Source organism: Parapedobacter lycopersici (assembly GCF_040395035.1).
Taxonomy (GTDB): Bacteria; Bacteroidota; Bacteroidia; order Sphingobacteriales; family Sphingobacteriaceae; genus Parapedobacter; species Parapedobacter lycopersici_A.
In genome coordinates, this window is sequence record NZ_JBEBRB010000018.1 from 1 (window position 1) to 44,052 (window position 44,052).

Annotated in this window: 51 protein-coding genes and 1 tRNA gene; 45 read left to right on the forward strand and 7 right to left on the reverse strand. The window is 47.4% G+C overall.

From position 1 onward, the window contains the following. Nucleotides 1–121: 121 nt before the first annotated feature. The 3 genes from ABWO75_RS05885 to ABWO75_RS05895 all read right to left on the reverse strand — a co-directional run bounded on the left by ABWO75_RS05885 (nt 122) and on the right by ABWO75_RS05895 (nt 2,567). Nucleotides 122–298, reverse strand: coding sequence for a hypothetical protein (locus ABWO75_RS05885; RefSeq protein WP_353183530.1), 177 nt, complete (start codon nt 296–298; stop codon nt 122–124). A 288-nt stretch (nt 299–586) separates the two neighbouring features. Further along, nucleotides 587–1,678 carry a DUF8426 domain-containing protein gene (locus ABWO75_RS05890; protein WP_353183532.1) on the reverse strand — a complete coding sequence of 364 codons (1,092 nt, stop codon included), beginning with the start codon at nt 1,676–1,678 and terminating at the stop codon, nt 587–589. Between the two features lie 496 nt (nt 1,679–2,174). Next, nucleotides 2,175–2,567, reverse strand: coding sequence for a helix-turn-helix transcriptional regulator (locus ABWO75_RS05895; protein WP_353183534.1), 393 nt, complete (start codon nt 2,565–2,567; stop codon nt 2,175–2,177). Between the two features lie 174 nt (nt 2,568–2,741). On the opposite strand from ABWO75_RS05895, the gene ABWO75_RS05900 reads away from it, so the two are divergent. The 8 genes from ABWO75_RS05900 to ABWO75_RS05935 all read left to right on the forward strand — a co-directional run bounded on the left by ABWO75_RS05900 (nt 2,742) and on the right by ABWO75_RS05935 (nt 8,662). Continuing rightward, nucleotides 2,742–2,951: a hypothetical protein gene (locus ABWO75_RS05900; RefSeq protein ID WP_353183536.1), complete on the forward strand. Its 210-nt coding sequence runs from the start codon at nt 2,742–2,744 to the stop codon at nt 2,949–2,951. After that, nucleotides 2,948–3,520 (forward strand): response regulator transcription factor, encoded by a 573-nt coding sequence (locus tag ABWO75_RS05905; RefSeq protein WP_353183538.1) that lies wholly within the window; start codon nt 2,948–2,950, stop codon nt 3,518–3,520. Before ABWO75_RS05900 ends, ABWO75_RS05905 begins: the two co-directional genes overlap by 4 nt. 268 nt (nt 3,521–3,788) lie before the next feature. Continuing rightward, entirely contained in the window at nt 3,789–4,232 is a 444-nt protein-coding gene (locus ABWO75_RS05910; RefSeq protein WP_353183540.1) for a hypothetical protein, read from the forward strand. 102 nt (nt 4,233–4,334) lie between these two features. After that, nucleotides 4,335–4,706: a hypothetical protein gene (locus tag ABWO75_RS05915; protein ID WP_353183542.1), complete on the forward strand. Its 372-nt coding sequence runs from the start codon at nt 4,335–4,337 to the stop codon at nt 4,704–4,706. Nucleotides 4,707–4,815: 109 nt separating this feature from the next. Further along, complete coding sequence (locus tag ABWO75_RS05920) at nt 4,816–5,313, forward strand: YfbR-like 5'-deoxynucleotidase (protein WP_353183544.1); 498 nt, start codon at nt 4,816–4,818, stop codon at nt 5,311–5,313. Between the two features lie 12 nt (nt 5,314–5,325). Next, complete coding sequence (locus tag ABWO75_RS05925; protein ID WP_353183546.1) at nt 5,326–8,187, forward strand: BT4734/BF3469 family protein; 2,862 nt, start codon at nt 5,326–5,328, stop codon at nt 8,185–8,187. A gap of 98 nt (nt 8,188–8,285) precedes the next feature. Continuing rightward, a complete protein-coding gene (locus ABWO75_RS05930) occupies nt 8,286–8,417 on the forward strand; it encodes a DNA methyltransferase (RefSeq protein WP_353183548.1) in 132 nt (43 codons plus the stop codon). Nucleotides 8,418–8,419: 2 nt separating this feature from the next. Beyond that, nucleotides 8,420–8,662, forward strand: coding sequence for a hypothetical protein (locus ABWO75_RS05935; protein WP_353183550.1), 243 nt, complete (start codon nt 8,420–8,422; stop codon nt 8,660–8,662). A gap of 103 nt (nt 8,663–8,765) precedes the next feature. Here ABWO75_RS05935 and ABWO75_RS05940 read toward each other — a convergent pair whose 3' ends face one another. Further along, nucleotides 8,766–9,029, reverse strand: coding sequence for a hypothetical protein (locus ABWO75_RS05940; protein WP_353183552.1), 264 nt, complete (start codon nt 9,027–9,029; stop codon nt 8,766–8,768). Between the two features lie 60 nt (nt 9,030–9,089). Between ABWO75_RS05940 and ABWO75_RS05945 the strand changes: the two genes are divergently transcribed. The 28 genes from ABWO75_RS05945 (at nt 9,090) to ABWO75_RS06080 (ending at nt 35,291) form a co-directional block, all read left to right on the forward strand. Beyond that, nucleotides 9,090–9,440 carry a hypothetical protein gene (locus tag ABWO75_RS05945; protein WP_353183554.1) on the forward strand — a complete coding sequence of 117 codons (351 nt, stop codon included), beginning with the start codon at nt 9,090–9,092 and terminating at the stop codon, nt 9,438–9,440. 340 nt (nt 9,441–9,780) lie between these two features. Next, complete coding sequence (locus ABWO75_RS05950; protein WP_353183556.1) at nt 9,781–10,239, forward strand: hypothetical protein; 459 nt, start codon at nt 9,781–9,783, stop codon at nt 10,237–10,239. Nucleotides 10,240–10,530: 291 nt separating this feature from the next. Next, nucleotides 10,531–10,971, forward strand: a complete 441-nt coding sequence (locus tag ABWO75_RS05955; protein ID WP_353183558.1) for a hypothetical protein — start codon at nt 10,531–10,533, stop codon at nt 10,969–10,971. Between the two features lie 99 nt (nt 10,972–11,070). Then, complete coding sequence (locus ABWO75_RS05960; protein ID WP_353183560.1) at nt 11,071–12,168, forward strand: head maturation protease, ClpP-related; 1,098 nt, start codon at nt 11,071–11,073, stop codon at nt 12,166–12,168. Between the two features lie 38 nt (nt 12,169–12,206). After that, entirely contained in the window at nt 12,207–13,319 is a 1,113-nt protein-coding gene (locus tag ABWO75_RS05965; RefSeq protein WP_353183562.1) for a hypothetical protein, read from the forward strand. A gap of 56 nt (nt 13,320–13,375) precedes the next feature. After that, a complete protein-coding gene (locus ABWO75_RS05970) occupies nt 13,376–13,780 on the forward strand; it encodes a hypothetical protein (protein WP_353183564.1) in 405 nt (134 codons plus the stop codon). A 31-nt stretch (nt 13,781–13,811) separates the two neighbouring features. Continuing rightward, nucleotides 13,812–14,372: a hypothetical protein gene (locus ABWO75_RS05975; protein ID WP_353183566.1), complete on the forward strand. Its 561-nt coding sequence runs from the start codon at nt 13,812–13,814 to the stop codon at nt 14,370–14,372. An 11-nt stretch (nt 14,373–14,383) separates the two neighbouring features. Further along, entirely contained in the window at nt 14,384–14,587 is a 204-nt protein-coding gene (locus tag ABWO75_RS05980) for a hypothetical protein (RefSeq protein ID WP_353183568.1), read from the forward strand. An 81-nt stretch (nt 14,588–14,668) separates the two neighbouring features. After that, a complete protein-coding gene (locus ABWO75_RS05985; RefSeq protein ID WP_353183570.1) occupies nt 14,669–15,154 on the forward strand; it encodes a hypothetical protein in 486 nt (161 codons plus the stop codon). Between the two features lie 40 nt (nt 15,155–15,194). Continuing rightward, complete coding sequence (locus tag ABWO75_RS05990; protein ID WP_353183572.1) at nt 15,195–15,791, forward strand: hypothetical protein; 597 nt, start codon at nt 15,195–15,197, stop codon at nt 15,789–15,791. After that, nucleotides 15,788–16,465: a hypothetical protein gene (locus tag ABWO75_RS05995; RefSeq protein WP_353183574.1), complete on the forward strand. Its 678-nt coding sequence runs from the start codon at nt 15,788–15,790 to the stop codon at nt 16,463–16,465. The genes ABWO75_RS05990 and ABWO75_RS05995 overlap by 4 nt, the downstream gene beginning before the upstream one ends. After that, a complete protein-coding gene (locus ABWO75_RS06000; protein WP_353183576.1) occupies nt 16,465–18,096 on the forward strand; it encodes a hypothetical protein in 1,632 nt (543 codons plus the stop codon). The genes ABWO75_RS05995 and ABWO75_RS06000 overlap by 1 nt, the downstream gene beginning before the upstream one ends. 261 nt (nt 18,097–18,357) lie before the next feature. Continuing rightward, on the forward strand, nt 18,358–18,657 hold the full coding sequence (locus tag ABWO75_RS06005) for a hypothetical protein (protein ID WP_353183578.1): 300 nt from the start codon (nt 18,358–18,360) through the stop codon (nt 18,655–18,657). Next, entirely contained in the window at nt 18,657–20,006 is a 1,350-nt protein-coding gene (locus ABWO75_RS06010) for a hypothetical protein (RefSeq protein ID WP_353183580.1), read from the forward strand. Before ABWO75_RS06005 ends, ABWO75_RS06010 begins: the two co-directional genes overlap by 1 nt. After that, nucleotides 20,006–20,968: a DUF6712 family protein gene (locus ABWO75_RS06015; protein WP_353183582.1), complete on the forward strand. Its 963-nt coding sequence runs from the start codon at nt 20,006–20,008 to the stop codon at nt 20,966–20,968. Before ABWO75_RS06010 ends, ABWO75_RS06015 begins: the two co-directional genes overlap by 1 nt. Further along, nucleotides 20,965–21,573, forward strand: a complete 609-nt coding sequence (locus tag ABWO75_RS06020; protein ID WP_353183584.1) for a glycoside hydrolase family 19 protein — start codon at nt 20,965–20,967, stop codon at nt 21,571–21,573. Before ABWO75_RS06015 ends, ABWO75_RS06020 begins: the two co-directional genes overlap by 4 nt. Beyond that, a complete protein-coding gene (locus tag ABWO75_RS06025; protein WP_353183586.1) occupies nt 21,563–21,919 on the forward strand; it encodes a hypothetical protein in 357 nt (118 codons plus the stop codon). The genes ABWO75_RS06020 and ABWO75_RS06025 overlap by 11 nt, the downstream gene beginning before the upstream one ends. A gap of 1 nt (nt 21,920) precedes the next feature. Next, a complete protein-coding gene (locus ABWO75_RS06030; RefSeq protein WP_353183588.1) occupies nt 21,921–22,100 on the forward strand; it encodes a hypothetical protein in 180 nt (59 codons plus the stop codon). After that, nucleotides 22,097–22,600: a hypothetical protein gene (locus ABWO75_RS06035; protein WP_353183590.1), complete on the forward strand. Its 504-nt coding sequence runs from the start codon at nt 22,097–22,099 to the stop codon at nt 22,598–22,600. The genes ABWO75_RS06030 and ABWO75_RS06035 overlap by 4 nt, the downstream gene beginning before the upstream one ends. Then, on the forward strand, nt 22,597–23,385 hold the full coding sequence (locus ABWO75_RS06040; RefSeq protein ID WP_353183592.1) for a hypothetical protein: 789 nt from the start codon (nt 22,597–22,599) through the stop codon (nt 23,383–23,385). Before ABWO75_RS06035 ends, ABWO75_RS06040 begins: the two co-directional genes overlap by 4 nt. After that, complete coding sequence (locus ABWO75_RS06045) at nt 23,382–23,864, forward strand: hypothetical protein (protein WP_353183594.1); 483 nt, start codon at nt 23,382–23,384, stop codon at nt 23,862–23,864. Before ABWO75_RS06040 ends, ABWO75_RS06045 begins: the two co-directional genes overlap by 4 nt. 21 nt (nt 23,865–23,885) lie before the next feature. Continuing rightward, nucleotides 23,886–26,048, forward strand: coding sequence for a hypothetical protein (locus ABWO75_RS06050; protein ID WP_353183596.1), 2,163 nt, complete (start codon nt 23,886–23,888; stop codon nt 26,046–26,048). Continuing rightward, nucleotides 26,045–28,576, forward strand: coding sequence for a hypothetical protein (locus tag ABWO75_RS06055; protein WP_353183598.1), 2,532 nt, complete (start codon nt 26,045–26,047; stop codon nt 28,574–28,576). Before ABWO75_RS06050 ends, ABWO75_RS06055 begins: the two co-directional genes overlap by 4 nt. Nucleotides 28,577–28,578: 2 nt before the next feature. Next, a complete protein-coding gene (locus tag ABWO75_RS06060) occupies nt 28,579–28,809 on the forward strand; it encodes a hypothetical protein (protein ID WP_353183600.1) in 231 nt (76 codons plus the stop codon). A gap of 79 nt (nt 28,810–28,888) precedes the next feature. Next, nucleotides 28,889–30,967, forward strand: a complete 2,079-nt coding sequence (locus tag ABWO75_RS06065) for a hypothetical protein (protein WP_353183602.1) — start codon at nt 28,889–28,891, stop codon at nt 30,965–30,967. Next, nucleotides 30,967–31,437 carry a hypothetical protein gene (locus tag ABWO75_RS06070; protein WP_353183604.1) on the forward strand — a complete coding sequence of 157 codons (471 nt, stop codon included), beginning with the start codon at nt 30,967–30,969 and terminating at the stop codon, nt 31,435–31,437. The genes ABWO75_RS06065 and ABWO75_RS06070 overlap by 1 nt, the downstream gene beginning before the upstream one ends. Before the next feature lie 47 nt (nt 31,438–31,484). Beyond that, on the forward strand, nt 31,485–34,922 hold the full coding sequence (locus tag ABWO75_RS06075) for a phage tail tape measure protein (protein ID WP_353183606.1): 3,438 nt from the start codon (nt 31,485–31,487) through the stop codon (nt 34,920–34,922). A 51-nt stretch (nt 34,923–34,973) separates the two neighbouring features. Continuing rightward, the gene (locus ABWO75_RS06080; RefSeq protein WP_353183608.1) at nt 34,974–35,291 is read left to right on the forward strand and encodes a hypothetical protein; all 318 of its coding nucleotides are present in this window, start codon (nt 34,974–34,976) and stop codon (nt 35,289–35,291) included. Between the two features lie 83 nt (nt 35,292–35,374). On the opposite strand, the gene ABWO75_RS06085 is transcribed toward ABWO75_RS06080, so the two are convergent. Continuing rightward, nucleotides 35,375–36,553, reverse strand: a complete 1,179-nt coding sequence (locus ABWO75_RS06085; protein ID WP_353183610.1) for a tyrosine-type recombinase/integrase — start codon at nt 36,551–36,553, stop codon at nt 35,375–35,377. A gap of 138 nt (nt 36,554–36,691) precedes the next feature. Then, nucleotides 36,692–36,765 (reverse strand) — tRNA-Ile (locus ABWO75_RS06090). 73 nt (nt 36,766–36,838) lie between these two features. Between ABWO75_RS06090 and ABWO75_RS06095 the strand changes: the two genes are divergently transcribed. The 8 genes from ABWO75_RS06095 to ABWO75_RS06130 all read left to right on the forward strand — a co-directional run bounded on the left by ABWO75_RS06095 (nt 36,839) and on the right by ABWO75_RS06130 (nt 42,644). Then, nucleotides 36,839–37,477 (forward strand): HAD family hydrolase, encoded by a 639-nt coding sequence (locus ABWO75_RS06095; RefSeq protein WP_353183612.1) that lies wholly within the window; start codon nt 36,839–36,841, stop codon nt 37,475–37,477. Nucleotides 37,478–37,549: 72 nt separating this feature from the next. Continuing rightward, nucleotides 37,550–37,741 carry a 30S ribosomal protein S21 gene (gene rpsU, locus ABWO75_RS06100; protein ID WP_257656814.1) on the forward strand — a complete coding sequence of 64 codons (192 nt, stop codon included), beginning with the start codon at nt 37,550–37,552 and terminating at the stop codon, nt 37,739–37,741. Between the two features lie 88 nt (nt 37,742–37,829). After that, nucleotides 37,830–38,711, forward strand: coding sequence for a tyrosine-type recombinase/integrase (locus ABWO75_RS06105; protein ID WP_353183628.1), 882 nt, complete (start codon nt 37,830–37,832; stop codon nt 38,709–38,711). Between the two features lie 15 nt (nt 38,712–38,726). Then, complete coding sequence (gene hpf, locus ABWO75_RS06110) at nt 38,727–39,071, forward strand: ribosome hibernation-promoting factor, HPF/YfiA family (RefSeq protein WP_353183614.1); 345 nt, start codon at nt 38,727–38,729, stop codon at nt 39,069–39,071. Nucleotides 39,072–39,106: 35 nt separating this feature from the next. After that, entirely contained in the window at nt 39,107–40,024 is a 918-nt protein-coding gene (locus ABWO75_RS06115) for a ComEA family DNA-binding protein (RefSeq protein WP_353183616.1), read from the forward strand. After that, entirely contained in the window at nt 40,017–40,544 is a 528-nt protein-coding gene (locus tag ABWO75_RS06120) for an adenine phosphoribosyltransferase (protein WP_353183618.1), read from the forward strand. The genes ABWO75_RS06115 and ABWO75_RS06120 overlap by 8 nt, the downstream gene beginning before the upstream one ends. 110 nt (nt 40,545–40,654) lie before the next feature. Further along, the gene (locus tag ABWO75_RS06125; RefSeq protein ID WP_353183620.1) at nt 40,655–41,806 is read left to right on the forward strand and encodes an acyl-CoA dehydrogenase family protein; all 1,152 of its coding nucleotides are present in this window, start codon (nt 40,655–40,657) and stop codon (nt 41,804–41,806) included. 52 nt (nt 41,807–41,858) lie between these two features. Beyond that, complete coding sequence (locus tag ABWO75_RS06130) at nt 41,859–42,644, forward strand: TerC family protein (RefSeq protein WP_353183622.1); 786 nt, start codon at nt 41,859–41,861, stop codon at nt 42,642–42,644. On the opposite strand, the gene ABWO75_RS06135 is transcribed toward ABWO75_RS06130, so the two are convergent. Beyond that, nucleotides 42,636–42,779, reverse strand: a complete 144-nt coding sequence (locus ABWO75_RS06135) for a hypothetical protein (protein WP_353183624.1) — start codon at nt 42,777–42,779, stop codon at nt 42,636–42,638. The genes ABWO75_RS06130 and ABWO75_RS06135 overlap by 9 nt on opposite strands. Nucleotides 42,780–42,905: 126 nt before the next feature. On the opposite strand from ABWO75_RS06135, the gene ABWO75_RS06140 reads away from it, so the two are divergent. Next, nucleotides 42,906–44,024: a M42 family metallopeptidase gene (locus ABWO75_RS06140; protein ID WP_353183626.1), complete on the forward strand. Its 1,119-nt coding sequence runs from the start codon at nt 42,906–42,908 to the stop codon at nt 44,022–44,024. Nucleotides 44,025–44,052: the final 28 nt, after the last annotated feature.

Below are 44,052 nucleotides of genomic sequence, written 5' to 3' on the forward strand. Positions count from 1 at the left end.
TGTCCACGTATATAAAAACACAGTTTTCGCGTGTATTGTGTGCGCCCACCTGGGCGTTTAAGCCTTTATATCTTGCTGTAAATCAGTGCCGTTTTTTGGGTGTGGCCAATGAGCTGGGATTTTAGCCCTTAATTAGCTCGTTTAATATTCGATTTTGTTCGGCAATTTTATTCTTTAATATCTCTTCCGCGTAGGATTCAGCCGGTCGTGTGGGATCCAGCTGGTGACGGATAAAAGCAAGTTGCATGATGATGACATGCTGGGCTGCTTTGATGTCGGCAAGGGTTTCTAAAGTCATCGTATTAAACCTTTTGTGAAAAATATTGTTTTAGAGGTATTGGAAGTTCAGTTTGTATAATTACATTTGTATTGAAATGGCAACCTATCTAATCCTGTACCTTGTGTGCGTGTTTGTAATTGAGATGGTTATATTCTATAGCCCTCTATATTACTTGTCGTATACAGTACTGAAAATTGATCGAAAGATAGGGGATGGCATAACTGCATTTTTCTTAATCGCTATCTCCGTCATATTATCTTTAATATTTCTTTCAAAAGCTTCATCCATTATATACTCGGCTTTTTTCTAATCCGCGTTTTCATTGTTTTCAAGAGCGGGACGTACCTCGTTTAAAACGTCCAACCGGGTGGTATCATCAGCAATTATATCTGTGTTTTCAATTTCTTCAGGTACTTCCTCATCAACAGTAGATGCTTCTAAGGCCTCATTTGACTCACTTAATTGTTTTAGTTTTAATTGTCGTTCGACACTTCTGTCTAAAAAGTCTGAAAGTGCAGGTAGGAAACCTTCCGATTCCCCTTCAAACTTGATATAATTCCCAATTTGTATTGAGACATTTGGTCTTTTGCTCATCGCAAAGATCCCAGCAATTGCCAAAAGTCCTCCTATTGCTATTCCCTTGAATGCAATACCACCCTTAGATTGAACTTTTATTTTTATGGTTAGGTCTTCGTTATTCTCTATTTCCAGTTCATTACACACTTCTTTATAGAAAAAAGTAATGCTGGATAATAACCTATTTAATTCAAAAGCATTGATCTCTTCGTCTTGATTAATTCTTATGTTGAAAAAGCTGTAATCGTCCCGAATAAAAACGGAAGAAATGTTACCTTCAATTATATCGCCATATTGGGAAATATTAGAAATTGCCTGGTGAGATGAAAAAATGTTACTAATATCTCCCAAAAAATCTTTTCGCCTAAGAACCTTCAACCATTTGATTTTTTTTCGTTTTTGAGGATACGATTCATACCCATCTTCAAAACGAAACGTTCCTTTATCATCAACCAAATAGGTATCACCGACTACTTCACCAATCGCAAGTTCCCAAGAGCCTTCCCGCGGAATGATTACAATATCATCAATATTAACCTTATGCTCAAAGTTAACCAGTTGATTAGCCCATTTTGTAGCCTCCGATAGAATCAGTTTCTCCGTGTTTAGAAGAAAACTATGGAGTTCCTTGTACATGGCACTTTTTCGCGTTTTGGCTCCTTTGATATAGTTATAAGGCACTTGATTATATCCGATACCGATATACTTTCTCTCTAAAAAATCATCAAATAATCGTCCACTGTAGGTCCTTACAAACCAGTATTTTCTGCTCGGTGATATAATTCGTACACTCTGCTCTAATTTTTCTAATACTTCTTTCATTTAATTTAGGTTATGAAGTTAATTGGCTTATTGTAATAGTAGGAGTTTTCGGCATTAGCCAAATATCTTACTTATTTTACGGTTAATGTCGTAAATACGTAGTCTTCATTTTTATCTTCCGGATTTCTTCCTATACTAAGCGGCATGTTTTCATTCCGTAAACTCAAAGTAGGTCTTAATGTAAATCCGTCCTTTCGATAGACAGATATAACAACAATATCCCCCACATTTGTAGTGAATGATCCGTTTGTCAGGTACTTTCTGTCAGAATAATTATCCATTTGGAAATCGGGATTGTCTACCGATTTTATAAGTCCCTTATCAAAACCTTTATCGAATAGATTGATTTCATATTTATACACAGGTTCCGCTGACTTTATTGTAAATTCAACGGTCCTGGGTTGATAGTTTTCTTTTTTGCACGATGCAATTGACAAAAGAAGTAGGCAAACAAAAGATTGCAGTTTCCACATAGGTAAAGGCTTTCATTAATTAGTTATCCGAGTTGAAGTCCCCTCGCTTCAGTTTCATTTTTTATAACTTCTAATAACTCCGGAATTTCTTTTTTTAAGGTGTCGAACCCGCCCAGAATGTTCAACGTAAACGACATCTTTGGCTCATTCGTAGGGACGTATTCATTTTTATCTTCCGCGACCGCTGATGGTAGTTTAATCCCGGTTTCTTGCTGGTGTTTTGATTTGTATAAATCAAAATAGTCTTTGTTCAAAATCTCGGATAGGCTTGCCAATTGCGACAACGACATATCGTCCCGCTTCAGGATGTCGCTTAACCCCTTTCTACTCATTCCCATTTGTTGAGCCACATATGTAACCGATAAGCCGCTCCTTTTAATATCTGCGGCTACGATTTCGCCTATTGATAAGTTCATGTTACAAATTTGATAATTTTATTTGCCTATCTATCAGTTTGTTGCGGCTAATAATGTTACATAATGGTCACTAATTGTTGCTATTGTAAATTATAATTCTCATAATTGTAACCATATTGTAACGCAAAGGTAACCGTTAGGTGCCGTGCATTAAATCCCTAATAAGTACCATATATGGAGCTCAAAGAAATTAGAGAAGCGTTGCCCCCAAAAGGGGTGAAAAAAATCGCAACAAAAACCGGATTAAGTCACAGCATGGTAAGTCAGGTTTTAAATGGACACCGAAAAAACGACACGGTGTTAGATGCTGCTTTAGAGGTAATTGAAGAGTACCTGACAGCAAAGAAATCACGGGAAGAACGGTTTAAAAATCTCTTGGCATGAACGGCATCCCTATAAACCAAAAATTGCCTGCTGGCCTAATGGACAAAGGCGTGGAGTTCTATTATTGGGAGCGCGAAATATGGTGCCTATACAGCGGCCGAACTATTCCTTTTGATGAAATTCCGGAGCACATACTTGATATGGTGGAATCGGATATGATCCGCCATCCCGAAGCGATAAAAGCATTGTCCGCGTGGGATATCATAGACCGAATGGAAATGTTACGGCAGTACATCCTTTGCCGGTTCGGCGGGTTCGATAATGAACCGGATATCGATGCTAACGGCAACATTGAGTATACCGAGTATTTTGACTGTGGTAAGCGGGGAAAGTGTAACATGGAAGGAAAGCTATGTCCCCAAATTGCAGTGGCCACCGGCTACCTGACCAAACAGGAAGTAAAAGTAGTAAGGCTTACCGGCCTCGGTAAATCCAATTCGGAAATAGCAGGTGACCTTGACATCAGTGAGGAAACCGTAAAAACCCATATGCAGAACATCCAGCAGAAATGCGGCTTTGCCAGTAAGCTGGAGATATCAGCCTTTGCGGTGAGGAAAAACCTTGTATAAACCCTAAAAATCAACATAACATGAAAAATTTTAGAAAGGGACAAATTGTGCGAAGTCACTCCATAGCGGTTTTAGTGACCGGTCGAGGCGATAAAGGGGCAGGTTATCCGTGCTTCGCCGGTGTGGTTGTCAAAGGTAGTTCCGAGGCATCCTATACGAAAACTGGAACCTATTCTGACACATGGACTACCGATGCTTTTGAAAAAACAGACATCCGGATTAATGAAGTGATGACCTCACTTCTAAACCTAATAGAGGAGGGTACGTCATGCTAATCGGATCATTGGACACCCAAAAACGGCTGCTCATTCTGGAGTACCCGAAACGGGCACGGCTACCAAAGCAGAAGTTGCCCATAACAAGCCAGCAGCATGCAATTTCACTGTGGAAGAGCAAGGCCCGGCAGTACATTTACGACACCCTTCACAAATACACCTTACAGCGGCAGCACGCCTGCCAGTACAACCTGGGAACCGACTATGCCAAAAAGATGAATGCGGTGGACAAACTGCTGTTTATGCTGGTGCATAATTACCAGGGGTCGCTATTGGGCCTTTGTGCGAAAGTGGTGGCCGACAGGGGTCACATTGAGCAGCTTGCACCCCGTCCCCGTTCACGGTACTGGCAGCATTACCAGGAAGTAATATTACCCATTGTGGAGTGGTGCACGAAGCACGTACGCGAAATGTCGGGTACACAGCAGCATAATTGAAGCTGATATGCCGTATCAGTGGATTGGGGGGCGTGGCAGATGGCCCGCCCCATTTTAACCTGTAATTAATCAATTCAATTTATACTTCAAATTCAAATTATCATGGCAAAAATTATCTTAAAAGGAATCGTAAAACGGGTGTTGCCCGTGGAATTTTATGGCAACGACAGATCAGGCCGCCGCCAGTCGGTAATCCTTTTCGTACCCGGTTATGTAGATCAGTTCGGTGAAAAGAAGGGTCAGGACGAAGAGTGGCAGCTTGACCTATACAACGATAAGATTGAAAAAATGAGCCTGAACACCAACCTGCACGAAAAGAAGGTTGAAGCTACCGTTTACCTGAACAGCAAGAAATTTCAGCGGAAGGATGACGGCAGCGATATGTGGGCGATCAGTGCAAACCTGCACGAACTGAAATTGCACGAATCAAACAACCAATCGGCACCCACCAACCAGCCGGCCAATGCTTCGTAAGCTAATAACAGGGGCATTCAGGGGCGGCAGTTTTCCGCCCCGCCCTTCAGCCAGCGAATCTAAAACAATCAGAAGAAAACGTGCTTTACAGCAAAACCTAAAACGTAAAATGGAAACATTGGAAACCAACCGGGCCATAAGAACCTTTAGCGGGGAATACATTGACGTATTTGATCCCAGCCCGGCCCACCTGCATATTGAGGACATCGCCCACGGCCTGGCCTACCGGTGCCGCTTCGGCGGTCACACAAAAACCTTTCACTCCGTTGCTGAACACTGCATACATATTTCGGATATGTGCCCGCCCCATTTGCGGCTCCAGGCGCTGTTACATGATGCCAGCGAAGCGTACATAGGGGATATGCCCACACCCATTAAACAGTTTCTGCCGGACTTCCAGGCGCTTGAAAACCGGCTGATGGAAGCCATCGGGCTGAAGTTTGGTTTTTCTCCCAGGATTGACTCCTTCGTGAAAGCATTGGATAAATCTTCGCTGGAATGGGAATGGGAAAACAAGGTGCTGAACGACAACGTGAAGAGCATGGAACCTGAACGCGTTAAGGCGCTTTTTTTAATGCGCTTTCAACAGATAACCAAACACTTTTAAACCTAATTGCTGATGCTTGAATTTTCATTTTTTAAAGGCCCGATCAAAAACACCAAGCCGTTTATCCCCGTATCCCTGTCGGTCGCTATCGATAAGATAAAGGGAGATAGCTATCGGGAAACAATCGAACGCCTACGGCGGGCCGATGATCCCAATACCGCCGGAGTGCTTAAAAATTCCCTGGACTATTTCACCTTCAGTGGTACATTCCGGAAACGCGCAAATGATGCGCTGATGAAACACAGCGGGCTTATCTGCATCGACTTTGACGGGATGTCCGTGGAAGAAATCGACAGGGTGCGCCCGATGCTGAAGGAGATTGATTTTGTGTCGGCATTTTTTATCAGTCCCAGTGGTGCCGGATTAAAAGTGGTGTGCCGTATATCGCCGAAAAATCATGAAGTAAGTTTTGAAGGGCTAAAAGCATTCTTTTCGGATAACCTGGAGATTGAACCCGATAAGGGGGTGAAGGATGTGGCCCGAGCCTGTTTCGTCAGCTGGGATCCGGATGCCTATTATAACCCGAAGGCAAAAGTTTATTATCCGCCCGCGAAGATGGATCCGGAACCGGTGCCTGAAAGAAAAGAAGATGCAGCTACCGAAACCCGGCGGCAAACTGCTTCGCAGCGACTGGATGCGCTAAGTCAGCTGGAGCGGGTGCGGTATTGCGTGGAACAGATTGAACGGGATAGGATTGATATCACGGATAACGATTACGATGACAGGTTGATGGTCGGTTTTTCGTTAAGCACGCTGGGCGAAGATGCGCGCGAACTTTATCACCGCGCCGTGCAGTTCAACGATGCATACGAAAGGAAGGATGCAGATTATAAATTTGATGATGCGCTGAAAAATGCCAGGTTTAAAACGCCCGCCAAGTTTTTCAAGTTATGCAGCCTGCACGACATATTGACCAAAAAACCACGGACCATCGAACAGGCGAAAGTACATGCCGAAGTAAAGGAGATCATCGGGAACGAAGAGGATGCCAATGCCTACGAAGCATACGGCATTTGGCTCAATAAGCAGTCGGGCACCTATTATTCGCTTGACCTGAAAAACGTCCGCAGGGAGATCACCAATTTCAAAATGAAGATCATCTACCACGTGGCCACCAGTGATGATGAAGCCTACCGGATTATACAGATCAAAAATGTTTTTGGCCTGGACAAAGTGATCCGCGTGAATACGGATGATTTTGTAAGCTCCGGAACCTTCAAAAAGATCATTGCCCGGCACGGAAATTTCATTTTCAAGGGTGCTGATTTTGACCTGGTACGATTGCAGGATATGCTGCAACGCGATGAGAAACCGACCAAGCTCGTTAATACCCTGGGCTGGAATAAGCGCGGCGGCTTTTATGCTTTTGCCAACGGCATCTACGATACCAAACTTAAAACGTTCCTGCCTATTGATGAATTTGGTATTGTGGAGCACGAATACGATGGCCGGCCGCAAAACTACTTCATCCCGGCAATGAGCCGGATGTTTGCCGAAAAAGAGGATTTATATACCAATGATAAGAAATTTAAACTGGTGCAGGGTAAGGTGTCATTTCCGGAGTGGGCATCGCTCTTTGAAAAAGTGTTTGGGAATAATGGCCGGATAGGGATGATGTTTTATGTGGCCGCACTGTTTTCGGACATCATTTTCAAAGCGAATGGCCAGCGGTTTCCGCTGTGTTTTGCCTACGGAAAGCGGGGGAGCGGTAAGGGTACGATGATCCAAAGCATTATGAGGCTTTTTGGCGAAGGCCAGGACCCGATCATGCTGGGCGGTGCCAGTACCGTGGTCGGCTTCATGCGGAAACTGGCCCAATACTCCAACGCCCTGGTGTGGATGGATGAGTACAAAAACAACCTTCACCCCAAAATCATCGAATCGCAAAAGAACATCTTCGACCGTATTGGATACGAGCGCGGCAAAAAAGATAACACTTTCCAAACGGAAAGCACACCCATACTATCGGCGGTTTTCCTGTCAGGTCAGGAAATGCCGACAGTTGAACCGGCGCTATTCACCCGGACTATCCTTATGACTTTTTCGGAAACCAAGCGGACGGAGGCCGCCCGTAAACTGATCCGCAATTTGGTCGAAATGGAAAACAAGGGGATCAGTCACCTGACACTGCATTTAATGCAGTACCGCGAACTTTTTGCTGACAGGTATAAGAACACCTACGAACGCGTACTGCACGAATTGAGCGTGGAGATTAACAGCAATGACGTGGATGAACGGATGCTGGGTAATTATTCCGTGCTTATCGCTACCTGTGAACTTGTACTGGAAAATGAGCAGCTGCCTTTCTCCCTGGATAGCTTCCGGTCCCAATGCAAACAGATGGTAATGGAACAGTGGCATGTGCTGCGGGGCTCGGACGATACCAGCAAGTTTTGGCAGATCGTGGAGCAGCTGGCCGGGGCTGGCCTTATTTCCGAAGATCGCCATTACCAGCTCAAAAACGGAAATGTGGATATCCGGGTGCAGGATGTATACCAGCTGTATGCCGAAGCCATGCAGAAGCGGAAAGACCCCAATATCCTGGATAAATCCACCCTCGACAGCTACCTAATGAGCGATGCGAAAACGTTCGTTAAAAGGCATCGCACATTTTTCGGCGGAGCTTACAGATGGGCGCTCCAATTTAAATACATGGAACTGGGAATTGACCTGATTAAATCCGACACGGTGGAAGGCTTGAAAGCCAAATACCGGGAAATGGGATTGCCGGATGATGAAGTCAATGCGGATGTTTCAGCAAATGGAGTTGATCCGGTATTCGCAATGGCCACGGCCAGTGATGGGCCCTCACTATTTGATAACGGGCGGGTAGCGATGTCGGAAGAGCAGGTAAAAAAGGAAGCGGGGTTTTAATATGATACATGAAATAGACAAAATGACGGGGTTTACGGTCGCATGGTGGTCAGCGGGGATAACTTCTGCGGTTGCATGCAAGATGGCTTTGGAAATGTATGGCAGGAACTACTGGGGTTGTAGCTGAAAAACTTGGCAGGAAATGGCTTGGTATCGAGCTTAATCCTAAATACGCGGAAATAGCCGAAAGTAGAATTAATGAAGTTATGGGTTTATTTAAGGTTGGGTAATTATGAATAGAATAACTATTACACTGGACATCCAGGCGTTGACTTATAGCATTTCGATCATCCTATTGGGCGGAAATGAGGTTTGCCTGCTGCTGCACCACGATATCGCTTTTGAAACGATTGAAAAGTACCGTCAATCAGGCGAATATGAAATGACTTATGTCTATTCGTGCCCGCATGTGAGCTTTGTATTTGTTCCTAAGCTGGCACAGAAATACGATGTATTTGATTGTAGCGCAACGTAGCCATGCCCATTGACACAAACGATTTTTTTGTATATTAGCATTCGGTTTAGGTTTAGCCACTTCCAAAAGTGGCGGTAGCCCCTTACTACGGTGAGGGGCTATTTTATTTAGGCGGCATCTTCCAATAGTTAACCACGTGATCCTTAACCGGAGTTTCTTTATTGAAAATCTCCGATACTGTTTGAATCAAATCATCCGGCATGCCGATATTTTCCCAGCGATTCTTAATGCCGTACATGCCTTTATAAAAAAACGTTTCTGTACCATTTTCCCACGTCACACGGGCATAAAACAAACCATGCCTATCCAGTACCATATATCTGATCGTTGTGGTTTTACCCCTCACTGTAATTATCGCTTCTTTCATTGTTCAATTTTTTTTCAAAGCTACTTGTTTTACTAATATATTTAGTAATAACTTTGTGTAATGGAAACGCCAACGTGGAGAAATAACGTTACAAAGAAAAATGATCTTCCTGGTGCCGTATTAGCCCTGATAAAAGATGCGTGGTATTCGGGCTGCTGGATTCAGGACACGGAAACCGGATCATGGTACACCCCGGAAGAGTTCAAAGAACAATGGCAGATGTATTACGTCCTGTCAAAAAAAGGAGATAGGGACAATAGTGATCGGTTTAAGGTACGAAACCCTTTAATGGGCGATAAAGAGTTGAAGCGCAAAATGCGGGATGCGACGGCCGAATACCTGGCATTCCGGAGCAAACTGGACGCGTATTATGATTTTGCGCTGCACCGCAAGAAAAAGCTGAAAACATGATGGATAGCTTGGATAGCATGGACATAACTGGTTATTATTATTATATAGTATTGATAATTAATATTATATACTTACTTATACCACTAAATACCCACCCAATCCATATCCATCGTTATCCATGAGCGTCCACGGTTTTTGATATAAGTTTTGATTATATGTTATTGTTTTATTATTGTTTTTATCTATAAATAGCTATATTTGAGGGTACTAAAACATTACGACTATGAGCGACTTTGTAAGAATTACGGTTAAGCCGCATGTGAAGCGCTATTTAACGGTTCAATTTGGGCCGGTCCTTTTTATTTCGGACCGAAACTATGCAGCTGGTTTACTTAGATCGATGTTTGAGCCTTTTGCTAAAGATGACCCCGCAAAGGTTCGTCCCAGCCTGAAGCAAAGCCTGGGAGAAACGTATGACGTTTGCATGGGAACATCCGGGCTACGCACTTACGGCGGATACCTAAGCAATGAAAAACTGAAGCTATTCAGTGAAGCCATTGACCTGATGATTAAACAGGAGATGTACCGCTGGTGTCAGCACCCCAATGCAACGGATATGGTGGTCGACTTCAACATCAGGCGTTTCCAGGACTTCTATGGTTTCCAGGAGGAACACCTTTCATTCGACAATCTGAAACGCTGGTATTACCGCGAACGTAGGCGACTGGAAGAGCGGGCCGCGAAGGATGTGGAAGTCCGCCCGCAGCTGGTTATTCCGATGATGTTAACTGATCAGCAAACGGAATTTATGACCCCGGTTTTAGCCGGTCAAACATCACAAACCACCCTAAATTTATGATTTTTTGCCGATTCCGTGGACACACGTGGACAATAGAAAAATTATTAATCATTTGATTTTCAGTTATTTGAGTTTTTTGGCGGTTTTTTGTGTCCACGGTCGTGGATAATGCAAGGTGTTGATATAGTGTTAATTACGGCTATATTGTCCATGATGTCCAAGTTATCCACGGTTTTTTATATACTTGGGCTGAAAAAAATATTTTTTCATTTTTCATATCCTAATCCGCCCATCAATTGGAGTAATTTCCCGTCCTTTCCCTAACCATAAAAACGGTGTCACTTTGCTGCTATGGCAAAGATTCATAAACTATACGAAGGGGATAACATTGGATCGATATTCAGTGTTGTCGAGATAGCCCACGTGACCGATTTTTCGGGTTTCAACCCGCTGGTGTTCCGGGCCGGAAAGAACTGGAACCAGGTGGACATCCTTCCGGAAAGCGGAAGCCTGGCTTCGGAAGAATCAGACACGGACAACGGACCGCTGTATACCTATCAGGGTAAATTCCGGATCCAACACCCGACCACGGCCCTGGACAATACTTTGGCTCCATACATCGGACAGCGATCGGTATTGCGTATCCGGGATATGAACGGCCGCTATTATATTATCGGGTCACCCGTGTGCCCGGTCACCATCGTCAAAGGAGGCGACACCGGGGAAGCCTATACCGGCGCACCGCACTATGAGTACGGCTATAAGGTGGAGCAACCGCACCCAGCGTTGTAGTGTCCTTTCTATAACACCCTCCGCTTTTCATTTTTGCAGTCCATAGTTGTCACACTTTCGGCATCGTCTTAACGGCGGTGCCGAAATTAAAACGAGCAGATGAAGCGACCATTTTTTTCAGTTGTAAACGCAAAGGCGGGTGAAGATGCCAAGATCGTAATATACGGCGTGATCGGCAGCTGGTGGGAAGGAAACGAGGCCAGTGAGTTTGTGAAGAAATTCAACGAGCTGGAGAAAAGCCACGAACGCATCAACGTACACATCAATTCCCCCGGTGGAAGTGTTTGGGATATGCTGCCAATTTTCAATGCAATTAAATCTTCCAAAAAGGACGTCCACACCTATGTGGACGGTATTGCTTTCAGTGCCGGCGGTATGATTCTATTGGCTGCAAAAAAGGGAAACGTGCACATGGCAAAAGGGTCGTTGATGATGCTTCATTCCGTAAGCACGGGGAAATATGGGAATGCCCGCGCTTTCAGGAAGGAAGCGGAAACGCTGGATACCTACGATGACGTGTTGGGCCAACTGATAGCCGACCGGACGGGTAAAACGCTGGCTGATGCGAAGTCAAGTTACCTGGATTATGAAGATCACTACTATACCCCGCAGAAAGCAAAGGAAGAGGGGCTGATCGATCATATTGAGGATTATGAGGCCGAAGAAATGCCGGAAAACGTCCGGAATATGAAGCCGGAGGAAGTAGCCGCCTGGTACCAGGCGCGTACGGACGAACCTTCGCCGCAATTTATGGATAAGGTGATGGCGAAAATCAAAGCCATAACCGGATTGGATAAGGATTCAAAACCTGAAAATATGTTTGGTAATAAATTTTCAAAACTCACGGCCCTGGCAAAAGTTGCCGCGGGTAGCGTGACGGCAGAGCAAGTGGATGCCGTAAACACCGAGATCGCCGAAGCAGGCATTGAGGGTGTTTCCCTTGTGCTGGATAGTGAACTCCAGGAGGCCGAAGAAAAGGCAACGAAAAACGATGCTTTGGTGACCCAGGCAAAAAAGGATGCTGACCGCATTAAGGAACTGGAACAGGAAGTCGAAGCGCTGAAGAAAACTCCAGCTGCTGAAACGACCAGCCCGGTAACGAAAAAAGATGACGTTATTTCTACTGGTGAAGGGGAAAATGTCGAGGATTTCACAACGAGCTGGGACCGCGAAGCGCAAGCGTTTTTTGCAGGATAAGGTCACGGGTGTCTAATTAAATATCAAATATCATTGAAATGAAGAAACTTTTAAACCTGTTGGAATTTTCGGTCAGTGTGATCGTCTGTTTCGTTTTTGGGGTCTTTTTGGCCGGTGTGTTCGGTGTTTCCGAATCAGCGATGACGTTCGGTGTCGGAATGATCTTGCTGTCTATGATCCCGCGCCTAAAACCGGGTATGCTGGCTGAAACTATACCCAGTGTAAACACGCCGGATATATCAAAGCTCGTTGGCTATTTGGGTAAGTTCCAAAAGAAGCTGTTTTCTACGATGCGGAACGCACTTGACATCGCCAAAGATTTATATGTGATGCCGGGGATCAAGAATGCGGAGAACCTGACTAAACTGAAGGTGAAAGATGGCGTTAAGGGCTACGAGGAAACTTTTGAACCCGATGCTGGTGACTTGGAATACATCCCGCGAAAAATTACGGTCGAGTTATTGAAACGCGATGTGCGTGTCAACGTGCTGAAGTATCGTAATACCTGGATGGCCGAAGTAATGCGGCGTGGAGTGGACCCGAAGGATTTCCCATTTGCACAGTTCGTTTTAGAGGCCATTGCAAAATCAATCGCGGCTGAAATAAACGACAATGCTTACTACGCTGTCGCAGGTGCCCGTACATCTTTCGCAACCTCCGTTGATGGCCTGGCAAAGATTATTGCTGATGAGATCACGGCAACGAATATCACGCCAATCGCCACCGGTGCTATCACGAACACTAACGCGGTTGCCCAAATTGAGAAGGTGTTGGCTGAAGTTGCTTCACCCTATATTAAAAACGGGTTGAACGTAGATGTATCCTATAATGTATTCCGGAAGTACCAAGAGGATTACCGTGAACGCTACGGCAAATATATTCAGCGGAATGAGAACGGAAACTTTACGGTCGATTCCTATGGACCGAACGTTGAGCTGGTCCCGGCAACGTGGATGGGTACAAGCCAGCGTATTATCGCGACACCTTTCGAGAACTTAATCCTGGGCACGGATTCATTGTCGGATTCAGAACGGTTGATGCCTGAAAGCGAGTTTGAAATTATCAAGCTACGGGCACTTTTTGCGATGGGCTTCCAAATCCGTGATCTCGAAGCAATTTGGGTCAACGATGTGGATGTATTAGCTCCGTAAACTTTAATCGGATTTTAACCGGGGCTGATGTTCGATCAGCCCCTAAATAAAAAACAATGTCTACAAAAACAACGAAATCGAAAGGAACGGCCGCTAAGACTGGTACGACAGTAAAAACGGTTGTAGAACCGGCAGCCACGGCCGAAACTGCCACTAATCAGGAAGCTGGTGGAGCGGGTGCGGATGAAAGGGGATCGACAGGATTGGGGAACGCGCCGGCAGCAAAAGACGATTCAGCTGAAGTACAGGCGTTAAAAGCCCGTATCGCTGAACTTGAATCCGAAAAGGCAGCCAATGCGAGCGGAGCGGCAAAAGCTCCTGTGAAGCCGTCAAAAATCAAGGTAAAACATGGTGTTTTGATCAACGGTAAAAAGTACTCCAAAGATCAGATCGAAGCCGATCCAAGTATTCAGGAATACCTGGTGGAAATCAAATCGGGAGCGGTGGAAGCCATTAAGTAATTTAATTATTCACTGATAAATTTTTCTTCTTATGAGAGATTACGATAGCATTACCGATCTCGCAGCCAGCTTTAAAGACGGGCTGGACAATGGGTCAGGTATCCAGGAGATCGCATATTTTATTCCGCGGTCCTGGCTGACAACTATTGCTGCACCGGATCCCGCTGGTACAACTGCTGCCAGCTTGGTTGAAATTTCGGGGAACCATGTTTTGGCCGCGGGCAAATCCCCAATCCGCATGGAACCGCTTTTTGATAAGTCGGGATTAACCGGTGAATCAGTTGGGGAAGTACTTAGCAGCGTTTTTCAAACCGGCGCGGAGTTCTTTTTTCCGCAGCTTTCGGCAACAGTACTGGGAACAGCTGGAGCGATAAAAAACTACCGCGGGCTAATCCTGCTGAAGCGGATGGCCGGTGGTGACTGGATTCAAATCGGTTCGGAAGAAATTTTGGCAAAACCCATTGCTGGCGGAGCCTTTGGAACTGGTCAGGGTCCAACTGGCGAACCTGGCATAAGGGTGAATTTCCAGGCACATGGTAACATGCCGTATTATATTTACAAAGGGGAACTTCCGGCCCCCGCAGGGCCTTAAAATTTATCACTATGAGTAAAGTAGAATCAAGTTTTACGCTAAGCCCGGATATCGCGGACGAATACGAGGTAATCAACACCCATTTGCCGATTTTGGAAAGTAAGATCGGCCGGGTAGACTTCCGAACGATCACGAAGGCAAAAGCCGAAGAGCTGATCAAATCCGGGACCATGTACCTGCGAAAAAAAGAAACAAAAGCAACTGCTAAGGGGTAAATTTGGTTAATTGGTTAGTTTGATTGAACCACCGTAGGGATACGGTGGTTTTTTTTTATTTTTGGATTCTAAATCTAAATTATGAAAGATATTTATACTAACCTTTCTAATCCTTCGTGGTGGGTTTCCGTATTATTTGGAGGTGTTGTTATATCAATAGTGAGCAATGTTATTTATTCATTGACAAAAAAAATGTTTTTTCACTCACTCGATAAGTACACAATAAGCAGAGTAAAAAGAAAAGAACAAGAAAGGGAGTTAATTGAACGTTTAAAAATGAATAGACAGTTGTTTCATCTATACTTAGTAAAGTTCTTTTTTTCCTACACCAGTATTTTTTTATTGGGCATCATGACAATAACCCTTAATTTTATGGGGGTTTTTCTATTAGATATAAATTCCGCAGTCGAAGGGAGTAATTCTGTTAATAGCCAAATAGTTATATATTCAAGCTACGGTGTTTCTGCGTTCACCTGCTTAATAACTGGCGCTAAATTATTCTATGATATGCGCAAGGCAAGAATCATTTATACCGTTTTGAATCATTTTGGTCAAGGCGGGTTGTGATGTCCTTTCCTAAGGACTTTCCCTTTCACAATTTTGAGCCATGCAGGATATACATCTGTGGCTCGAAAATCAGGATTATGCTACCGGTGTAGCACTTTATGAAAAGTATGGCACCAGTCAGTTTTTGAAAGAACTGTTTGCCGGAAGACCGAGTGATTACACCCGGAATAAGTTATTTGAAGAGCTGACAAAATTGACAGCACCCGCGGTTCGACCCGCTGAACGTACTGCCAAGCGACCGGAACAAACAACGGTAAACACGAATAAGCAGTACCTGAAACTTTGCCGCGACCGTGATCAAACATACCGGCAGATTGACCGGAATATGTACCAATTGGATACGTGCCGGACCAAACCAGCGCGTCATGAAATAGCCAAACAAATCTTGCGCCTTCAGCGCAGTAAGCAGCGCATACTTGCTGAAATCGATTACATCGATGAGCATGGTCAACCTATGCCGGCAGTAGCGGAAAAGTCGATCAAAACACCCGAAATGCAGCGGCTTTATGTACAAATATGCAAAGCCGAAAGGCGGCTCCAAAAGACAGAGCTGCGCAACCGGGCAAAAACAGAACAGTTGTTGGCTAAGAAGCGTGCCAGGCTTGAAGAACTGCGAAGGGAAAGGAGTGGGATATGAGTTTGATCCGTGCGAAAGACATCGAAGTAGAGGGACCGCTTGACCGGATTTATAAGGCGTGGCTTTCCAATAAACTTGACGGACTTCGGCAGTCCGATAAGGATCAGTTGACCCGTATGGAGCGTGTCGATTCACTTATCCGGAATAAGCAGCTTCAGAAAGAAAAGCGTTATGCTACTGATACAGGGAAACCTTACGATTTCCAGTTTAAACGACCGTGGAAAAAGAAGGAGCTGGCCGATTGGCTTCGGACTGAATTTGGCGTTTCACACCGACAGGCATACATAGATATCGAATTATCCAACAGGTTCTTTAATTCGCTTGAAACACCACAGGATCGCGAATTTGCCCGCGGCATGCAGATCGAATGGGGTGAGGAGATGATGGCCCGTGCTGAAGCTGCCGGTGATTTCCGCGCCGCGGCAGCGTTCTTTAAGGAGCTAAACCAAATCAAAGGGCTCCGTACTATCCAAAGTGAAACATTTGATCCCAGCCAGTTGATTCCAAGTGAACCGATATTGCTGGATGATCCGTCAAAACTTGGATTCCCGGCACTGGAAGAGCCAGTGGAAGTCGTGAAGGACCGACTGATGAAGCAGCTGAAAAAGGGGTTTATTGAAACACTGGTGGAAGATGCCGAAGAGGTGGACGGGGTAGATGAGGAGGAAATCTAATGGCTGAAATATACCTGAACGAACCGCAAAAGCGTTCCCGGCTGACTTTGTGCAAGGAAGAGTATGGCGTTTGGGGACGTGGTACCGGAAAAACACAAGGGCCAATCGCTGAGCGGGCCATACGGTTTGCCAATTGGATGCCCAGGGGGGCAACAGGAATCGTAGGCACCACTTACATGCAGCTGCTGGACCGTACGCTGCCACCGCTGCTGAAAGCCTGGGAAACGCTCGGTTATTATGAAAACGTACACTACTGGGTGCGAACGCGGCCACAGGATCGGCTAAATATCCCCCGGCCGCTGTATAAGGTACTCCACCCGGAGTATTCAATATTTTGGTGGAATGGCCATGTATTTCACCTGATCAGCCAGGATAAACCCGGCCTGGCCAATGGTAAAACGCTCGATGCTATTATATGCGATGAAGCGCGGTTTTTAAACCATGAACGCTATGTCGATGACATTGCGCCGATCAACCGGGGAAACCGGGAACATTTCAGCCATCTGCCGTTCCACCATGCCGTAACTATGTACACTGATATGCCGCGTGATCCAAAAGGCCGCTGGATACTGGATATGCGTGAACAGATGGACATTGAGGGAATTGCGGAAATAGCGATGTTGCAGTATGAACAGAACAGGATCATTCAAAAGATGCTGTTGCCGAATCTTCGTCCGGGCCAAAAGAAGTACCTGAACCGGAAGTTTAACGAGTATCAGCGCGCGTTGAATGCTGCACGGCTTAAATATCCGGTGTATTACTCCGAGGCCAGCAGCCTGGATAACTTAGCCATCCTTGGTGTAGAGCAGATATTACAGTGGCGGCGTGAAATGCTGACACCTGTGTTCAAAGCCGCTATATTGAATGAGCGGATTATCCTGGTCGAAAACAGCTTTTACCACCTACTGGACACCGACTACCATTGTTATGATCAATACGACTATTCCTACATTGAGGGCCTGGGTATCCATCTGCCTCCCGGAGCCCTCGATGATTGTCGTAAAGATGCCGATCTGATCAAAGGCAGCCCGATTGACGTGGCATTTGACTACAATTCAAAGATCAAGACACTGGTGGCGGGCCAGGATACCAACCGGGCTTACCGCGTGCTGAAAAGCATGTATGTGAAGCGGGAACAGCAGAAGGTATTAACCGACCTGGTTGACGAGTTCTGCAAATACTATGAACCGCATAACTGCCACGAAGTAAATTACTTTTACGATAACACCGCTATGGTAACCGATGCAACCAGGCTGGAAACGCTGGCTGAAGTAGTGATGAGACAATTTGAAGCGAACGGATGGAAGGTGCGCGGAATCAACATCGGCGTGCAGCCCATGCACATGACCAGGTATCGGATGTGGGAGGCGATATTACAGGAAAAGGATAACCGGTTCCAGCCCCTTCGGATCAACAGACAAAACAATGATAGCCTGGTTACATCCATGCAGTCGTGCGGGGTAAGGCAGGGAAAGAACGGATTTGAGAAAGACAAACGCCCGGAGCTTAATAACTCCGTGAAGCCTGAAGAGGCTCCGCACCTTACCGATGCACTGGATACGCTGTACATTGGTAAGTTCCGCTTTGACTATGGCTATGAAATGCCGGTGACTGATCTGCTGATCTCTTAGCAACGACCCGACTGATCGGAAGGATAAACCACCCCCAAAACCAAAATCATATATCGTCAAAAGTGCACACCGCGCTTTCCCTTTCGGATAGTGCGTGGCGGGGTCAACTTCGTGTCACGGCGCAAAAAATTTCCAGTTTTAAAAAGCAAGCGGCTGTCTACTAACTTTTTGGTGAAAATTTCCGTTCACAAAATTGCGTAGGATCCCTTTCCCTTTTTGGGTGTCCTTTCGTGCGTGCGCGTGAGAGGGGATTTTTGGAGCATGGATATAATCAGCGTACGTGATATGCTTAACACCATGCAGCTGCGGGGCGAGGACGGGGAGTTGATTCCGTTTTCAATCACTTTCGTTACGTGCGATGAGAAGAATGATACAGGCGGCAATAAAATTACGCTTGACCAGGCTGTGTTAATCGGCGGCCCGAGCAAAAAGACGGGCGGAAGAAATCCAAATCACTTCGCGAATTACACCAGGAACATACGGCACGTAGACGGGGACCGGATTGTAAAGGTGCATGCATTACTGGTTACACGTTTTAACGGAATGAGGATATCGCAATAATGGCAAAAGATAAAGTTGAATTTATATCAGACGATTTAGCCCTTATCGGGGACGGTGAAATTGTTGTTTCTATGGGCGGGCCGGTAAACCTGGACCCCTTGAAAGATAAACCTAAATCACCGAAGCCAAAGGATGAGAACGCCTCGGAAGTCGTGGCGTACTGGGGGGAAGATAATGACTTTCCACAACTTGTGATTGAAGCGGCTGGACGTAGCACCGAGTTGCCCTCACTGCTTGACTGGCAGGCGCGTGCATTACAGGGGCGGGAAGTATTGCCTTTTGTAAAAAGCTGGGATGCGAATAAGCGGAAACTGGTTTATGACTTTGTGGACGATCCGGATATCTTAACCTTTTTGGGTGACCTGACTTTCAAGCGATACATGCGCGAAGCCGCCACCGATTTCTTTTGGTTTTGGAATGTATTCCCGGAATTGATAAAGGGCGCTGGAGGGGATAAAATAGCATACCTGGGCACACAGGATGCAAGCTATTGCCGTTGGGGCAAAATGGATGGAAAAGGCATCGTGAAAAAGTGCTATATAAACGCCAATTGGCCGGATGCCAAAGCAAGCGATTCAGATACCTTTCCCCTCGATGTTATTGACCCGTATAGCAATACGCGGGTCGAAGATGTCCGCAAAAGCAGTAAAACAAACTTCGTGTATCCGGTTTCCTATCCATCACCGGGAAAAGCCTACTACCAGCTTGCAAAATGGAATGGATTCCTGACAAGTGGCTGGGAAGAAATTGCGCGAAGCATCCCGCGAACTAAGCGCAATCAAATGAAGCGGGTTTTTTCCGCGCTTTATAAAATATCCATACCGGTCAATTACTGGCCCGCTATCTATCCCGACTGGAAGAAAATGACCCCTGAAGAAAAGCGGGATGCAAAGCGGAAGAAACTTGACGAGATCAACAAAACCGTAATAGGTGACGAAAATGCGGGCAAAACAATACTTACCGAGATCGGGAAAGATTTGGAAGGTAAGGACATTCCTGCATGGGATATCACGCCAATTGACCGGAATACCATTGAAGGAGAACACCTGGAAGATAGCCGCGAAGCCAGCGAACACCTGATGCGCGCGCTTGGGGTTGATCCTACGCTGGTGGGGGATGGCCCCGGTAAGAAAATGGGAGGGGGAAGCGGTTCGGATAAGCGCGTTGCCTTTAACATTTATGTAGCACTTCAGCAGCCGTACCGGGACGTGATCCTGGAACCGCTTTACTTCATCGCTGAATATAACGGCTGGTTAAAAAAGTATCCCGGCCTCGTTTTCCGCACGGTGGAAATCGAATTGGAAACCCTTGACAAATCGCACTCAACAGCTAAAGATACCGCAAACTAATGGATTTTGTAACAACAGACGAGCAACTGAAAAAGGCGTGCAGCGCCGTAACTGTCGATTTGAGTTTAGACAGTGTCCAGTCCTTTTTGGTGGAGGCGGAAAGCGATTTTATCCGGATCATCGGCGGTGCTGCTAAAGACGAATTAAAAGCACACGGGGATCATCTTGCAATGGAATACATCCGGGCTGCATCTGTCAGTTTGGCTTTAGCGGAATATTCCAGCAGTGGTGCCCTTTTGATCCAGGACAGTGGAATGCACGTAAGCAAAAGCGATCACCTATTGCCTGCCAGCGACAAAAAAATTGTAGCGTTCAAACGCGATTCGTACCGCCGTGGATGGGAATTTTTTGAAAAGTGTATTTCGCAGATGGAAGCGGATACGGCGGCTTTCCCCAATTGGAAAGTAAGCGTGGAGCGCGAAAGGTATATGCAGCTGTTTGTTGATTTCTCCTTTGAGTTTGATATGTACAGCAAGGTGAAAATCACCGCCGACCTATTCCAGCGAATGCGCTCGGAAATCCGGAAAGTCGAAGTGGATATTATTGCCCCGGTATTGGGGTCGTCTGTTTTTACCGAACTGAAAAGCAAAAAAAATAACGGTGGCCTTGCAGGTATATGGCAGGAATTAATGGAACGTGTGCTTCGCGTACTGGGACCGCTGTCGGTATCCGAGGCGTTGCCGTATCAAATGGTTGAAGTTGCGGCTAATGGCGTGTACCAGTTGAGTGAAATGGCCCTTAGCAGCACCAGCGATAATATTGAACAGCGTAACATGGTGCAGCAGCGGGTAATGGCCAGCGTGATGAACAGGTTAATTACCGAAGGTGAAGCCGAATTGGAACGGCTAAGGAAATGGCTTAATAAGCATATCGGTGATTTTCCCGGATACATCCAGCAGTCAATTGCCCCGATGGCTGACATCAATGATGGGCTGGAGGATTCAAACATTTACTTTTTATGAGGGTGGAGATATTGTTAAATGGATTGCGGCTTGCACCTTTCATCGGATCGTTATCTGATTCGAAAGTAGAAGGCATGTGTAAGGTCGCGGATATGTTCCGACTGTATGGGCCTGCAAATAGTAACTTCCTTGCTTACATTCTTGCAACAGCATTCCATGAATCCGGCGGCACAATGGCACCGGTACGTGAAGGATTTGCCAAAACAGATGCTGAAGCTATCCGGATAGTTACGTCCTTATATAACGCGAAGCGGATACGTAAAAATTATGCCTTACCCGATCCGGCGACCGGAAAAAGTTATTTCGGCCGCGGCCTGGTGCAGCTGACCTGGAAGGACAATTACAAACGCATTGGAAACCTGTTAGGCATTGATCTGCTTAACAACCCGGATTTAGCATTGGATCCCGAAATATCCGCCATCATTTTGGTCCGGGGGATGCTGGAAGGGTGGTTTACCGGCAGGAAATTGAAAGGTTGTGTGATATTAGGAGAGCTTTCTTACAAAAAAGCAAGATCGGTAGTTAACGGAAGCGACCAGGCGGATAAAATAGCCCAGTATGCCTATTCCTTTGAAAAAAACCTAAGGATATACCATGATGAATAACTTGAAACCTAACTGGGCGGTACGTAATTTCTCGGAATTGGTGGGATTGTTTGACAGCAAGCCCAGGGCTTTTGTGATGGTAGGGTTGTTTGTCCTGATTGCTTTTATGGGATATGACCTTCGCCGCGTTTATAATATCCGTGCAGTTGACAGCGAAGCCAGGCTGAAACGGAGTGAAGATTTCATTTATAACCGGTTGCTGGAGCAAATGAAGCCGGAACTGATGCAGATGCGATCAAATACTGATAGCGCAAAAGCAAAAGTTGATAGTACAGTACAACAGATTCGTCCGTTATTGGAAAAAGTTTCTGAAACGGTTAACGAAATCAATAATAGGAGGAAGTAGAATGAAAAAGTTATTTCTGATGGCCGCAGTACTGGTGTTTTTCGGCAGTACTTCAACCCGCGAACGGGAGAAACGCACGATTGAAATCGCTTCAAAGGAACTTGGTATCAGTACCGATTCCCTGGCGCGCAAAGTCGCTGAACTGGAGGCGTTGTCAGTCCAGCTAAAAAACGCGGAATGAAGTGGGCATTTGTATTGATAGTTGTTTTCCTATCCAGCTGCGGGGTGTTCCGGAATACCACACGGCAAAAGAAGCTGGATAAGGTGGCCGCATCGCTATTACTCGATGTGGCCCGCGTAGACACAAGTAAACGCCTGGTACTGGAAAGGTGGACGACTGACCAGCTATTTCCCGGCCGTACTTATTCATTCGGCGGTGATGTGATCAATCGACAACTGAATATTAAAAATGGCCTTTTTGATCTCCATGTTGGATTGGATAGCCTGGGAAAAGTGCTGACCGGTACGTTCACGTTGCCGCCAAATTCGGTTTCCGGCCAGGGGGAAAGGTTAACGCTGGAACAGAAAGGCGTATCTGAACGGGATAATTCAGAGCTTGATCTAAAAGAAAAACACACAGGCGATGACCGTACCGGTACCGCATCCTGGAAAGGGGTTTGGGTTTGGCTGGGTGGCATAGCACTCGGTTTGATCTTCCTGTTTTTACTGATAAAAAAATGAACCGGATCAGCCTTGTCTATAACGGAAAATTGCGAAAGTTCAGCGCGCCTTCCGCGTGGAACGAACTAAGCAGGAAACAGCTTTACTACTGGTGCGGAATTATCCGGATGCGTATCCCAGTTGAGCAGGCGATGCAGGCCGCTGTGATGTTCTTTTACGGGATTTCGATAGGACTGCTTTCCAGGCTCAACACATCGGCCGCGTACGATGCCCAGCTGCGTTTGAGCCTTGATTTTCTGATGGGGGAAAACACACTGACAAAAAATGTTATTGGCAGTGTCCGTTTGTTTTTCCGGAGATATCACGGGCCTTCAAACAGGTTGGCCAATATATCGGTAGGTGAATACCGGCGTACGGAATTGTACTACCAGCTTTATCTGAAAACGGGCGACCAGGAGTTATTGCGACTGCTGGCCGCCACATTGTTCCGCCCGGCGGGTAAAGGCGGAGTGGAGGATATAAGGGAGCCTGTTAACGAGATACGTATTAACCGCCGTGCCAGGTTATTCCGCTGGCTCAATCCTAACTGGCTGCATGCCATTTTGCTCTATTATGAAGGCTGCCGGGGCTCAATAATAAAATCACACCCTAAGATATTCAAGCCGTCAAAGCAGGCGGCGGAAGGTAACGGGTTAATGGACCTGGAAGATCAGATACTGGCATACAGCGGTGATAAGCTGGGGAATTTTAAAGATACCGTAGCAATCAATCTATATGTGTTTTTAAAGCACATGACCCAACGGATTGAGGAATACGAACGGCTGCAAAGAAAGGGTAAATTATGACGATTGATCAATTTTTTGAATACATGGAAGCAAAGGCAATTCAAAGCCCGGACATTCCGCACGACCCTGAAAATAAAAAAGTGGCCTTTCATTCCATTGACGATCCGTTTGATCTTGCTGAATTTGACAATGCCATACGAAATACAGCCGCATTCCCGGCAATGCTGGCTGAACAGGGTGAAGGGTCGATTGACGATAATGAAAGCGTGAACTACACGAATACGATTGAAGGGGCCTTTTTGATCGTGGATGAACGTAAGGGAAAAGAACCGATCCGAACCGTGCGCAGCCGGTGCTTTTCAATTGGTAAAACAATACTTGAACAGATACGGAAGGATCGAAATAGCAGGGAGATTATCGCGGGCCGTTTTATTGATTTCCGTATCAATGGTGTACAGTACTCCCCGGTAGGCCCAATGTACACCAAATACTACGGATATGTGTTTACGATTCGGTTTGTGTGTCCTTTCTCCTTTTAGTCAATAGGGGGATTTTTGGGCATGGCTGTAACCCTTGAACGTGAGCCTGGGGCGGTAGTTTTTAGCCGGAATCCAGTGGTATTTTCCTTCCGTACGGACGCACGGTATGCAAACGCCGGTCGCCCATATATCGGTGAGCTTACTTTCAGCGCTGTCCGGGTGGATGGCGACACAATGGAGGTGGAATACGGCGATAATAAGTTCGACTTTGTTTTTAAGACCGGCCCCGATGATAGCGGGCTGCAACTGCCTGCCGGGATTGAAGGTGATGACCTGGAAACCTGGTTGGCGGCCGTACTGGCCGCACTGAAAAAAAATTACTACATAAACCGCGACTTCACAGTAGTTATCGGGGGCGGTAAACTCCAGTTTACAGCTACCGGGAATGATCCGCAATATGATCTTAATGTAGAGGGGACGGGGGTTTCAATAAGCCAGTTGCAAAGTGGCGTGGCTCCGGTGCTGAACCCCAACCTGAAAATCCTTGCTGAATTGTTTGTGGGTAAAACTGATGGATTGGGATTTGAAAGTTATTGCACTGTCGCGCTTGAACCTGATGATAACGGGGATGCTGTATGGGATGTTTCGGATGCATTGACAACTGCATTGCTGGCAGATGGCCACGACCGGCCCAGCTTATCAGCCCCGGTTTTTGAAACCAGCAGCCGGACGGTACGGCCTTTTTACCTACGGTTTGCGGAAATGTATGGAACTCCGCAGCGCGTGCGCCAAACATCCGATACCGGGACGAAACAGGGTGTTTACGGCGGCTTCAGCAAAGGGTTGCTGGCGGAGCGATCTTTTCCTGGTTGGTTCATGGTCGGGACCAAACTAAAATGGATGGATCAGAGCAACAATTATAAGATTGTCCAACCCGAACAGCCTGACTATCTATACACGGTTAATTTCGTTGCAAACCGTTCAAATGTGGATGTACGGGTAAAGGTGTTTTTCTCCGATAATACTGAAGCTACCTACACAGCCTATCAATTTGCCGCTATCTCCCGGTATCGGCGAATTATCGTGCCTTCCGGTATGAAGCAACTGGGCGTACACCTTCAGGATGATGAAAAGGTACCCGCGGGATATGACGTGTGGCTGGAATCAGCCGGCGTATCGCTAAGCGAAGTAATGCGGTTTTCGATTAATTACCGCTACGAACCGTATACACGGTTTTTCGTTTTTGAAAACAGCTTTGGCAGCTACGAAGGGAAGTATGTGTACGGAAGGAAAAGCAAGGGGTACAAAATAGTCCAGGAATCTGCTGTAATTACCAGGGTTGCGGATTTCCGTTTGGAGGATGGGGAATCAGTGGATTACGACATACATCTTACCGATAGTGAGAAAGTAAATACCGGATACGGGACACGCAGGCAGATGCGGGGTTTTAGGGACTTCTTTTTGAGCACCGAGAAATACGCATTTAAGAATGGCAGGTATTATCCGATAACGCTTGTAAGTCGGGACATCAATGAATTTTCGGACGGGAATAATCTGTTTGCGCTTGAATTTGAGGTGGGTAGCCGTTATTCTGACGAGCTGTTTACCGCGGACGAGGAAACGGACGAATACGCATATACGCCCGATTTAAGCGGATACATTCCACCGCCGCCGTTGGACCCTGAAAACTTTGACGACCGGTATTATCTGAAAACCCAAACCTACAACAAAGCCGAAATTAACGGGATGATCGGCGGCCTGCAAACCGATTTAAACACGCTAAGTAACCAGCTTTCGACCTCGGTGGCCAATCTCCTTTTGCAGATACAGGGTAAGGCCCCAATGAATCATACCCACCCGCAGTACGTTACAGAAGGGTTTGTTTATGACGTGCTGGATACGATGTGGGTATTCCGGGGTGACTGGGTTCAGATTGATGAAGAGGATCCGGAAGAGGATGGGTATGATGCAGGTAATTACGTGGTGTACAAAAATGCCCTTTGGAAAAGTACCGAGGATTTAAACTATACCGAACCGGGCGCGCCCGGCGCTAAGTGGATACTACGGGTCGGGTGCGTTGTTGTGATTGACAATAGCCTGGCGGCCGATATAACCTCGGCACAACTCGATGCTGCATTTCCATTTCTGAAAAATGCGGATATCATTTACAGCGAATCAGCACAAACCGTTTGGACAAAATTGGATCAGGGCAAATGGAACATAACCGGATTAAACATCGCATGAAGCATTTTTTATTATTCGTTCTGTCGTTATGCAGCATAGCGGCAGTAAATGCACAGACCGTAACCACACGTCCGAGCGGAAGTAAGCCCTACGGAACCCCGATCGCCGTTCCGGATGGAAAAATAATGGTTGGGCGGACCGGAAGCTACACCTATATAACTCCATTAAAATACACAGACAGTCTGCTTGCCTTGTTCTCTTTGCAGCGAGTGACGGGGCTGGGCAACACGACCACAAACGCTATACAGATTTCCGGCACGGGCAATCTAAACGTTGCAACCAATTCGGGGTATGCCCGCTATGTCAGCAATAATTTTCAGGTAGGTTTGTTGAATGGGGGGGCAACCGCCGGATTATTAAACATGTCACCTACGATGGTGCAGTTAAGCGGCACGGCCTCCAATATTGGATTGATTCTGCAAAATGGGGTAGCTGCCTTCAGGGATGGGGCTTCTACGCTTATCCGTGCTAAAGGTGCGGCCGGAACCGAAAGCGATGACTTTGTTACTTTAGCGCAACTTAATGCGATGGGGGCGGGGTATTTACCTTTAACGGGCGGTACGTTGACAGGCGATCTATTTGGAACCAATGCCACGTTTGGTACTTTGTATACTTCTGTTATAGACGGCACGGATGCCAATTTAGTCCATATAAAATCCGGGGTATCAACGTCCGCGAACGCCTACTTTACCAATACCGGTTTGGGTATTGGAAGTACGCCCAATATCGCAAGAGCCTCCCCATTGCAGGTGCAGGGCAATATATGGTCGACCGATGCTTATATACTTGGAACAGGGGCATCGCCTATCGCCGAATTTGGCATGGATGGAAACGTATTCGTTAGGACTATGGGCGCGCAATCACTACGATTGGCGACAAATAACACCAATAGGCTTGTTATCGCGGCTACCGGCGAACTAACAGCATCCAGTTTGGCCGGTACAGGTGACGCGCCGGTAATGGCTAATTCAGCAGGCCAGTTATCCCGTGGTACATCCACTACGCCGAATTTACAGCAGGTAACCAATGCGGGGGCGACAACCACAAATAACGTTCAGGTAAATACGTTATTAACTTCCGGAGGGTCTGCATTGGGAGCCGATTTGCAAACAGCAAATGTGGATGCAAGCGGAACGATAACCGCCGCAAATGTAAGTGCTTCGGGAAACATAAATGCAACAGGAACCTATAACGGGGTTAAACTTACCACATCCCCTTCGGCAACTAATGACGGCGCTACGGTTGGATGGGCTGACACCCAAATCAAAAGCCGGACAATACCCACTCGGTTCGCTGATACTTATAACATGGTTTTAGATGGCACGAGTGATTTATCTACGTGGTCAGGTACAGGGGCTATTTCGCTTTTGTCAACCAATCCTACCACAAACGTTCCGTGGACTGCTGGGGTCAACGGCGGTGTAATATTTCAAATGGGGGGTGCAACAACCTCTAACGCCGCTATCGCATTGACAACAGGTGGCACAGCCTATACAGGTAATATGTGGTTTAGGAATAGGTTTAGCAGTTCTTGGTATAAAGTAGCAACCACTGCTGATATACCAACTAACTATGTTACTACCAACACGGGGCAAACAGCTATTTCCGGCGCAAAGCAATGGACGTCCACCCATTCGTGGCTGATTCCAAGAGGTACAGTGCCCAGCAGCGCCGCAGAAAGCATAAGCATAGGTTCATCTTCTTCGGGAGGTATTTTCGGACCGTATTTGGTGGGCTACGGGAGCGATGCGGGGGCGGCTTTTATATTGCGAACTTACGTTAGCAGTGCCGGCGATCAACTTTATTTGTATAAAGGCGGGGTGTCGGTTCCTTTGGGGTGGACACCTACCGCTGTTAATCACTTAGCCACCAAAGGCTATGTGGATGGGGCAGGATTTGCAGTTTCAGGTACGGGCGCGTCCCAAGTAGGAACAAATAGCCAATTGGATAGTCGTTATGCTATAACTGCTGGAACCCCTGTTTTCACAGGACAATACGTAAAGTTTGCTAATCAAACAGCTATCCCACGACCATCATCGGCGGGCAACCAATACAGCTTTTTGATATACAGAAGTTCCACGGGAAGTTGGCCGGGTCCGGCAATAGAGGGCAGGAATGTGAATGGGGATGCCGCCGTCATAATAAGAACGTTTAGCGATGCCGGGGTGCAGATGCGTTTATGGGAAGGCGGCGTGGATGCAAACGGTCCATACTCAAATACTTCCGACAGCACCCTTAAAAATGATGCAGAATATGATTACAGTGGTGTAGGTAATATTCCTGCCCGGGCATTCACTTGGAAAGACGGCAGGGATAGCCTTATCCATGTCAGGTATTATGCACAAGAGGTAGAGGAATTCCTGCCAAATGCCGTCCGAAAAAACGAGGACACCGGTAAATTGTCAGTTGACGAATCACAGGTATTAATCGCAAAAGTTTCGCTGCTGGAACAAAAAAACGCCGAACTGGAAGTGCTATTGCAAGCCTTGACGGCACGAGTAGAGGCATTGGAGAATAAAGAAGAATAATTATGAAAACACTACTGAAACGTTTCCTTTCGGAAACACCGAAATTTTGGAAAAAAGCCGCTTGGTTTGGCGGGGCGTTGACAGCTATCAGCGTAGGGTTATTGTCCGCGCCGGAAACCATCGCTATCCCGGCATGGATGAATACAGCTGCCGGATACCTGGCCACTGTGGGTTTTGTTATGACACTGCTTGCAAAAGCTACAACTACGGATCATGACCTGTCGGAAAAGTAATTTCTTTAAAGGGCTGATAATCGGGACGGTTATCAGCTCGATTATGTGGTGGTTGATCATTGAAATATTCATTTAGCAAATGAGTAGCCTGTTTTCCATACGGTATAAAGATGTTGAACTGGACGTAGCTGCCGGTAGCCACCTGACGGTGGAATGGATGAGCGTGATGTTTAACGAGGATCAGTTATTTGCCGGGTCGTATTCCTATCCGGTTGTATTCCCGTTCACCCCGCGGAACCGTGCCGCGCTGAATAATGCACACCTTCCGGAAAACCGCAGGGCACGGCGAAAGCTGCCGGTACTGGTGCAGCTATTCGGCCAGTCCTGGAAACGCGCAACGCTGGCTTTTGACGTTGTGGCAAACGGTTTTGAAGGGGATTTGCAGATAGATAGCGGCACCGTGGCCGAATGGATGCGGGAACGCACTGTCGCTTCGGTTTTTACCATCAGCGAAAATGGGAAATTTGTAGACTTCCGGAAGATCAAAGTGAGCAGCACAAATGAGGACCGGTATGCCAATATTTTGGATAGCTGTGAAAACCCAGGGAAGTGGCCGTGGGTCTTTTTTCCCATCCGTAACGAACTTAAGACCGGTGAGCTGGAACCGGTGCCCGGTGAAACGCCCGAAGAGATTAAGGAAAATGAACGAATGTTTTGGTTCATTAACGAATGGGGCGGGGGCTTCTTTACGCCGCAGGAAAACCGGCTGTTTACGCCATTTTTCTACCTGACCTGGGTAATTAAGGAAATGTGCACGTTTTTGGGTTTTGAAGCCCGTGGCAGCTTCCTGGATCATCCGGAAGTCAGGACCTGGGTAATATACAATACCGGCATGATCGGTGGTATAGAGTTTAACAGCCCTTCGCTGGACCTTTGTCCGGCACGTCATCTGCCGGGGATGAGTATAGCCGATTTTATCAAGGCATTACGCAATGATTACAAAGTTGCAATTTACTTCGACAGCCACACCCGGATTGCGACCTTTGACCTGGCAGACGACATCTTAAGCCGCCGGGATGCGGTGGATATCGCGGGAAACGTGGAGAAAGGATCACTTCGCATCAAACATAATCCGGTGCTGGGATATGAACTAAAAACGATGGTGGATGATGGGGACGAATGCTATAAACTGGAGCCATACCCAAAAAGCTATTTTGTTGGATCAAGTGATTCGCCCAAAGTCCAGGAATTGCAGACCGGTACGCTGTTTATGTATCAGGGGCCAATGTACCTGAACAAAGAGGCGGAACACCGGGTGCCGTGGGCCAGGCAGACGGGAAATATTTATGATGTGGGGTGGAAGGAAACCCAGGCATACAATCCGGACAAAACCTATGGCAAAAACGACTTCAAATTACGGCTGATCGCTTACAAGGGGATGGTGCCCTGGGGAACCCTCGGCAACAGCGGCATGATCCCGTACGCCACATGCGACAACCTGGACCAAACCGGTACACCTGTGTACGATTACAGTTTAGGTCCGGGTGGGGAAACCGGCTGGCTTACCAAATTTTGCCTGAACTGGTATGACATGCTGTGTAATACGGAGCAGACAGACCTTATTGCACGGTTGCCCGTGACCAAATTTATGCAGCTGGCACCGCTGCGTAAATTCCTTTACAGTGGCGATAGCCGCGCGCGTATCGAAGCGTTACCCGACCGGGTAACCTTTGAGCCAACGGAAACCGGTGGCCGCGTAATGGTCTGCCGGATACTGGGCTATCCGTATTACAATATGGGTGCGCTGGCCGATGAAATAAAGGTTGGGTTTACCGAAGGCGAAATCATAAAACCTGATCAGAAAATATACGTTCGGCTTAGCGTGGAAAATGAGCGTTTCAGGGTAAAGAAACCGAAACACCGGGAAATCATCGGGGACGTGGTTTTACGTTTTTACCGGGATCCTGCCGGGTCACTTCCGATATCGGTTAGTAATCTGCCGGTAAGGATCAAAGAAACCTATACAGATACTGACAACCGAAACCTAACTTTCAATCATCCAGTAAATGCAAGCGGTTCCGAATTTACAGCTTTGAGGGGCGTGGATACCCATATTTGGAAAAAAGCAACCATTTGGAATCTTTGGGACGGGATCGAAGCATGGCATAATTATGAGCTCGACAATAGTGCAGATGGTAGTTATGAATTTGCTGAATAATGGAATCTAAAAACATAGACGATCTGCATTTGAAAATCTACCGTAACGGCGTGATTGAAAAGTGGAGCCGCTATTTTGTTGATCGGCTCCGTAAGCAGCTGCGTAAACTGAAAATCGGAAAGACCGGTGCCCTGGAACGGGGGATAGCCAGGCAGCTTGTTTTAACCAACGGTGACGTTACCGCTGTTTTCCTTCGGTTTGCGATGTACGGACGTTTCGTGGACATGGGAGTGGGCCGGGGGCTGAAAGCGTACGAACGGCAGTCTAACCGGACCTTCGCAACGGGAGCAAAGCGATACGGGGCTGATGTATCCTACAACGGCCGCCGCCCCAAACGCTGGTTCAATAAGCCAAAAACAGCGCAGTTACACCGCCTGCGGGAATTGCTGGAACAGGAAATGCAATCATCGGCCGTAACCAACATGCGCCGCGAACTGATGGAGGTGACCGAATACAGCCTCAACCTGTAACACTCCGTGTCCTTTCGGTGTAGGCAGTGAATGGCGTTTTTTGCCTAATGGCAAAGCAGCGTACGGACACCGAAAGTGTAATGAAGTTGGTCATCAATGGCCAACAGGCAAAAACGTCATTAAAGGAACTGACGGACACCGCCCGGAAATACACCACCGAATTTAGAAAAATGCGGGAAGCCGATGACCCAAAGGCTTACCGGGAACGCCGTGAAGAGATCAAACGCCTTAATGCCGCGCTGAAGGAAACGAATGATGAATTGAAGGCGGGCGCGGGCAATGCCAAATCATTTTCGGAAAATATGAAGCAGATTGCTGCCGGCGTTGTCGGCGGTAATGTTCTCATGCGCGCCTGGGATATGGCTGTCCAGGGTGTAGGTAATTTCATCCAAAAGAACGCGGAGTTAAGCGACATCATGGGAGGGGTTCAGAAAACCACCGGGCTGACCGAAGCGGCTGTGGATCGCCTTAACGAAAAATTCAAACGGTTTGATACCCGCACGGCCAATACGGAACTGCTGGGGCTGGCCCAGGTGGCTGGTAAGCTGGGAATTTCGGCGGAACGGGACGTGGAAGGCTTTGTGCGGGCGGCTGACCGGATCGGCGTAGCGCTCGGTGAAGATTTGGGCGGGGTGGAAGAGAGCATTAACAGCCTCGGAAAACTAACGGATATTTTCCGCCTGAAGGAACAATATGGCATCGAGGAAGCGTTGATGCGTGTCGGCAGCGCTATCAACACATTGGGTGCAAGCGGGACCGCCGCGGAAAAGAACCTGGTGGATTTTGCCCAGCGGATGGCCGGTATCGCTCCGGCCGCAAACATCAGCCTTCAGGATATACTGGGTCTTGCTGCAACAGCTGACGAGCTGGGCCAAAGTATGGAAAGCAGTTCTACCGCCATCGGCCAGTTTATTGTCGGACTGGGGGAAGATATTCCGAAAAACGCAAAGATCGCCAAAATGAGCGTGGCAGACTTTTCTAAGCTGCTTAGGGAGGATGCGAACGAAGCATTTATACGGGTGTTGGAAAACAGTAAAGCAGCTGATGGCGGGTTGGAGGCCCTGGCAAAAAATATGGGCGTGCTGGAAGTGTCCGGAGCGCGCGGGATAGCTGCATTAGGAGCACTGGCTGAACGTACCGACCTGCTACGGCAACGGCAGGAACAGGGTAACCGTGCCTTTAAGGATAATATCAGCGTGATGGCGGAGTTCAATAACATGAACACAACGCTGGGCGCGAATATGGAAAAGATTTGGAACCGGCTGGGGACTTTTTGGGAAAATAGTCGGCTCCGGAAATGGTTTACCGATCTCACCGGTGCGCTGGTAGACAACCGAAGCGAAAGCGAAAAATTGTCGAATGAATACTTTGCCATGAAAGGTGAGGTTGATGCCCTGGAAGGGAGATTACAGGTACTTGTGGATAGGCATGATGAATTGAAGGGAAAAGGAAAGCTGAACCGTGAAGAGCAGACCGAATTGAGCAAGGTCATTACCCAAATTGCGGAGATCGTACCTTATGCAGCTTTGGAATTTGATAAGTACGGTCGCGTTATCGCTGTATCCACTGAAAAGGCCCGCGAATTTTTGGAAACGCAGAAAGCAATGCTTTCCTATCAGAACCGGGATGCGATAAAAGCGGCTGAAAACGACCTGTCGGATTATACCGAAGAGTTTGACCGGCTTAACCTGGCCATGAAAGAAGGCTGGACCCGTTCCGATTCGATGTTCGGTAACATCCGGACGTACAAACTTAACGACCGTATGCGTGCTGATTTCACCCAGCGTATCAAAGAACTTGGTATGCTTAAACAGGGTGCTGAAGCATTGATTAAATCACTGAAAGGGGAAGATATTGAGTTGCCGGAAACCGGCGGTAATAACGGGGATAGTCCAGGAACGCCAACTAATACACCCGCCACCAAACCCGATAAAAAGGCGGAAAGCGAACGGGAAAAAGCAAAGAAGGAGTATGAAAAATTACTCGATGCATTCAACGCCCTTGATGCCGCCCGGCTTCGTGACCAGTTGAGTAAAAATCAGCGGGAAATTGCAGAAGAGCAAGCGAAGTACGATAAGTTGATTAAGGAATATGAGGCATTTAAAAAGTTGAAAGGGGCAACATCCGAGCAGATATCTGATGCGGATGCAAAAATTTCCGACCTGCAAACCAAAAGGGAGCAAGCCACCAACGATATGCGGTTACGCCAACAGGAAGAATACCTGGCAAAAATTGAATCTCTTCGCGCGGGACTTGAAGCGAAACAGGCCAGTGAACTGGATAAAGAGAAAGCGCGGATCAATGCTTTTTACGATGCGTTGGAACGGGAAAACGTAGGCAACGATGATGCAATGGCTGAATTGCGTATTGCCAGGGCAAAGGATTTGACCGATGCGGAGATAAGGGAAGCGGAGCGGCTGAAGCTGGATAAGGAACGCCTGGAAGCAGAATATAACCGGAACGGCATGACCGCGTATGACCGGCGGCTTGCAGACATCAATGTAAAATATGATGCTGAAATAGCTGCATTAAAAGCCAAGTACAGCAAACAGATCATCGCAACCGAAGAATTTAATGCCGCTTTGAAAGCCATCGAAGAGGGGCGGGCGTACGAGATTACCCAACTGGATGAAGAAACTTGGAACTCCCGATTAGGTAAGGCCGTCCAGGCCGCACAGATCATTTCCGATGCCGTGTTCCAAATCACTTCCAATAATGCCCGTTCTGAATCCGATATGCGCCTGGAGCAGCTGCGTAAGCAACGTGAAAAAGAGTTGAGCGAAAGGAATCTGACAGAAGCGCAGAAAAAGGCAATCAATAAAAAGTACGACCAAATGGAGCGTACTGAAAAACGTAAAGCCTGGCAGGCGCAGAAGCGTGCGGACTTAGCGCAGTCGCTGATCAATACCGCACTTTCCGTTGGTAAAACATTCGCGCAATTCGGATGGCCAGCTGGTATCATTCCAGCCGCATTTGCAGGTGCTGCCGGAATAGCGCAAACGGCGGTTATTGCAGCGCAAAAGCCCCCGCAGTTTGCTAAAGGCGGAATGTTACCGGTAGGAAGCAGCCACGCACAGGGCGGTATCGATCTTATGGACCGCCGGCGGCGGGTAATAATCGGCAATATCGAAGGTGGTGAACCGATATTGAGCCGGGATACCTATCGGAATAACCGCGCTATCGTGGACGAACTGCTTTATAGTAGCCAGCGAAAGGCCGGGGCGGCCATCCGTTTGAATCCGGATCTGATTGACGCGGACCGTGCCGTAAGGAATGGGGGAAGGGCAATGCTGTCATCCGGTGGAAAACCACCGGTTGTAAATGTAGCCGCGCCTGCCGTGGATATGACCGGAGTAGTGGCAGCGGTGAAACAAATGGTGGATGCCCAGCTGGAAGCAAACCGCAGGCCGCTGATCATTTCAAGCCGGATGCTGGAGGATTGGAACGATCGGAAGGCCCGCATCACTAATGATGTGGATGCTTAACCGTGTGTCCCTTCAACTATTTGTTTATATGCGTACATTTGAATCATGGGAATGCTTAAAAAACTCAATCAAAAAAAACGCCCGGATGTTCAGCAGATAGCCGAACTGATGAAAAATGTTATTGACCTGACCGCTATGGGATTGTTGCAGCCGGGTGAAGAAACGCCGGATTTCTATATCTATCCGGAATTATTCGCCGGCAAAGACCAAAAGTTCAAAAGCAATTTCTGTCAGAACGTTTTCCGGGTATGGTGCCTGACGAGCGGAAAAACACCGGAGGAAACCCGATCAATGACCGTTGCTGTTTTCCATAAAGAAAATGGTGATCTGTTAGGTACCTATACAGAAAAGGATGGATTTGTTGGATAGCCGTGGTGGAAAATCCGGTTTAACTGCCTATTACTTTCCCTTTCGCTTTTAACCGTTTATGTTTTTCGTGTCCACGATATCCATCAAATCGTATCGAATTTGCTCATGATGTTACTCTTTGTCCGGCTCGTCATTTTCAGATAGATTTCAGTATACCTAACCGATCCATGACCAAGTATTTCCTGAAGGTCTTTTATGTTACCGCCCAGCTCCAGGTAAGCCGTAGCAAATGAATCCCTTCCGGACCTGAAAAGTATATATTTTTCAATTCCTGCCTTCTTTACCAATCGCCTAAGTGTCTTACAAAGCAGTGCTGATTCCATAAACGGAAAAAGCAAAGCGCGTTTTTTGCCAATCAACTCTGTGGCCGTCCGGGACATCGTAAATTCAACCGATTTACCGTAACGGCGTGTCTTGAACATATGCAGGCGTAGCACGTTGCCGTTTCTGATATGGAATCGTGGGTCAAGCTGCTCAATGTCTGACTTCCGAAGTCCGGTATAGCAGGAGATCAGGTACCGGCGCAAAACATCCCGCTCGTGGTCCGACAATACAGCTGTGTCGTAAAACTCCTTTAGCTGTTTGATTTCGTGTATTTCAATAATATCGCGTACCCCGTCCTGGAAAGATGGCATTTTATACTTATCCATCGGATTGTATATCATTAAACCATCATCGGCGGCTATCCCAAAAAACTTGTGAAGCACGCGCATGTGTCCGCACATGGTATTGTGGGCCAAAGTTTCTGTAATCCAGTTTTCCAACTGCTGAATTTCAAATAGCTGCACTGTGTTGAATTGCCACCTGGGTTGAATCTTAAAATATTGTTCCATTCGGTTAAATGCAGTGTTGTATTTTTTTGCGGTTTCTTTATCCACGATCTTTTCTACTTCCAGCAGCGAGGCAATAACCCTGAAGTACCCAATAACATCATGCCGTGAGGTGTAAAGTTTGAGCACACGCTTGAAGTCATCGTGGGTAGCAGTGTGTTCAGATACATAATAGCGTAGGATCAATTTATTCCATTTGGCCAGTTCGTTTTGGATCATAAGATTGTGCTGGTAGCACAGCTCATCACCCTTTTGCCGCGGAAGTAGTTTTTCCCCCTCTTTGTCGAACAGTTTTGTAGGCCAGGTGATACCCAGCGGGTACCGCTGGGACACGCCGTCAATGATCAGTTGAACGAAAAGATTCCCATTTGGCGCGTCCACCCTGGATCGCATCCGGATTTTTACTGAAATTTTTTGCTGGTAATACGACATGATTTGTGTCCAATAAAAGGCCATTGCCTGTTTTCAGAACACTGATTTGCCGTATCAGAAGAAAGATTGCCACTTTCGTGTGGCCAACGCAAAAACTGTGTCCACGTATATAAAAACACAGTTTTCGCGTGTATTGTGTGCGCCCACCTGGGCTCGAACCAGGGACCAAAAGATTATGAGTCTTCTACTCTAACCAACTGAGCTATAGGCGCGGTGAAACCCGCGACAAGCGCGGATTTGCGGTTGCAATTTTACATATTTGCAGTGGATATTTAAAATTTTGCAATGCAAAAAATCAAAAACATCATCTTTGATTACGGTAACGTGATCTTCATGCTTGACTTTCCTGCACTGCGGCAGGCATTTGTTGACCTGGGTATCCGGGACGCCAACGCGTTCTTTTCCCATGCCACGCAAAATCCGTGGGTCGATGCATTAGACAAAGGACAGCTGACAGCCGCGGAATTCCGGAACACCATCCGCGAGGCTGCAGGTAAACCCGAGCTGACCGATAGTGAGATTACGAAGGCATGGAGTACATTACTTGTTGGTGTTCCTGAAGGATACCACGATCTCTTACGGAACTTGAAGCAGCATTACCGTACTTTTCTGTTGAGTAATAACAATGAGATTCACTACCAATGGATTATGGACTACCTCCAACGGGAACACGGCCTTGTGGATAATTCGGTTTTTTTTGAGCAGGATTATTATTCCCACCTGATGGGCATGCGAAAACCCGACCCTGCGATTTTTCAGTTTGTATTGGACCGCCACGACCTGCAGCCGGGGGAGACTCTTTTTATTGATGACAGTCCGCAACACGTGGCGGCAGCACAACGGCTGGGTATCCGGGCCGAGTTGCTCGGGGAGGGGGATACCCTGCCGGAACTGCTGGACCGGATCGGCGTTTGGAAAAAATAGTTTGATAAATCGAGATCATTATCTTACCTTTGCATTCCATAAAAAAATGTACGAAAGGAGGTATCTGAAAGCATGATTATTGTAAATGTAAAAGAAGGTGAATCGTTGGACCGGGCATTGAAGCGCTTCAAGAAGAAATTTGAGAAGACGGGTGTGTTGAGGGAATTGCGTTCTCGCCAAGCCTATGAGAAAAAATCGGTTACCCGTCGTATCCAGGTGAAAAAGGCAATCTACAAGCAGGGCCTGAACCAGGAAACCATCTAAGTTTTCTCCGAATTTAAGCGGCAATATATTTTGCCCTGTTAAATAAATTTCCGTATATTCAACGTCAAGAATATACGGATTTTTTTTGATGGTTACGGATCGGTTTATCAACTTCCTGAAATACGAAAAGCGTTATGCTAGGCATACACTCGTTGCCTATCAACACGAATTGACGCGGTACCTGGCCTACCTGACTACCCAGGCTATTGACGTGGAAACCGTTACGTACCGGCAGGCCAGATCCTATATTGCCGTACTGCTTGAACAGGGGCAGCTCCCGACCAGCATCAACCGCAGCCTGTCTGCTCTCCGTAGTTATTACAAATTCCTGCTTCGGGAGCAATTGGTTCTTCAAAACCCATTTGCATCCGTCAAGGCCCTGAAAACAACAAAGAAACTTCCGGTAACGGTTGATGAGGGAAAATTATCGGCCCTGCTGGATCGGGATGAAGTGTTTCCCAACACCTTTGAGGGGCTTCGGGATAAAGTCGTGCTGGAACTCCTTTTCGGAACCGGGATACGGCTTTCCGAGCTGCTGCAGGTCGAAGATACCCATATTGATTTTTACAATGGTAATATGCTGATTTTCGGCAAACGGAACAAGGAACGGTTGGTGCCGTTGAACCGTACGCTAAACCAGTTGCTGCAGCATTACCTTAACGAGAAAAAAAGACAACAATTTGATAACAATAGTGCGCAATTGATCGTTACCAAAGAAGGCAAGCATGCCTATCCGCGGTTGATCTATGGCATCGTAACGCATTACCTGGGCGCCGTATCCTCACAGGCAAAAAAGAGTCCCCACGTGTTGCGGCATACGTTTGCGACCGCCCTGCTTAATAACGGTGCGGATCTGAATGCAATCAAGGAACTGTTGGGGCATGCGGGGCTTGCCGCCACACAGGTATATACGCATAATTCAGTCGAACGATTAAAATCTATTTATAAACAAGCTCATCCAAAGGCTTAACAAAAAGGAGGAAACATGAATATCACTGTGCAATCCATCAGGTTTAATGCTGACCGTAAATTAATCAGCTTCATCCAGCGAAGAGTGGACAAATTAGATCAGTTTTTTGATCAGATTATCGACGGTGAATGTTACCTGAAACTGGAGAATGTGGAAGACGAGGCAAATAAGATAACGGAATTTAAGATTAACATCCCCGGTAACCAGCTTTTTTCCAAGGGACAGGCAAAGACCTTCGAAGAAGCAACGGACCTTGCAGTGGAGTCGCTACGGCGACAGATCAATAAGCATAAAACCAAAACACGTACTAAGGCAAGCAATCACAAAGAATTACTGACCGACGACAGTTCCGTAGTATAACTGTCGGTCCGGTGCCGGACACCTAAACCAGGAGTATGCTCAAATGGCTTGAAAAATATTTCAGGTTCAGCCATCGGGAGTTGCAGGGGATGATCGTATTAACGATCGTCCTGCTGTTGCTTTGGGGTGGTCCGTGGGTATACCGCCATTGGTTTCCGGGTGCGCAGGGAAACCGGGCTGCAGACATTCTTGAAATCGAGCAGTTTCTTACCGCGTCGCCCATGCAGCAAGCCGTGCGACCGGGTAAAGCGGAGCTTTTTACATTTGATCCGAATGACCTGCCTGTGGCAGACTGGCGGCGCCTTGGGCTGACCGACCGGCAGATCCGGATGATCAAGAATTACGAAGCCAAAGGGGGGCGTTTCCGGGAAAATGCGGACCTGGGGAAAATATACGCCATCACCGACGCGGATTATGCCCGGCTGGCTCCTTATATCCGGATACGGGAAACGCCCCGTGCTCGTGCAGCGCTTGAGCAGCCGCTGCGGCGTCAAGTGCCCAATGTACCCGCAAAGACCAACGGAGCAGTCCGCCGATCCGACGTGCCGCTGCGAATTGAGTTGAATGCTACGGATTCCCTGGCATTGCAGGCATTGCCGGGAATCGGACCGGTATACGCCTCACGGATTGTCCGTTTTCGCGATCTTTTAGGTGGTTTTCACGATGTTGCGCAATTGCTCCAGGTATACGGGATGGATTCGGCCAGGTACGATGGCTTAAAGGAATTTATATCGGTAGACACCGCTGCAGTACAGCGGATACCCCTAAATTCAGCCGATTACGATCAGCTGCGGCGGCATCCTTTTATCGGGGCCAGCCTAGCGCGGCTTATTGTCCGGTACCGTAAGCAGCACGGCCCTTACCGGCAGTTGTCGGATTTGTTTGGAATTGCGGTGATGGATGCGGAAATTTTCCGTAGAATTGCACCATACTTGAAAATCACCCATGATTGATCAGCAACTTAAAGCCGCTATCCGAGACGTCCCTGATTTCCCCAGAAAGGGAGTCGTTTTTAAGGATATTACGCCACTGCTCCAGGATCCGGAACTCTGCAATGCGATATTGGATGAATTTATTGAGCGCCTGGACACGCTTACCATTGACGTTGTGGCTGGCATCGAAAGCAGGGGCTTTCTTTTTGGCCTGATGCTGGCAAACCGGCTGGGTGTGCCGTTCGTGCCCATTCGCAAGCAGGGCAAACTGCCGTACCTGACGGTGACGGAGGAATACGAGCTGGAGTACGGGCATGCAGCCATCGAGGTCCATCGCGATGCGTTCCCCAAGGATGTACGGGTGCTTATTCATGATGACCTGCTGGCAACAGGTGGCACTGTTTCCGCGGCCAGCCGGCTGGTGCAGCAGCTTGGCGGCATCATCGAAGGATACGCGTTTATCGTTGCCCTTACTTTTCTCCATGGTAAAAAACAGTTGTTGCCTTACAGCCCGAACGTCATTTCATTGGTCGATTATTGATCGGGCTATGAATTTGAACCCGATACCATTTTATACTCCATTATACGTTGTTTTCTTTGGTTTGTAATCTGCGATATAATAATTATCATTGTGAAAACCAGTGATTTATTATGCAGTTACATTCAGAAACACCGGAAGATGAAAACCGGCAACTGGTCCGCGATATGGTTCGTGAATTTGCGGAAAAGAACATCCGGCCGCATGTAATGGAATGGGACGAAGCCCAGCATTTCCCGGTTGAGACCTTTAAGGCCATGGGCCAACTTGGCATTATGGGGTTGCTCGTTCCGGAAACCTATGGCGGTGCAGGACTGGGTTACCAGGAGTATGTGGATGTCATTGTTGAAATTGCCCGGGTCTGCGGTGGGGTAGGCCTCTCGCTTGCCGCGCACAACTCCCTATGTACCGGACACATCCTCGCATTTGGAAACGAGGACCAGAAACGCAGCTGGCTTCCGCGGTTAACCGGTGCGGAATGGATTGGCGCCTGGGCGCTTACCGAAGCTGGCACCGGATCGGACGCGCTGGGAATGGCCACAACGGCCGTGTCGGATGGCGACTGCTATGTGGTCAATGGTACCAAAAACTGGATTACTCATGGTCAAAGTGGTGACATCGTCGTGGTGATGGTCCGCACGGGGGAAAAGGGCAGGTCGCAAGGCGTATCTGCGCTGGTCGTCAACAAGGGTATGCCCGGATTCGTGTCCGGGAAAAAGGAAAATAAACTGGGTATGCGGGCATCGGAAACGACGGAACTGATATTTGACAATTGCCGGGTGCCGAAAGCGAATTTGCTGGGCCGGGAAGGGGAAGGCTTTAAACAGGCCATGCAGGTGCTGGAAGGTGGACGGATATCCATTGCGGCGCTCGCTTTGGGAATCGCAAAGGGCGCACATGAAGCAGCGGTTCGTTACGCCAAAGAACGTCATCAATTCGGCCAGCCAATCGCCAATTTCCAGGGAATATCCTTCAAGCTGGCGGATATGGCCACGGAAATTGAGGCGGCTGAACTGCTGACCAGGCAGGCGGCGGACCGGAAGAACCGGGGTGTTTCTGTGGTCAAACAAGCTGCAATGGCGAAGTACTATGCATCGGAAGTTGCGGTGAAATGCGCCACTGAAGCGGTACAGATTTTCGGTGGCTACGGATATACCAAGGATTTTCCGGTAGAGAAATACTACCGGGATGCCAAGCTTTGTACCATCGGGGAAGGGACTTCCGAAATCCAGAAACTGGTTATTGCACGGGAAATATTAAAGTAACCGTTTGCCGATTTGGAATCAATTTCTATTTTTATGGGATATTTACTCGTATATGGAATGGCTACTCAATCCTGAAATCTGGATATCCCTGCTCACCCTTACGGTGCTGGAAATCGTATTAGGCATCGACAATATTGTTTTTATCTCCATTTTAAGCAGTAAACTGCCTGAGGAACAGCAGCAGAAAGCCAGGCAGCTGGGACTGATGCTGGCCCTGGTTATGCGGGTGGCGCTGCTATTTTCCATTAAATGGGTGATGTCGCTGACGGGAACCCTGATTAATTTAGCGGATTGGTTCAATCTGGAGGGTGAAGTTGCGCAGACCTTCCTTAACCTTTCGGGCCGCGACCTGATCCTCCTCATCGGGGGGCTGTTCCTTATTTATAAAAGCACGACGGAAATCCATCACAAAATCGAAGGCGGTGAGGAGGCGCATGAAATGCGGGGTAAGGCAGTTACATTCGGCAACGTAATCTTGCAGATTCTTATACTGGATATTGTTTTTTCACTGGACTCGGTCATTACCGCCGTGGGCATGGTCGACCAGATTTACGTGATGATTGCGGCCGTGATTATTGCCGTAGTGATTATGATGATCTCCGCGGGGGCAATCAGCAATTTTGTTAATCGGCACCCGACCGTGAAAATGCTGGCACTGGCATTCCTGCTGTTGATCGGGGTATCCCTTACAGCAGAAGCCTTTAACCAGCACATTCCCAAGGGCTATATTTATTTTGCCATGGCGTTCTCCGTGTTGGTCGAATACCTGAATCTGCGCGCACAGCGAAGAAAGGCAGCCAAACAGGGGGATAATATCCCTAAAGCACCGTTAAAGTGAGTTGACCAGCGCCCAGTAGCGGTAACCCAGGATCGCTTGCTGCCGTTTGGTCAGCTTGGCGGGATCCTTTCCTGAGTACCGGGGCAACAGCGCGTTGTTCAGCTTAACCAGCATTTTAAAAAAGCCTTTTTTCATACGTGATTAACGGTTGGTGAATACCTTTGTTTTCAACGTTCGGTATTGTGCACGGGTCGATTCCCACGCTACGCGGATATTTTGTAAATTTGGCTCCATTCCATTTCCGGAGAAAACAAAAATAATATGGCAAAAGGAAAAAAAGAAACGGCACAGCAGCATATACCGGTGGTCACTCCTAAATCGCTGAAATTTTTTGAACAATACATTAACAATCCGTCGCCTACAGGATTTGAATGGGCCGGACAGCGCCTATGGCTCGATTATATAAAGCCCTATGTGGATGAAACGTTTACCGATCATTACGGCACCGCCGTGGCGGTAATTAATCCCAAGGCGGCTTTTAAAGTGGTTATTGAAGCCCATGCAGATGAAATTTCCTGGTTTGTAAACTACATAACCAAAGATGGATTGATTTACGTCATCCGCAACGGGGGCTCCGATCACCAGATTGCCCCTTCGAAGCGCGTGGATATCCACACCGAAAAAGGCGTGGTAAAAGCAGTGTTCGGCTGGCCGGCAATCCACACTCGTTCGGGTGAAAAGGAGGAAGGACCGTCACTGAAGAATATCTTCCTCGACTGCGGCTGTTCCAGTAAAGAGGAAGTAGAGGCTTTGGGTATACATGTTGGTTCGGTGGTAACGTATGAGGACGAATTTATGGTGCTGAACGACCGGTATTATGTAGGCCGTGCGCTGGATAACCGTGCAGGAGGCTTCATGATTGCCGAAGTGGCCCGTTTACTGCGGGAAAATAAAAAGACCCTGCCGTTCGGACTGTATATCGTCAATTCGGTACAGGAGGAAATCGGCCTGCGGGGTGCGGAAATGATTGCCGACCGGATTAAGCCGGATATAGCCATCGTTACCGACGTAACGCACGATACCCAGACGCCGATGATCAATAAAGTGACTCAGGGGGATCTGGCCTGCGGAAAAGGGCCGGTTGTCTCTTATGCACCATCAGTGCAGATAAATTTTAATAAGCTATTGGTTGATACCGCAATAAAGAAGGGAATACCGTTTCAGCGGCAGGCATCGTCCCGCTGGACGGGAACGGACACCGATGCATTCGCATACTCCAATGGTGGTGTGCCCTCGGTACTGGTGTCGCTGCCGCTGCGCTATATGCATACAACCGTTGAAATGATCCATAAGGAAGATGTGGATAATGTCATCCGCTTAATTTATGAAACACTGTTGACGATTAAGTCGGGACAGGACTTCCGGACTTTTGTGAAGTAAATGTCTTCCCGTGATTCGTCATACTGGC

Excerpts from the sequence above, each read along its gene's own strand:
- ABWO75_RS05885 (WP_353183530.1), bottom strand. The coding sequence starts at position 298 with ATGACTTTAGAAACCCTTGCCGACATCAAAGCAGCCCAGCATGTCATC.
- ABWO75_RS05890 (WP_353183532.1), bottom strand. The coding sequence starts at position 1,678 with ATGAAAGAAGTATTAGAAAAATTAGAGCAGAGTGTACGAATTATATCA.
- ABWO75_RS05895 (WP_353183534.1), bottom strand. The coding sequence starts at position 2,567 with ATGAACTTATCAATAGGCGAAATCGTAGCCGCAGATATTAAAAGGAGC.
- ABWO75_RS05900 (WP_353183536.1), top strand. The coding sequence starts at position 2,742 with ATGGAGCTCAAAGAAATTAGAGAAGCGTTGCCCCCAAAAGGGGTGAAA.
- ABWO75_RS05905 (WP_353183538.1), top strand. The coding sequence starts at position 2,948 with ATGAACGGCATCCCTATAAACCAAAAATTGCCTGCTGGCCTAATGGAC.
- ABWO75_RS05910 (WP_353183540.1), top strand. The coding sequence starts at position 3,789 with ATGCTAATCGGATCATTGGACACCCAAAAACGGCTGCTCATTCTGGAG.
- ABWO75_RS05915 (WP_353183542.1), top strand. The coding sequence starts at position 4,335 with ATGGCAAAAATTATCTTAAAAGGAATCGTAAAACGGGTGTTGCCCGTG.
- ABWO75_RS05920 (WP_353183544.1), top strand. The coding sequence starts at position 4,816 with ATGGAAACATTGGAAACCAACCGGGCCATAAGAACCTTTAGCGGGGAA.
- ABWO75_RS05925 (WP_353183546.1), top strand. The coding sequence starts at position 5,326 with ATGCTTGAATTTTCATTTTTTAAAGGCCCGATCAAAAACACCAAGCCG.
- ABWO75_RS05930 (WP_353183548.1), top strand. The coding sequence starts at position 8,286 with ATGGCAGGAACTACTGGGGTTGTAGCTGAAAAACTTGGCAGGAAATGG.
- ABWO75_RS05935 (WP_353183550.1), top strand. The coding sequence starts at position 8,420 with ATGAATAGAATAACTATTACACTGGACATCCAGGCGTTGACTTATAGC.
- ABWO75_RS05940 (WP_353183552.1), bottom strand. The coding sequence starts at position 9,029 with ATGAAAGAAGCGATAATTACAGTGAGGGGTAAAACCACAACGATCAGA.
- ABWO75_RS05945 (WP_353183554.1), top strand. The coding sequence starts at position 9,090 with ATGGAAACGCCAACGTGGAGAAATAACGTTACAAAGAAAAATGATCTT.
- ABWO75_RS05950 (WP_353183556.1), top strand. The coding sequence starts at position 9,781 with ATGTTTGAGCCTTTTGCTAAAGATGACCCCGCAAAGGTTCGTCCCAGC.
- ABWO75_RS05955 (WP_353183558.1), top strand. The coding sequence starts at position 10,531 with ATGGCAAAGATTCATAAACTATACGAAGGGGATAACATTGGATCGATA.
- ABWO75_RS05960 (WP_353183560.1), top strand. The coding sequence starts at position 11,071 with ATGAAGCGACCATTTTTTTCAGTTGTAAACGCAAAGGCGGGTGAAGAT.
- ABWO75_RS05965 (WP_353183562.1), top strand. The coding sequence starts at position 12,207 with ATGAAGAAACTTTTAAACCTGTTGGAATTTTCGGTCAGTGTGATCGTC.
- ABWO75_RS05970 (WP_353183564.1), top strand. The coding sequence starts at position 13,376 with ATGTCTACAAAAACAACGAAATCGAAAGGAACGGCCGCTAAGACTGGT.
- ABWO75_RS05975 (WP_353183566.1), top strand. The coding sequence starts at position 13,812 with ATGAGAGATTACGATAGCATTACCGATCTCGCAGCCAGCTTTAAAGAC.
- ABWO75_RS05980 (WP_353183568.1), top strand. The coding sequence starts at position 14,384 with ATGAGTAAAGTAGAATCAAGTTTTACGCTAAGCCCGGATATCGCGGAC.
- ABWO75_RS05985 (WP_353183570.1), top strand. The coding sequence starts at position 14,669 with ATGAAAGATATTTATACTAACCTTTCTAATCCTTCGTGGTGGGTTTCC.
- ABWO75_RS05990 (WP_353183572.1), top strand. The coding sequence starts at position 15,195 with ATGCAGGATATACATCTGTGGCTCGAAAATCAGGATTATGCTACCGGT.
- ABWO75_RS05995 (WP_353183574.1), top strand. The coding sequence starts at position 15,788 with ATGAGTTTGATCCGTGCGAAAGACATCGAAGTAGAGGGACCGCTTGAC.
- ABWO75_RS06000 (WP_353183576.1), top strand. The coding sequence starts at position 16,465 with ATGGCTGAAATATACCTGAACGAACCGCAAAAGCGTTCCCGGCTGACT.
- ABWO75_RS06005 (WP_353183578.1), top strand. The coding sequence starts at position 18,358 with ATGGATATAATCAGCGTACGTGATATGCTTAACACCATGCAGCTGCGG.
- ABWO75_RS06010 (WP_353183580.1), top strand. The coding sequence starts at position 18,657 with ATGGCAAAAGATAAAGTTGAATTTATATCAGACGATTTAGCCCTTATC.
- ABWO75_RS06015 (WP_353183582.1), top strand. The coding sequence starts at position 20,006 with ATGGATTTTGTAACAACAGACGAGCAACTGAAAAAGGCGTGCAGCGCC.
- ABWO75_RS06020 (WP_353183584.1), top strand. The coding sequence starts at position 20,965 with ATGAGGGTGGAGATATTGTTAAATGGATTGCGGCTTGCACCTTTCATC.
- ABWO75_RS06025 (WP_353183586.1), top strand. The coding sequence starts at position 21,563 with ATGATGAATAACTTGAAACCTAACTGGGCGGTACGTAATTTCTCGGAA.
- ABWO75_RS06030 (WP_353183588.1), top strand. The coding sequence starts at position 21,921 with ATGAAAAAGTTATTTCTGATGGCCGCAGTACTGGTGTTTTTCGGCAGT.
- ABWO75_RS06035 (WP_353183590.1), top strand. The coding sequence starts at position 22,097 with ATGAAGTGGGCATTTGTATTGATAGTTGTTTTCCTATCCAGCTGCGGG.
- ABWO75_RS06040 (WP_353183592.1), top strand. The coding sequence starts at position 22,597 with ATGAACCGGATCAGCCTTGTCTATAACGGAAAATTGCGAAAGTTCAGC.
- ABWO75_RS06045 (WP_353183594.1), top strand. The coding sequence starts at position 23,382 with ATGACGATTGATCAATTTTTTGAATACATGGAAGCAAAGGCAATTCAA.
- ABWO75_RS06050 (WP_353183596.1), top strand. The coding sequence starts at position 23,886 with ATGGCTGTAACCCTTGAACGTGAGCCTGGGGCGGTAGTTTTTAGCCGG.
- ABWO75_RS06055 (WP_353183598.1), top strand. The coding sequence starts at position 26,045 with ATGAAGCATTTTTTATTATTCGTTCTGTCGTTATGCAGCATAGCGGCA.
- ABWO75_RS06060 (WP_353183600.1), top strand. The coding sequence starts at position 28,579 with ATGAAAACACTACTGAAACGTTTCCTTTCGGAAACACCGAAATTTTGG.
- ABWO75_RS06065 (WP_353183602.1), top strand. The coding sequence starts at position 28,889 with ATGAGTAGCCTGTTTTCCATACGGTATAAAGATGTTGAACTGGACGTA.
- ABWO75_RS06070 (WP_353183604.1), top strand. The coding sequence starts at position 30,967 with ATGGAATCTAAAAACATAGACGATCTGCATTTGAAAATCTACCGTAAC.
- ABWO75_RS06075 (WP_353183606.1), top strand. The coding sequence starts at position 31,485 with ATGGCAAAGCAGCGTACGGACACCGAAAGTGTAATGAAGTTGGTCATC.
- ABWO75_RS06080 (WP_353183608.1), top strand. The coding sequence starts at position 34,974 with ATGCTTAAAAAACTCAATCAAAAAAAACGCCCGGATGTTCAGCAGATA.
- ABWO75_RS06085 (WP_353183610.1), bottom strand. The coding sequence starts at position 36,553 with ATGTCGTATTACCAGCAAAAAATTTCAGTAAAAATCCGGATGCGATCC.
- ABWO75_RS06095 (WP_353183612.1), top strand. The coding sequence starts at position 36,839 with ATGCAAAAAATCAAAAACATCATCTTTGATTACGGTAACGTGATCTTC.
- rpsU (WP_257656814.1), top strand. The coding sequence starts at position 37,550 with ATGATTATTGTAAATGTAAAAGAAGGTGAATCGTTGGACCGGGCATTG.
- ABWO75_RS06105 (WP_353183628.1), top strand. The coding sequence starts at position 37,830 with ATGGTTACGGATCGGTTTATCAACTTCCTGAAATACGAAAAGCGTTAT.
- hpf (WP_353183614.1), top strand. The coding sequence starts at position 38,727 with ATGAATATCACTGTGCAATCCATCAGGTTTAATGCTGACCGTAAATTA.
- ABWO75_RS06115 (WP_353183616.1), top strand. The coding sequence starts at position 39,107 with ATGCTCAAATGGCTTGAAAAATATTTCAGGTTCAGCCATCGGGAGTTG.
- ABWO75_RS06120 (WP_353183618.1), top strand. The coding sequence starts at position 40,017 with ATGATTGATCAGCAACTTAAAGCCGCTATCCGAGACGTCCCTGATTTC.
- ABWO75_RS06125 (WP_353183620.1), top strand. The coding sequence starts at position 40,655 with ATGCAGTTACATTCAGAAACACCGGAAGATGAAAACCGGCAACTGGTC.
- ABWO75_RS06130 (WP_353183622.1), top strand. The coding sequence starts at position 41,859 with ATGGAATGGCTACTCAATCCTGAAATCTGGATATCCCTGCTCACCCTT.
- ABWO75_RS06135 (WP_353183624.1), bottom strand. The coding sequence starts at position 42,779 with ATGAAAAAAGGCTTTTTTAAAATGCTGGTTAAGCTGAACAACGCGCTG.
- ABWO75_RS06140 (WP_353183626.1), top strand. The coding sequence starts at position 42,906 with ATGGCAAAAGGAAAAAAAGAAACGGCACAGCAGCATATACCGGTGGTC.